Source organism: Enterococcus sp. ARL09-542 (genome assembly GCF_005234805.1).
GTDB lineage: Bacteria > Bacillota > Bacilli > Lactobacillales > Enterococcaceae > Enterococcus_D > Enterococcus_D gallinarum.
Genome location: NZ_QPQX01000007.1, coordinates 1 through 57671 on the forward strand (window position 1 = coordinate 1; position 57671 = coordinate 57671).

At 40.9% G+C, this 57671-nt stretch carries 51 protein-coding genes (1 of these 51 running past the window's edge); 40 read left to right on the plus strand and 11 right to left on the minus strand.

Features of this window, described 5'->3' with window-relative positions:
• Positions 1–451: 451 nt before the first annotated feature.
• From pflA to DVW06_RS09105, 17 genes are all read left to right on the plus strand, one after another.
• Positions 452–1207 carry a pyruvate formate-lyase-activating protein gene (gene pflA / locus DVW06_RS09025; protein WP_003126995.1) on the plus strand — a complete coding sequence of 252 codons (756 nt, stop codon included), beginning with the start codon at positions 452–454 and terminating at the stop codon, positions 1205–1207.
• A gap of 86 nt (positions 1208–1293) precedes the next feature.
• The gene (locus tag DVW06_RS09030; RefSeq protein ID WP_103299920.1) at positions 1294–2220 is read left to right on the plus strand and encodes a manganese-dependent inorganic pyrophosphatase; all 927 of its coding nucleotides are present in this window, start codon (positions 1294–1296) and stop codon (positions 2218–2220) included.
• Between the two features lie 135 nt (positions 2221–2355).
• The gene (locus tag DVW06_RS09035; protein WP_137264573.1) at positions 2356–3207 is read left to right on the plus strand and encodes a DUF1803 domain-containing protein; all 852 of its coding nucleotides are present in this window, start codon (positions 2356–2358) and stop codon (positions 3205–3207) included.
• 187 nt (positions 3208–3394) lie between these two features.
• Positions 3395–3838 carry a hypothetical protein gene (locus tag DVW06_RS09040; RefSeq protein ID WP_103299922.1) on the plus strand — a complete coding sequence of 148 codons (444 nt, stop codon included), beginning with the start codon at positions 3395–3397 and terminating at the stop codon, positions 3836–3838.
• A gap of 69 nt (positions 3839–3907) precedes the next feature.
• Positions 3908–4318, plus strand: a complete 411-nt coding sequence (locus DVW06_RS09045) for a hypothetical protein (RefSeq protein WP_137264574.1) — start codon at positions 3908–3910, stop codon at positions 4316–4318.
• A gap of 304 nt (positions 4319–4622) precedes the next feature.
• The gene (gene glgB, locus DVW06_RS09050; RefSeq protein ID WP_029486951.1) at positions 4623–6500 is read left to right on the plus strand and encodes a 1,4-alpha-glucan branching protein GlgB; all 1878 of its coding nucleotides are present in this window, start codon (positions 4623–4625) and stop codon (positions 6498–6500) included.
• A 146-nt stretch (positions 6501–6646) separates the two neighbouring features.
• Entirely contained in the window at positions 6647–7789 is a 1143-nt protein-coding gene (locus tag DVW06_RS09055; protein ID WP_003127006.1) for a glucose-1-phosphate adenylyltransferase, read from the plus strand.
• Complete coding sequence (glgD, locus tag DVW06_RS09060) at positions 7779–8930, plus strand: glucose-1-phosphate adenylyltransferase subunit GlgD (RefSeq protein ID WP_005472316.1); 1152 nt, start codon at positions 7779–7781, stop codon at positions 8928–8930. Before DVW06_RS09055 ends, glgD begins: the two co-directional genes overlap by 11 nt.
• Positions 8927–10357: a glycogen synthase GlgA gene (glgA, locus tag DVW06_RS09065; RefSeq protein WP_137264575.1), complete on the plus strand. Its 1431-nt coding sequence runs from the start codon at positions 8927–8929 to the stop codon at positions 10355–10357. The genes glgD and glgA overlap by 4 nt, the downstream gene beginning before the upstream one ends.
• Positions 10358–10487: 130 nt before the next feature.
• A complete protein-coding gene (locus tag DVW06_RS09070) occupies positions 10488–12914 on the plus strand; it encodes a glycogen/starch/alpha-glucan phosphorylase (protein WP_021151107.1) in 2427 nt (808 codons plus the stop codon).
• Between the two features lie 102 nt (positions 12915–13016).
• On the plus strand, positions 13017–13778 hold the full coding sequence (locus DVW06_RS09075) for a hypothetical protein (RefSeq protein ID WP_029486949.1): 762 nt from the start codon (positions 13017–13019) through the stop codon (positions 13776–13778).
• Between the two features lie 402 nt (positions 13779–14180).
• Positions 14181–14750: a DUF2179 domain-containing protein gene (locus tag DVW06_RS09080; RefSeq protein WP_003127011.1), complete on the plus strand. Its 570-nt coding sequence runs from the start codon at positions 14181–14183 to the stop codon at positions 14748–14750.
• Between the two features lie 78 nt (positions 14751–14828).
• Positions 14829–15788: a cation diffusion facilitator family transporter gene (locus DVW06_RS09085; RefSeq protein WP_113849890.1), complete on the plus strand. Its 960-nt coding sequence runs from the start codon at positions 14829–14831 to the stop codon at positions 15786–15788.
• Positions 15789–15861: 73 nt separating this feature from the next.
• Positions 15862–16422 carry an elongation factor P gene (gene efp / locus DVW06_RS09090; protein ID WP_003127013.1) on the plus strand — a complete coding sequence of 187 codons (561 nt, stop codon included), beginning with the start codon at positions 15862–15864 and terminating at the stop codon, positions 16420–16422.
• A gap of 65 nt (positions 16423–16487) precedes the next feature.
• The gene (gene crcB, locus DVW06_RS09095) at positions 16488–16856 is read left to right on the plus strand and encodes a fluoride efflux transporter CrcB (protein ID WP_005472323.1); all 369 of its coding nucleotides are present in this window, start codon (positions 16488–16490) and stop codon (positions 16854–16856) included.
• Between the two features lie 2 nt (positions 16857–16858).
• The gene (locus DVW06_RS09100; protein WP_005472325.1) at positions 16859–17212 is read left to right on the plus strand and encodes a fluoride efflux transporter FluC; all 354 of its coding nucleotides are present in this window, start codon (positions 16859–16861) and stop codon (positions 17210–17212) included.
• A 13-nt stretch (positions 17213–17225) separates the two neighbouring features.
• Entirely contained in the window at positions 17226–17909 is a 684-nt protein-coding gene (locus DVW06_RS09105) for a hypothetical protein (protein WP_005472327.1), read from the plus strand.
• Between the two features lie 48 nt (positions 17910–17957).
• Here DVW06_RS09105 and DVW06_RS09110 read toward each other — a convergent pair whose 3' ends face one another.
• Positions 17958–18278 (minus strand): GIY-YIG nuclease family protein, encoded by a 321-nt coding sequence (locus tag DVW06_RS09110; RefSeq protein ID WP_003127018.1) that lies wholly within the window; start codon positions 18276–18278, stop codon positions 17958–17960.
• Positions 18268–19002 (minus strand): tRNA1(Val) (adenine(37)-N6)-methyltransferase, encoded by a 735-nt coding sequence (locus tag DVW06_RS09115; protein ID WP_003127019.1) that lies wholly within the window; start codon positions 19000–19002, stop codon positions 18268–18270. The genes DVW06_RS09110 and DVW06_RS09115 overlap by 11 nt, the downstream gene beginning before the upstream one ends.
• 135 nt (positions 19003–19137) lie before the next feature.
• Between DVW06_RS09115 and DVW06_RS09120 the strand changes: the two genes are divergently transcribed.
• Together DVW06_RS09120 and DVW06_RS09125 are read left to right on the plus strand one after the other, a co-directional pair.
• Complete coding sequence (locus tag DVW06_RS09120; protein WP_003127020.1) at positions 19138–19767, plus strand: lysophospholipid acyltransferase family protein; 630 nt, start codon at positions 19138–19140, stop codon at positions 19765–19767.
• 255 nt (positions 19768–20022) lie between these two features.
• A complete protein-coding gene (locus DVW06_RS09125) occupies positions 20023–20376 on the plus strand; it encodes a nuclear transport factor 2 family protein (protein WP_003127021.1) in 354 nt (117 codons plus the stop codon).
• 249 nt (positions 20377–20625) lie between these two features.
• On the opposite strand, the gene DVW06_RS09130 is transcribed toward DVW06_RS09125, so the two are convergent.
• Together DVW06_RS09130 and anmK are read right to left on the minus strand one after the other, a co-directional pair.
• Complete coding sequence (locus tag DVW06_RS09130) at positions 20626–21921, minus strand: PTS sugar transporter subunit IIC (RefSeq protein ID WP_003127022.1); 1296 nt, start codon at positions 21919–21921, stop codon at positions 20626–20628.
• A 45-nt stretch (positions 21922–21966) separates the two neighbouring features.
• Complete coding sequence (anmK, locus tag DVW06_RS09135; protein WP_003127023.1) at positions 21967–23142, minus strand: anhydro-N-acetylmuramic acid kinase AnmK; 1176 nt, start codon at positions 23140–23142, stop codon at positions 21967–21969.
• 287 nt (positions 23143–23429) lie between these two features.
• Between anmK and DVW06_RS09140 the strand changes: the two genes are divergently transcribed.
• From DVW06_RS09140 to DVW06_RS09150, 3 genes are read left to right on the plus strand one after another with little or no spacing between them, the layout of a single operon-like run.
• Positions 23430–24566, plus strand: a complete 1137-nt coding sequence (locus DVW06_RS09140; protein WP_003127024.1) for an exonuclease SbcCD subunit D — start codon at positions 23430–23432, stop codon at positions 24564–24566.
• Positions 24548–27727 carry an AAA family ATPase gene (locus DVW06_RS09145; protein ID WP_034704681.1) on the plus strand — a complete coding sequence of 1060 codons (3180 nt, stop codon included), beginning with the start codon at positions 24548–24550 and terminating at the stop codon, positions 27725–27727. The genes DVW06_RS09140 and DVW06_RS09145 overlap by 19 nt, the downstream gene beginning before the upstream one ends.
• Positions 27728–27749: 22 nt before the next feature.
• Positions 27750–30914, plus strand: a complete 3165-nt coding sequence (locus DVW06_RS09150) for a DEAD/DEAH box helicase (protein ID WP_005472337.1) — start codon at positions 27750–27752, stop codon at positions 30912–30914.
• Positions 30915–30997: 83 nt separating this feature from the next.
• On the opposite strand, the gene DVW06_RS09155 is transcribed toward DVW06_RS09150, so the two are convergent.
• Complete coding sequence (locus DVW06_RS09155) at positions 30998–31729, minus strand: HAD family hydrolase (RefSeq protein WP_117474593.1); 732 nt, start codon at positions 31727–31729, stop codon at positions 30998–31000.
• A gap of 247 nt (positions 31730–31976) precedes the next feature.
• On the opposite strand from DVW06_RS09155, the gene DVW06_RS09160 reads away from it, so the two are divergent.
• The 6 genes from DVW06_RS09160 (at position 31977) to DVW06_RS09185 (ending at position 38969) form a co-directional block, all read left to right on the plus strand.
• On the plus strand, positions 31977–33692 hold the full coding sequence (locus DVW06_RS09160) for an ABC transporter ATP-binding protein (RefSeq protein WP_005472341.1): 1716 nt from the start codon (positions 31977–31979) through the stop codon (positions 33690–33692).
• Positions 33693–34369: 677 nt separating this feature from the next.
• Complete coding sequence (spxA, locus tag DVW06_RS09165) at positions 34370–34768, plus strand: transcriptional regulator SpxA (RefSeq protein ID WP_003127030.1); 399 nt, start codon at positions 34370–34372, stop codon at positions 34766–34768.
• Between the two features lie 154 nt (positions 34769–34922).
• Positions 34923–35573: an adaptor protein MecA gene (locus DVW06_RS09170; protein ID WP_003127031.1), complete on the plus strand. Its 651-nt coding sequence runs from the start codon at positions 34923–34925 to the stop codon at positions 35571–35573.
• 82 nt (positions 35574–35655) lie between these two features.
• Entirely contained in the window at positions 35656–36651 is a 996-nt protein-coding gene (locus tag DVW06_RS09175; RefSeq protein WP_086269251.1) for a competence protein CoiA, read from the plus strand.
• A gap of 66 nt (positions 36652–36717) precedes the next feature.
• Positions 36718–38535, plus strand: a complete 1818-nt coding sequence (gene pepF / locus DVW06_RS09180; RefSeq protein WP_137264576.1) for an oligoendopeptidase F — start codon at positions 36718–36720, stop codon at positions 38533–38535.
• A gap of 248 nt (positions 38536–38783) precedes the next feature.
• Positions 38784–38969 (plus strand): hypothetical protein, encoded by a 186-nt coding sequence (locus DVW06_RS09185; protein WP_005472348.1) that lies wholly within the window; start codon positions 38784–38786, stop codon positions 38967–38969.
• A 104-nt stretch (positions 38970–39073) separates the two neighbouring features.
• Here DVW06_RS09185 and DVW06_RS09190 read toward each other — a convergent pair whose 3' ends face one another.
• Positions 39074–39730 carry a DsbA family protein gene (locus DVW06_RS09190; protein WP_003127036.1) on the minus strand — a complete coding sequence of 219 codons (657 nt, stop codon included), beginning with the start codon at positions 39728–39730 and terminating at the stop codon, positions 39074–39076.
• Between the two features lie 88 nt (positions 39731–39818).
• Positions 39819–40412, minus strand: a complete 594-nt coding sequence (locus tag DVW06_RS09195) for a CYTH domain-containing protein (protein ID WP_003127037.1) — start codon at positions 40410–40412, stop codon at positions 39819–39821.
• A 195-nt stretch (positions 40413–40607) separates the two neighbouring features.
• Between DVW06_RS09195 and DVW06_RS09200 the strand changes: the two genes are divergently transcribed.
• From DVW06_RS09200 to mgtE, 4 genes are read left to right on the plus strand one after another with little or no spacing between them, the layout of a single operon-like run.
• The gene (locus DVW06_RS09200; RefSeq protein ID WP_021151082.1) at positions 40608–41261 is read left to right on the plus strand and encodes a GTP pyrophosphokinase; all 654 of its coding nucleotides are present in this window, start codon (positions 40608–40610) and stop codon (positions 41259–41261) included.
• 5 nt (positions 41262–41266) lie between these two features.
• Positions 41267–42064 (plus strand): NAD kinase, encoded by a 798-nt coding sequence (locus DVW06_RS09205; RefSeq protein WP_029486937.1) that lies wholly within the window; start codon positions 41267–41269, stop codon positions 42062–42064.
• A 5-nt stretch (positions 42065–42069) separates the two neighbouring features.
• Positions 42070–42969 (plus strand): RluA family pseudouridine synthase, encoded by a 900-nt coding sequence (locus DVW06_RS09210; protein ID WP_137264577.1) that lies wholly within the window; start codon positions 42070–42072, stop codon positions 42967–42969.
• A gap of 14 nt (positions 42970–42983) precedes the next feature.
• Entirely contained in the window at positions 42984–44348 is a 1365-nt protein-coding gene (mgtE, locus tag DVW06_RS09215; RefSeq protein WP_003127041.1) for a magnesium transporter, read from the plus strand.
• Positions 44349–44472: 124 nt separating this feature from the next.
• Here mgtE and DVW06_RS09220 read toward each other — a convergent pair whose 3' ends face one another.
• Positions 44473–45309, minus strand: a complete 837-nt coding sequence (locus tag DVW06_RS09220) for an AraC family transcriptional regulator (protein WP_003127042.1) — start codon at positions 45307–45309, stop codon at positions 44473–44475.
• A gap of 141 nt (positions 45310–45450) precedes the next feature.
• Between DVW06_RS09220 and DVW06_RS09225 the strand changes: the two genes are divergently transcribed.
• Together DVW06_RS09225 and DVW06_RS09230 are read left to right on the plus strand one after the other, a co-directional pair.
• Positions 45451–47202 (plus strand): ABC transporter ATP-binding protein, encoded by a 1752-nt coding sequence (locus DVW06_RS09225; RefSeq protein WP_003127043.1) that lies wholly within the window; start codon positions 45451–45453, stop codon positions 47200–47202.
• Positions 47189–48970 carry an ABC transporter ATP-binding protein gene (locus DVW06_RS09230; RefSeq protein ID WP_003127044.1) on the plus strand — a complete coding sequence of 594 codons (1782 nt, stop codon included), beginning with the start codon at positions 47189–47191 and terminating at the stop codon, positions 48968–48970. The genes DVW06_RS09225 and DVW06_RS09230 overlap by 14 nt, the downstream gene beginning before the upstream one ends.
• A 62-nt stretch (positions 48971–49032) precedes the next feature.
• On the opposite strand, the gene DVW06_RS09235 is transcribed toward DVW06_RS09230, so the two are convergent.
• A complete protein-coding gene (locus tag DVW06_RS09235) occupies positions 49033–49677 on the minus strand; it encodes a copper homeostasis protein CutC (protein WP_003127045.1) in 645 nt (214 codons plus the stop codon).
• 88 nt (positions 49678–49765) lie between these two features.
• On the opposite strand from DVW06_RS09235, the gene DVW06_RS09240 reads away from it, so the two are divergent.
• From DVW06_RS09240 to DVW06_RS09260, 5 genes are all read left to right on the plus strand, one after another.
• Positions 49766–50608 carry a methyltransferase domain-containing protein gene (locus tag DVW06_RS09240; RefSeq protein ID WP_003127046.1) on the plus strand — a complete coding sequence of 281 codons (843 nt, stop codon included), beginning with the start codon at positions 49766–49768 and terminating at the stop codon, positions 50606–50608.
• Between the two features lie 297 nt (positions 50609–50905).
• Positions 50906–51409: a tRNA (uridine(34)/cytosine(34)/5-carboxymethylaminomethyluridine(34)-2'-O)-methyltransferase TrmL gene (trmL, locus tag DVW06_RS09245; protein WP_003127047.1), complete on the plus strand. Its 504-nt coding sequence runs from the start codon at positions 50906–50908 to the stop codon at positions 51407–51409.
• A 27-nt stretch (positions 51410–51436) separates the two neighbouring features.
• The gene (locus DVW06_RS09250) at positions 51437–52090 is read left to right on the plus strand and encodes a histidine phosphatase family protein (RefSeq protein ID WP_003127049.1); all 654 of its coding nucleotides are present in this window, start codon (positions 51437–51439) and stop codon (positions 52088–52090) included.
• A 17-nt stretch (positions 52091–52107) separates the two neighbouring features.
• Entirely contained in the window at positions 52108–54684 is a 2577-nt protein-coding gene (recD2, locus tag DVW06_RS09255; protein ID WP_003127050.1) for an SF1B family DNA helicase RecD2, read from the plus strand.
• 92 nt (positions 54685–54776) lie between these two features.
• Positions 54777–55010 (plus strand): hypothetical protein, encoded by a 234-nt coding sequence (locus tag DVW06_RS09260; protein WP_003127051.1) that lies wholly within the window; start codon positions 54777–54779, stop codon positions 55008–55010.
• 49 nt (positions 55011–55059) lie between these two features.
• On the opposite strand, the gene DVW06_RS09265 is transcribed toward DVW06_RS09260, so the two are convergent.
• A complete protein-coding gene (locus DVW06_RS09265) occupies positions 55060–55680 on the minus strand; it encodes a response regulator transcription factor (protein WP_005472357.1) in 621 nt (206 codons plus the stop codon).
• The gene (locus DVW06_RS09270; RefSeq protein ID WP_003127060.1) at positions 55677–56753 is read right to left on the minus strand and encodes a sensor histidine kinase; all 1077 of its coding nucleotides are present in this window, start codon (positions 56751–56753) and stop codon (positions 55677–55679) included. Before DVW06_RS09270 ends, DVW06_RS09265 begins: the two co-directional genes overlap by 4 nt.
• Before the next feature lie 115 nt (positions 56754–56868).
• Here DVW06_RS09270 and DVW06_RS09275 point away from each other — a divergent pair, with 115 nt between their 5' ends.
• On the plus strand, positions 56869–57671 hold the 5' portion of the coding sequence (locus DVW06_RS09275; protein WP_003127061.1) for an ABC transporter ATP-binding protein. It continues 130 nt past the right edge of the window; the window shows 803 of its 933 coding nt (coding positions 1–803); the start codon lies at positions 56869–56871; its stop codon lies off the right edge, out of view.

Genomic DNA, 57671 nt, shown 5'->3' on the forward strand with positions numbered 1-57671 from the left:
GCAGAGCAGATGATGAATAATACTAGGGGAACGAAGAGACCGTAGTAACCAAAGTCCGAAGGGAATCACTGCGACTGCGAAGCAGAGCAGATGATGAATAATACTAGGGGAACGAAGAGACCGTAGTAATCAAAGTCCAAAGGGAATCACTGCGACTGCGAAGCAGAGCAGATGATGAATAATACTAGGGGAACGAAGAGACCGTAGTAACCAAAGTCCGAAGGGAATCACTGCGACTGTGAAGCAGAGCAGATGATGAATAATACTAGGGGAACGAAGAGACCGTAGTAACCGAAGTCCGAAGGGAATCACTGCGACTGCGAAGCAGAGCAGATGATGACAAGCGTAGTTTGTTCATCAAACTATTGCCTCACTGCGAGTATGGGCGAGAAATCAATGGAATAAAACGATGCAACTTTATTTTTAGTTTCTTCAAGAAAGGAAGAGCAACATGTCAGTAACAGGACATATTCATTCAACAGAAAGTTTCGGATCAGTGGACGGACCAGGTATTCGCTTTATTGTCTTTATGCAAGGATGCCGGATGCGTTGTGAGTTTTGTCATAATCCAGATACTTGGAAAATCGGTGCCGGTATCGAACGGACGACAGATGACGTACTGGAAGAAGCACTCAAATATCGAGAATTTTGGGGAGAAAAAGGTGGGCTGACTGTGAGTGGCGGAGAACCATTGCTTCAGTTGGACTTCTTGATCGATCTTTTCCGGAAAGCCAAAGCTGCAGGGGTGAACACCACCTTAGATACGTGCGGAAAACCTTTTACTCGGGAAGAACCTTTTTTTAGCAAATTTCAAGAGTTGATGACTGTCACTGATTTGCTATTATTTGATATCAAGCATATTGATAATGATGCTCATAAGAAGCTGACCACACAATCCAACGACAACATCTTAGAAATGGCAAAATACCTTTCAGAAATCAATAAGCCAGTCTGGATCCGCCACGTGCTGGTGCCATTCAGAAGTGATTATGATGAGTTTTTGATCCGTTTAGATGCGTTTATCAAGACGTTGAATAATGTAGATAAAGTAGAGATTTTACCTTATCACACAATGGGTAAATATAAATGGGATGAATTAGGACTGAAGTATCCACTGGAAGGAATTGAGCCGCCAACACAAGATCGCGTGAAAAATGCAAAAGAGTTGCTTCATGTCGATGACTATAAAGGTTATCTTACCCGTTAACAAGCGTAGAGAAGATAACTATTGATTCTTTCCTATTTTTTGCTATCATTAGAAAGTGGAAAATGAATGAATTAGGAGCGATCATTATGTCGAAAATATTAGTATTTGGACACCAAAATCCTGATACAGATGCTATTGGAGCAGCAATTGCTTTTGCGCACTTGCAAAAGGAATTAGGAAAAGATACTGAAGCAGTTGCTCTGGGAACACCAAACGAAGAAACGCAATTTGCTTTGTCTCATTTTGAACTTGAAGCCCCGCGTGTGATTGAGCAGATTGAGGCTGGTTCAGAAGTGATGCTTGTGGATCATAATGAGTTTCAACAAAGTGCAGAAGGGATAGCAGAAGCTGCCATTTTAGCTGTAGTTGACCATCATCGTATCGCCAATTTTGAAACTGCAAACCCTCTCTACTACCGTGCAGAACCTGTTGGCTGTACGAGTACGATCGTGTTGAAATTATACCGTGAGGCAAATGTAGAGATTCCCGCAGCTATTGCCGGAATCATGTTGTCAGCGATCGTTTCAGATACATTGTTGTTCAAATCACCTACATGTACTGAGGAAGATATCGCCGCTGCAAAAGAGTTAGCAGCAATTGCTAATGTGGATTTAGATGCGTACGGTCTGGATATGTTGAAAGCTGGAACAAATTTAACAACCAAAACGGCTGCTGAGTTGTTGGATCTAGATGCAAAAAGTTTTCCGATGGGTGGAAAAAACATTCGTATCGGTCAAGTAAATACAGTGGATTTGAATGAAGTGTTTAGCCGCCAAGAAGAGCTAGAAACAGCAATGAAGGCCGAAAATCAGGCAAAAGGCTATGACTTGTACCTACTAGTCGTTACTGATATTTTGAACAGCAATTCCGAATTGCTAGTGATTGGAGAGCCAACTGCACCGGTTGAAGCGGCGTTTAACGTTGTCTTGACAGCAAATCGTGCCTTCTTACCTGGGGTTGTTTCTCGTAAAAAACAAGTTGTGCCGCAATTAACTGAAAGCTTTAATAACTAATAGCTGACAGGATAATACGGGCAAAAAAGATGAACATTTGAATTTGTCGGACAATCAGCAACTGCAGTCCTTTCACTGTAATAATGAAAGGTTTTTGGCTAGCAGGGAAGCTTAAGATTGTCCGGCTATTTTTGAATGAGAGACGGCCCTCCTAGTGGGAATGGAAAGAGAGCGAAAGACATGGAATTTTTTTATAGTAGTCATTATCAAGGAATTCAGAAAATTATTGATTCAGAGTTGTTCTTAAAACTGATTCTTTTCTTGAAAAAACAACAAAAACCACCAATCTTAAGAGAATTAAAACAAAATTTTCCAGAGAAAAATTTTGAAAAAATACTTGATCAGTTGATCGATGCTGGGATCATTAACCGAAAGGATCGTCGCTATCAAGTGGCATTTCCTATCTATTCCACACAAGATCAGCAGAAGAGTCGTGAGCGTTGGCAACAACCTAATACGATAATTTCAGAACAGTTGGCGTTCATTTTACAAGCGGAACTCATGAGTGACCAACGCTTTTTCTATGCTTGTGAGGAAGGAGTGGTACAAGGATTCATTTATCGGCTAATCCATGAGTCATACCAGCTTATTTCTCTTTCCCAAGAAAAATGGCCGGCAACGATTCCCGCTTTTTTTGCAGCAAATCGACAACAACTGTCATTGCCAATTTATCAGGAGCTGTTGCATTTGCTAGGGGATGTTGATGAGGCCTATTACTTAGATCAAATCAGTGTCATCTTTGAACGGGTGGCAAAACAGCGAAAAATCCGGCCAAGTATTTTTCTCACATCACTCATAGAAGGAAATATTCTTCAGTCAGAACAGCGTTTTGATCTTCCTGTTGTTGATCCTGCGTTTCTCACTGAGCAGAATGGGTCATCGATGGAAGGATTGTCCGAATTTGATCGGCGTACATTTTTAGCAGATTATCTTGGAAAAACATCTAATCCGCAAACAATTCTCATCACGGAAATGATAAAATTTTAATAAATGTTTAGAAATAGAAAAGATAAAAAAGAAAGAATTCATTAAAACCCTCTTTGGGATAACGTTTTCTTTCTTTTTTTGCATTTTTTATTATTTGAAAATGATTAGAAAATAACGAGCGTATTAATTGATTGTTCTCATTTGAGGTGGTATGATAACTTTAGAATTTTGAAAGGGGGCGTAAAAATTGGAAGGAATCAAAGCATTTCATACAGAAGTGATTGAAGAAACAAGAAGCAAAGCAGAGATGATCACTTTTGTTTCGATGGCGGAAATTGAGCATGCACGAAAAGAACTTTGCGAAGCCGGTATTGAAGAAAGCCGCTTTTCTGATGGAGAATTAATTTTTGCACTTAAACAAAAAAATGAATGTCAAGCAAATACAATCGTACCAATCGTGATCGACTGGTTGTTAATGAAAAACTATTTATTGACTCCGGCCCAAGCTGTTCGTTTTTTGACGAATAAATTAGGACAGACAGAATCAGTATCTTTGAAAGCATTAGGAGATCTTGAGTTTGACGGGGATGGAAAATACTTTTTGATTGCCTGTCAATCAATGAATAAGCAATATGAAAAAGTGTATAAAGTATATACAGATGGACAAGTGAAAGAACTTTGGCGGGCATGATTCTTTTTAGGATCGAGAGAAAGGTCATGCCTGTCTCTGAATGGATTAATCAAAGGTTGTGAGTCTCAGGTGAAATCAAATCAAAGAATCGTCTTTGCAAGTAGCCATGTGTTTATTTTTATTCTAAGTATGGTGTCGGCACTTTTATTTATTTTAAAAGTTCCTAACACATTTAATGCAAATCAAATTTTTTCAGAGAATATACATTTTTCAGACACAGTCTTTGATGTGGTCACAAGGCTTTTTTTATTGGGCATCTGTAGTTTATATACAACAGTTGCCAGCTTCTGGTCTTTTCGTTCTTGGCCTTATCTTTCAGCCGGAATTGGGATCGCTGCGGTCATAACGACTTTCCAGATGAAAGTTCAATTCCATCCATTTTTGTTTGCTTTATTTTTGATCGTCGGTTTGTTTCAAGTAAGTGTCGCTTCTTATGTCGCTTTTGTTTCCAAAAAAAGAAGCAGCATTGAAACAGGTTGAACCAATCGTGTTCAAGCTGTTTTTTTTCTGCCTTAAATCTTTTGATTATAAGCAGAGGATCGAAATACAACGAATCAGGAATAGGAATTGTTCTATTCCGGCAATCGCCAAGGCTTTTACGTTACGAGATCTTTAATTTATGCTATTCTACATATAGGAGCAGCAATGCTAAATTAAAGCCATCTGCCCTGAACTATTTTCCCAGTGATCTTCCTAATATTCTGTTTTTAGATGGAAGATTGATTGGCTGAAAAAATAGGGTTGATCTAAGAGGAGGTTTGACATACGAGTGGAAAATGAGCAAATGATTACAGCAGAGAAGCAGTTTACGACCGGTGAAAATTTTTATTCACAGCATCTTTTAGGTGCACATCGTATGAAAGCAGGCTATGTTTTTCGTGTCTGGGCGCCAAATGCGCAAAATGTCTGGCTAGTAGGTGACTTCAATCAATGGGATGACTCTTTGCCGATGACGAAACGCTCCGAATCGGGGATTTGGGAAATTACCACCAATCAGCCTCAAGAAGGACAGCATTATAAATTCAAGGTCAAGCAAGCCGACGGCCGTGAAATCATGAAAATTGATCCATATGCAATTTATTTCGAAGAACGACCTGGAACGGCTGCTGTCTTGTACACGGTGCCGGCAAAAAAATGGCGTGATGGTTTGTGGCAAGGCCGCAAAAAGCGTCAAAATCAATTTAAACGACCACTTAATATTTATGAAGTCCATGCAAGTTCTTGGAAACACCACGCAGATGGAACCCCTTATCGTTTTTCTGAATTAAAAGATGAACTCATTCCTTACCTCAAACAAATGGGCTACACCCATATTGAATTTATGCCATTGATGGAACATCCATTAGGCACATCGTGGGGTTATCAATTGATTGGCTATTTTGCGCTCAGCGCTTATTACGGCACACCAGAAGAATTTCAAGATTTTGTTGAAGCCTGTCACTTGGAAAATATCGGTGTCCTAGTTGACTGGGTGCCGGGCCATTTTTGTGTCAATGATGATTGTTTGGCTTACTATGATGGAACGCCGACATTTGAATATCAAGATGCCGATCGTGCAAAAAATGTTCGTTGGGGAGCAATCAATTTTGATTTAGGCAAACCACAAGTACAAAGTTTCTTGCTATCCAGTGCCCTTTTTTGGATCGAATTTTATCACATCGATGGGATTCGCGTGGATGCGGTTTCGAACATGATCTATCGAGACTACGACCAGGGTGTTTGGCAACCAAATCATGAGGGGGGCAATCGAAATTATGAAGGTTATTACTTCTTGCAGAAACTAAATGCAGTCGTGAAACTGGCGCATCCAGAAGTGATGATGATCGCTGAGGAAAGTACCTCAGAAACGAAAGTTACAGGCCTGATTGAAGAAGGGGCTCTTGGATTTGATTACAAATGGAATCTGGGCTGGATGAACGATGTCCTGCGTTTTTACCAAATGGATCCAATCTTCCGTAAGGATCATTTGAGTTTGTTGTCGTTCTCATTCATGTACCGCATGAATGAAAACTATATATTACCCCTTTCCCATGATGAAGTCGTCCATGGCAAACGTAGCTTAATGCACAAAATGTGGGGAGATCGTTACAAGCAATTTTCACAATTAAGAAATTTGTATACCTACATGATGACCCATCCAGGGAAGAAACTGCTGTTTATGGGCAGTGAGTGGGGACAATTTTTGGAATGGAAATATGATCACGGGCTTGAATGGGTCGATTTATCAGATGAACTAAATCAGCGTATGCAGCAATTTACAAAGACACTAAATGAACTGTATAAACAGGAGCGCTCATTGTGGGAAATCGAAGATAAAGAAGAATCGCTGGTAGTCATTGATGCTGATAACTTAGCGGAAACAACATTGACCTATTTGCGACAAGGTAAAACCAAAAAAGATTTCGTGATCGTTGTATTGAATTTGACACCTGTTGAACGCCACGATTTCGCCATTGGCGTTCCGTATGAAGGGACCTACCGTGAAGTATTGAATACCGAACGCGATAGTTTTGGCGGGACTTGGACCCAGAATAATCAAGACCAACAAACAGAAGCGATTCCATTCAAAGAATATCCTTATCAAATCAAAACAATTTTGCCAGCACTTGGGGCATTGATTATAAAACCAGAAAAGATTCAAATCAAACGCAGGAAAAAATGAAAGGGGGGAGGAGCTGGCTCGAAAGTCCAATCGAAGTGACAACGTGAAAGGTGATATCGAAAAGAAGGCTTTTTGAAAGAAAAGCATTCATATCGAAAATAACACCGGCATCGTGAAAGAGATTGGCTTTTTAGCGGCTCAAGAAAATGAAAACAGAGATGTTAGCGATGATCCTCGCAGGAGGACAAGGCACACGTTTAGGGAAGTTGACCAAAAATATTGCGAAACCTGCAGTACCTTTTGGTGGTCGGTATCGTATTATCGATTTTACATTAAGTAATTGTGTCAATTCAGGGATTAAGAATGTTGGTGTGGTGACACAGTATCAACCTTTGGCATTGAACAGTCACATTGGAAACGGATCAAGTTGGGGGTTAGATGGTATCAATACCGGAGTGACGATTTTACAACCCTACTCAAATTCTGAAGGTGGAAAATGGTTTGAAGGAACAGCTCATGCGATCTATCAAAACATTGCCTACATTGATGAAATGGACCCTCAATATGTATTAGTATTATCCGGTGACCATATCTACAAGATGGATTACGAAGAAATGCTGGAAAAACACAAAGAAAACGATGCGTCTCTTACTGTTGCAGTGCTAGAAGTGCCAATGAAAGACGCTTCCCGCTTTGGTATCATGAACACAGATAAAAATGACCGGATCATTGAATTTGATGAAAAACCAGCAGAGCCAAAAAGTAACTTAGCTTCAATGGGAATCTATATCTTTGACTGGGCTCGCTTACGCAGCGTACTGTTAAGCAATTATACAAAAGACGGCGAAATGGTCGACTTTGGGAAACACGTGATTCCATCTTACTTGGAAAGTGGCGACAATGTATTTGCTTATCGTTTTTCAGGCTATTGGAAAGACGTGGGTACCATTGATTCTCTTTGGGAAGCTAATATGGAATTTATCGATCCACAGATGGAACTGGGAATCCGTGATAAAAATTGGCAAGTCTTCTCAAAAAATCCGATTGCTCCTCCTCATTTCATTACAGAAACAGGTTCTGCAAAAAATTCGTTGATCATGGATGGTTGCTATGTTGCTGGAGATATTGAACATAGTATTTTATCAGAAAATGTTCAAGTCAAAGAAGGAACTAAGATCACAGATAGTGTGGTCATGCCTGGAGCAGTCATTGGGAAAAATGTAACACTAAAACGCGCGATCATTGGAGAAAATGCAGTGATCGGTGATGATGCAGTCATAGACGGAACAGATGAAATTGCTGTTGTTGGTTATTCTGAAGTGATAGGAGTGACGATTGATGAGAACTAATAAAATGTGTGCCATTTTAGGCAATCTGCACCGCTACAAAGAACTGATGCCCTTAACGGAAAGTCGTCCGTTGTCGACGCTATTGTTTGATTGTAAATATCGTTTGCTTGATTTCAACTTGTCAAGTATTGAAAATGCAAATATCAAACAAGTGTATATGATTTTTAATGAAGGAGAAACACAATCCGTATTTGACCATATCGGTGGCGGGAAAGAATGGAATCTAGATGGTGTTCAAAACCGTTTCTTCATTCATTTGTTCCAAGACTCATTAAAACAGCAAGCTGCTGGTCAAGAGTATTACTATAACGTGATCGATTATTTGGAAAAATCTAAATCAGAGCATACGGTTTATATGGGCAGCAATATTTTGTGCAACATCGATTTGCGGGCGTTGCTGAAAATCCACCAGTTACAGAATAAAGAAATGACGGTCGTTTATAAACGAATCAGCAGCGATAACGTAAGTGACAACGACTTAATCTTTTCAGTTGACGAAGAAGGCCATTTGAATGAAGCTGTCCAAGCGAAGAAATGCGAGACAGAAAGTATGGTCAATCTTTGCACTGATATCTTCATCATCAAAACAGACCGCCTGATCCAAGCTTTAAAAGAAGGACAAGCTGTAGGTGCTACTCCAGACCTAGGTCGTTTCTTGCGGGAACGAATCTCTATCGAAAATACTAGCTTGTATGAATATACTGGTTATTTAAGCAATATTTATGATATTCAATCCTATTACCAAACCAACATGGATATGTTAGATGTCCACAAATTTACCTCATTGCTTTACTCAAATCAAAAGATCTATACCAAGCTGAAGAATGAAGTGCCAACCTATTACGCTGAAACTTCGGATGTCAAAAATAGTCACTTTGCTTCTGGTTGTATCGTAGAAGGATCTGTCGAACGGTCACTTGTTGCCCGCAGAACAACGATTCATCCGAATGCCCATGTCAAAGACACGATCATTTTTGGGAATAATGAAATCAAGGAAGGTGCTGAAGTTTCCTATGCTATTCTCGATAAAAATGTTGTGATCGCAGAAGGTGTCAAAGTTAGAGGAACCAGTGACGCACCGATCGTCGTCAAAAAAAATACCCATGTCACTGAAGATCTAATTGGAGGAGCAACGGCATGAAGGTACTATTTGCCGCAGCAGAATGCGCGCCATTTTTCAAGACAGGTGGACTAGGGGATGTCGTGGGTGCATTGCCCAAAGAACTTGTCAAAAAAGGGGTAGAAACAGTCGTGGTTCTGCCATTCTTTACTAAAATGTCAGCCGACTATCAAGAACAGCTGGAAGATTGTTTTTCATTTGAAGTCAATGTGGGTTGGCGTAAGCAATATTGTGGGTTGAAGAAACTAGTTCTCAATCGTGTTACCTACTATTTTATCGATAATCTGTACTATTTTGGTCGTGATAATTTATACGATTATTATGATGATGGCGAACGTTTTGCCTTCTTTCAACTAGCAACTATCGAAATGATGGAGAGAATCGATTTTATTCCTGACGTGATTCATGTGAATGATTACCATACAGCAATGATTCCTTTTCTTCTGAAAGAAAAATATCATTGGATCAATGCTTATCAGAATATCCGCACCGTTTTGACGATTCATAACATTGGCTTTCAAGGATGGTATAGCAAAGATATTTTACCGGACTTGTTTGGCATGGGGACAGAGCGTTACGATGACGGGACATTACGATTAAATGACTGTTTGAATTTCATGAAAGCAGGTATTTTATACGCAGATCGTATCACAACAGTCAGTCCTTCTTATAGTGAGGAAATCAAAACACCGGAATTTGGTTGCGGACTTGAAGTCATTCTAAGAATGGAATCTGGGAAACTGCAAGGAATATTGAACGGGATCGATTATGAAACCAACGATCCTGCAACAGATCCATTGCTGCCCTATCATTTTACTTCCGATGAAATGTCCAGTAAAGCTGCAAACAAGCAAGAATTGCAAAAGATGCTGGGGCTACCAGCGCGTGATGTGCCTCTTATCACAGTGGTCAGCCGCTTGACTACACAAAAAGGCTTTCATCTTGTAATGCCGGAAATGGAAAACTTATTGCAATTTGATGTTCAATTTGCGCTTTTAGGAACGGGAGAACCGGAATTTGAAGAAGGATTCCGTTACTTTGCTGCAAAATATCCGGAAAAATGTGCCGCGGTGATTTCTTTTGATATTGGACTGGCGCAAAAAATGTATGCCGGAGCGGATCTGTTCTTGATGCCTTCTGCTTTTGAACCTTGCGGGCTTTCACAAATGATCGCCATGCGTTACGGAACATTGCCAGTCGTGCATGAGATTGGCGGACTAAAAGATACGGTAGATTCATACAATCCAATCACTCATCAAGGCACCGGATTTGGTTTCCAAGAGTTCACGTCATTTTATTTGATGAATGCAGTGAAACAAGGAATCCTGCTTTATCAAGACGACCAGCAAACGTGGAAATCTTTGCAAGCACAAGCCATGAATAAAGATTTTAGCTGGGACATTAGTTCCAATCAATATATTGATCTCTACCAAGCGATCAAAGTATAATCAAGTATAAGACAGAAGTATTCATTAGTCTGAAAGTAGAGCGGGTTTGACAGAACGACCTAGCGACAAGGGCGATTGGTGCTTCTGTCCTTTTTCATACAAATTGATAGTCATAAAGGAGTGAATTGTAATGGAGAAAGCTACCTTGCAAGAATTATTAGAAAGCCGGTTGAAAGATATTTTTTCGATCGAGATCGCAGAAGCTTCACCGCAAGAATTGTTTTTAGCTCTAGCTAACGTGGTCAAGAGCTGCTACGCGAATGATTGGAGCCAGACACGAAAAAATCTGCTCGTTGAACAGCAGAAACAGGCGTATTATTTCTCAATCGAATTTTTACCTGGAAAACTGTTGAAAAGTAATCTACTGAATTTAGGGTTGCTGGATACTGCGGAAGAGCTCTTCGAAGAGTTATCCTTTTCATTAGATGAAGTTGCTGAAGTTGAAAAAGATATGGCATTAGGAAATGGTGGACTAGGACGATTAGCTTCTTGTTTCATGGATTCTTTGGCTTCATTAGGGTTGCCAGGAAATGGGAACGGCATCCGTTATAATTATGGCCTTTTTAAACAAAAGTTTGTAGATGGGCATCAAGTAGAGCTGCCTGACGACTGGTTACGTGCCGGAAATGTCTGGGAGGTTCGAAAGGAGAGTAAAGCCGTGGATATCCAATATGGCGGCGAAGTGTACTTGATTGAAGACGAGAATGGGAGGCTGCGTCCTGAACGGCATGGTGGGTATGTCTGGCGTGCGGTTCCTTATGATACCGGAATGGTTGGCTATCAAAATGATATGATCAATACATTACGTTTGTGGAGCGTTGAGGTTCCTGCAGCGGAAGAAGCCAACTATGCAACCATTGAATCTCGTCGTTCTCTAGAAGATCTGACCGCTGTCTTGTATCCAGATGATTCTAATGAACGAGGCAAGAAGACTCGACTTATGCAAGAATATTTCTTTGTCTCAGCAGGCATTCAAAGTATTGTTCGCTACTATTTAAAATTGAATCATCCGCTAACGATGATGAGTGAAAAAATTGCTATCCATATCAATGATACCCACCCTGCATTATGTGTATCCGAGTTGATGCGGTTATTGTTAGATGATCATGATTTGCCATGGGAACAAGCATGGGCAATCACAGTGAAAGTCATGAGCTATACCAACCATACGATTATGGCTGAAGCGTTAGAAAAATGGCCGATTGATCTATTCAAAGAAGTTATTCCTCGGAATTACCAAATCATTGAAGAAATCGATCGTCGTTATCTTGAAGAGTATGCAGAGGTTCACGAAGCTGCCCTTCTTAATCGGACGCGTATTATCATTAATGGCCAAGTCCATATGGCGCATTTAGCGATTATTGGCAGCCATAGTGTCAATGGTGTCGCAAAGCTCCATTCTGATCTGTTGAAATCCGTTGTCCTACATGATTTTTATTTGATATTCCCAGAACGTTTCAATAATAAAACCAATGGGATCGCACAACGTCGCTGGATGCAGTTAGCCAACCAACCTTTATCAAAGGTGCTTGATACGACTATCGGCAAAAGTTGGCGCCATAACCCGCAAGACTTGCAATTATTGAAAAATTACCAAGAAGATCCAACAGTTTTGCAACGTCTAGCAGATGCAAAACTGACCAACAAACAAGCGTTAGCTGAATATATCCAGCAGACAACCGGGATCGAAGTTGATCCAACCGCGATATTTGATGTCCAAATCAAGCGGCTCCATGCGTATAAACGACAGTTGCTAAATGTGATGCATATTTTGAAACTATACTTTGACTTGAAAGATGACCCTCAAGCACCGATTCATCCACGGGTATTTATTTTTGGAGCGAAGGCCGCACCTAGTTATCACTATGCGAAAGCCATTATTAAAGTGATCAATGAAGTAGCTAACCTGATCAATCATGATCCGACAATCAATGATAAGCTGAAAGTCGTCTTTTTGGAAAACTACAACGTCACATTGGCTGAGCGGATCATTCCCGCAGCGGATGTCAGTGAGCAAATTTCCTTAGCATCAAAAGAAGCTTCCGGTACGAGCAACATGAAGCTGATGTTGAATGGGGCAGTCACGATCGCGACATTGGATGGCGCGAACATTGAGATTCGAGATGCAATCGGAGATGAGAACATTGCCATTTTTGGATTAACAGAAGAAGAGGTCTATGCTTATTATGCCCAACAAAACTATTCTGCGTATGCGTTTTACGAAGAAGATCCTGTGCTGCAACGGGTCGTGAATGCATTTATTGATGGAACGATCCCAAATATAGAAAGAGAAGGTCGGGAAGTGTTTGATTCACTATTAAAATATAATGATGAATACTTCTTGTTGAAAGACTTCAAATCTTATTGTGATGCCCAATATCGCGTGGATTTAGCTTATAAAGACCAACAGCGCTGGCAAGCGATCAGCTTGATGAATATTGCGAATGCCGGCAAATTTTCCGCAGATTATACGGTTCAAAATTATGCTGATGACATTTGGCAGATCGAACCATTGTATGCACATGTCAAAGAGCCTAATTCAGCTAGTCTGACGTAATAATCTATTGTACTTGCTCATTGAATATTCCCAAAAGACACCACAGCTTTCGTGAATTATTCACTGAAATATGATATGATTAGATAAAATCGCAACCAGAGGATGAGTGAATTGGCAAATTATTTAGATGTGAAACGCAAACATTTCCGTTTTCCAGCATATGATGATCAAGAAGGGGTAAAGCTGCAGTCCGAACACAAGGAAGTTTTCAGTCAGTCTGATGATTGGATTTTGACAGAAATCAAGGATCAACCTAGCACGAGCAGCAAAGAAAAGGATTCTGCTCACTCATTGCGTCGGAAAGTTCCTTCCAGTCACCCCAATTACGGTCATAGTGTGCGGCAAAAAGAAGAATTAGCGCAACATCGGGCAAATTTACCAAGCTATGGAAAACGACCTTTGCAGGAAAGTACACCTACCGGCAAAACAAATCTTTTTGGCAATGATCAACGACGTGCTTCTTATAAAGTGACGAGTAAAGCAGAACGGGCTGAAACGCCAACACCGACCAAGAAAGAGTATTCTGGGCGATCTTATTTTGTTCCCAAATACATTCCTGCATCGATCATCCCTGAACAAGAAAAAGAAGAGATCACTTCACAAGAACTGATGGATTCAATGGAGAAACCCCGCGAATCCTATTTGCTCTTTGATACTGAGCCAGCAGCCTACCAAGTAAAAGAAGGCGATGATCCCACGGTCAGAAAGTTCAATCGACCGCAATCTGTAGGCATGACACGGCGGGAATTTCGCGGCATGAACAAAAAAAACGGCGATAAGCGAGCTGTTCTAGATCGTTCCTTAGAAGGAATGATCGAAGAGGGGCAGTCAGAAAGCAATAAAAATGGCTACTTTCGCTCTTGATGAGTAGGACAACTGAAATAAGCAAAGGCACTCGTGCGAATCTCTCGCTCAACAAGCAGTTGGGAGTTATTCGTTAATAAAACAAGGATAATGATTTAAACAACAAAGAAAGCAACTATCTGAATTGTAGATGAAGCTGTGGCGCTAGCTTGCTGGATGAAGTAAGCTGACAAAACCAGTCGCTATCATCTGTGATTTGGATAGTTGTTTTGTGCTTCAGAATACCGCTAGTCTTTTCAAAAAATATCAAGAAAGCTGAAGCGACAATTTCCGTTAAAGAAGCGGCAGCTGTCCTCCTTGTTTTTATTTGTTGAAAGAAAACGGTGACTAACAGATGGCAACTTCTCAATTATTTTCACTTTTGAGAAGCATTTGCTATTCTTAAAAGAGGAGGGATACGGGATGGAAATTGATTTGCAAATGTTAGCGATGATCTTCTTTATCAATATGGCTTATGTCACATTGAATACAATTCGTTTTTTATTGACGATGAAAGGGTATCGGCTGATTGCACCGCTGGTCAGTATGGTCGAGATCACGATTTATATATTAGGATTGTCGATGGTATTGGATCGCTTAGACAATCCATTGAACCTACTGTTTTATGCATTAGGTTACGCCGCAGGAGTTAGTGTTGGAATCAAAATCGAAGATCAGCTAGCTTTAGGCTATACGATGGTCACGGTGATTTTACCGACGAATACAGATGAAGAAAAGAATTTGCCAAAAATTTTACGCCAAGAAGGATATGGTGTTACTCAAAGTTACGGAGAAGGATTAGAAGGTCCGCGATTGATCCTTGAAATTCTCTCACAACGCAAAAGCGAGAAGAAACTGTTTCAAAAAATCAAACAAATCGAAGAACGGGCCTTTATCATTAGCTATGAGCCCAAATATATTTCTGGCGGCTTTTGGACGAAGAAAATCAGTCGGAGAGAAGCTCGGGTCAAAAAAGAACAAAAAAAGGAATAGCTCTTTTTCTCTCCTGTGCGACGGTCCTTTTTTGAGATATAATAGGCAAGAATTTGGTTTGGAAGGAAGCGAATTTGAATGGAAAAACAAGCAAACGGCATGATGGCGGTGATAGCAGCACTCATCTCGAATATTTTAGTTGCCATCAGCAAGTTTGTCGGCTACGCATTGAGCGGCAGTGCGGCGATGTTGAATGAAAGTATTCACAGCGTGGTCGATTGCAGCAATCAAATCTTTCTGTTGATCGGTGATAAACGAGCAACGAAAGGGCAAAGTGAACTTCACCAATTTGGCGAAGGACGCGCGAAATACTTCTTTAGTACGATCGTAGCGATGATGCTGTTTTTTGGTGGGGGCGCTCTAGGTGTAATGGAAGCTTTTGAAAAGCTGCTGCATCCTGCTCATGAAGTTGGTAATACTTGGCTAGTGATTGGTATTTTGCTTTTCGGTTTAGTTGTAGAAGGTAGTTCTTTGTGGATCGCGATCAAAGAAATTCGGACCTTGAACGTAGAAAAGCAGCCTATTTATCGGTTTTTGAAAGAAAGTCGCCATAGTGAGATCTTGATTATCTTTACCGAAGACTTTTGTGCAGTGATTGGCTTGATTTTGGCAATGGGTGGAACGATCTTGACAATGGTCACTGGCAATGCGTTTTTTGATGCTTTCAGTGGCTTGCTGATCGGTATTTTGTTGATGATTGCTGCTATCTTTTTGGCACGAGAATTTTACAGTTTATTGATTGGCGAAAGCGTGACGAAAAGAGATCTTGTACTGATCAAAGAAGCCTTTGATCGTCCAGATGTCGATCGATTATTGGATATCAAAACCGTTCATTTAGGTCCTGCGGAAATCTTAGTCGCTGCCAAAATTGATATCACAGCAAAACAAGAGGAGATCGGTTATCAAATCATTAACGAGATCGAAGCAAAGATCCGCAGCTTCATGCCGGATAAAAAAATGTATATTTATATTGAAACGGATGAGTATGATCCTCATTATATGGAGAAACGGCGAAAACTTGTCCGATCACAAGACTGATTTTTGTAGAACAAAGCCAGTTTTTTTGATACAATAGACAAGGATTATCTAAGACGAAGGAGAATAAACCATTATGATCAATGCAAGTGATTTAAGAGCAGGAATGACATTCGTGCAAGACGGCAAACTAATCAAGGTATTAGAAGCCAGCCATCACAAACCTGGTAAAGGGAATACAGTCATGCGTATGAAATTGCGCGATGTTCGTTCAGGTTCAACCTATGATACAACATTCCGTCCAGAAGAAAAATTTGAAAAAGCTCATATTGATACGAAAGCTGTTCAATATTTGTATACAATGGACGATACAGCGTTCTTCATGGACTTGGAAACCTATGAACAATATGAAATTCCGGTTGAAGTTGTAGAAGAAGAAATGAAATACATTCTGGAAAACATGGAAGTGAAGATCCAATTCTTCGGCAGTGAAGTGATTGGGGTTCAATTACCATCATCAGTCATCTTGAAAGTTGTTGAAACACAACCGTCGATCAAAGGTGCGACTGTGACTGGCTCAGGTAAACCAGCAACGATGGAAACAGGTTTGGTCGTCAACGTACCTGACTTTATCGAAGAAGGCGAATCTCTAGAAATCAATACTTCTGAAGGTACGTACATCAAACGCGCGAAATAATCATTTTCTAGAAGAGCCAAGGTTTTATGAACTTGGTTCTTTTTCTTTTAGAAAGAAGGATCAACATGAATGTACTTGTTGTGGCATTTTTTGCATTTTTTGGCGGCATGGCACGTTATTTTCTTGCTTCGGAATTGCCGTCTTGGGGCATCTTCCCTTTAGGCACATTACTGGCTAATTTTATTGGCTGTTTTATTTTTAGCTTTTTAGTCAAGCAGATCATGACGAAAAGACACTTGAATGGACGTTTGATCTTGGGCATGGGGACCGGATTTTGCGGTGCTTTGACGACTTTTTCATCCTTTGCACTTGACACGGTGCAGTTGCTGCAAAAGCAAGCCTATGGATTAGCGACGGGGTATTTGATCCTGTCGATTTGCGGCGGGTTATTTTTTGTCTGGTTAGGCGAAGCCCTCGTTAGAAAGCAGGTGTAAGTATGGCATATATCGTTGTAGGAATTGGTGCAGCCATGGGCGCTGTCCTGCGTTATGGTATCAATCGTTATTTTGAACGAAGACCACATCCTTTTCCCAAAGCCACTTTGCTGATTAATTTATCTGGTGCGTTGATACTAGGGATTCTTGCCGGTCTTCAGATTGATCAACACTTGTATCTTTTGCTTGGAACAGGGATCATGGGCGGTTATACTACTTTTTCAACAATGACGATTGAATTATTTACATTGCTAAAGACCAATCGCCAGTACTTTTATCTTTATTTTTTCAGTACGTACATTGTAGGATTGACGGCTAGTTTTATTGGGTTGATGATAGGTGCTTATTTGAACTGAAAAGGAGTAGACGATGATTGCATTCATGTCAGCAGAAATGTGGCTTAAAAGTGAGTTTTTTTATTATTCAATCGTTCCGGTTTTATTAGTCGTTGGATTAGTGGCGCTTTTACTTTTGCTGATCCTTTTGTTGTATCGGGAGAACCGGCGGCAGGGTTTGATCTGGCTGCCTGTCGTAGTTTTGTTGCTTTGCGGCGGCGGTTTCTTGTTAGGAGATCATTTTTTTCACGACTTTAAAAATGACAATGCACAAATTACGCCAAATATCCGCGATCGGGAAAAACGCTTTATCGGATATAAATATTATGATCAGAGCACGTTGGCGGCTTATCAGCGAATCCAAAGTGAAGCCATTCCTTCTCTGGGGATCTATCAAGCAGAACCGGTTAGCCGAGAAATCCAATTTCTGGGTATTGCGCACAACTCTGTGTATTTCAAACTAGGAGAACAGTATTACTATTTGCGCCAAGAGCCAATCTTTGCGAAACAAGAACAAGCTGAGCTGCAAGGTGTCCAATACCATCTGATTGAGTCCGCTTTTGCAGACATCGGTTTTTTTACAGAAACAAACAATTATTTAACAGCCATCGTTTTGCCTGAGAGCAAAAAAGAGTTAGTCTATGAATCCATTGATGGGATCTTGCCAAAAGAGTTTGGCAAAAGTCAAACAGCTTGGGCAGTCCCTGGAAACCAATAAAAAATGTCATTGCATGAGACAAAAGGATAGGTGAATCATCCGATTCATCTATCCTTTTGTGATGTCTTTACTTCCCATTGAAGATTGAGCATTCAAAACATTTTTTTCTTTCTGTTCAGTCAAATAACGTTCTTTGTGTTTGCGCACCAGTTTTTTAAAGGCAGCTTCCGCTTTTGTGGCTTCACTACGGGTAGCAAAACATTCCGCATGGATCATTTGTAAGGGGCGACGACTAGCTGGATGAGTGTACTTTGCTCCAATGCCTTGATTGTGTTGATGCAGGCGGCGTATCAAATCTGTGGTATAACCACCGTAAAAGGTATTGTCTTTACAGAGCAATACATAGAAGTAATGCGTATCAGCTGCCATAAAGCATCCGACTCACTTCCTCACTGTAGCTCCCATCCGCATGATAAGTGATCAGCGGTGAGGCAATCTTGAAACCATCAGCTTTACCATCCTTGATGCCCTCGATCAATAGGATATTCGCGTCTTTCCCTGCTTTGGGATAGACGAAACGGACACGTTTGGGTGCGATTCGATATTTTCTCATGCAGTCTAAAATATCCAAAAAACGATCAGGTCGGTGAACCATAGCAAAGCGCCCATTCATTTTCAGCGCTTTACTGGCTGTGTAGACCACCTCGTCTAATGTGGTCTCGATTTCATGGCGAGCAATCGCCAGATAAGGATTAGGATTTTTAACAGCAGTGGGAACATTTTTGAAATAGGGCGGATTACAGACCAAGAGATCCACCGAGTCCGGTTTGATTTTGGTAAAGATGTTTTTTAAATCCATTGGGTAAACCGTTATTTGTTCCTCAAGCCCATTCAAGCTTACACTGCGTTGGGCCATATCAGCCAGCCGATCCTGCAGCTCGATCTGGTAAATGTGAGCCGAAGTTTTACGGCTGATAAACAAGCCGACTGCACCATTTCCAGCACACAGATCAACGATTCGTCCCCGTTTGGGAATCGTTGGGAAGTTAGCTAGCAAAACGGCATCGAGGGAGAAAGAAAAGACCTCGCTGCTTTGGATGATTTTGATATCTTCCGCATATAATTGATCTATGCGTTCGTTTGATTGCAACATGAAAGCATACTCCTGTTCTAATTCATTTCCTTTGTATTATACTACGATTAAGAATAATCGGAAACGACAAAAAAGGCTTGTCATTTGAAGCGTTTTTTTGCATACTTATAAAAGAAACTGGAAAGGAAAGTGAGTATGTTTTTTAGCTTTATGCGAGGCGTGGTTCGGGTCATTTTGTTTTTGATCAACGGGAACGCCCGATATCAAAACAAAGAGGCTTTGCCGCAAAATGAAAATTACATATTGGTTGCACCTCACCGTACCTGGTGGGATCCGTTGTATCTGGCGGTGGCTGCTCGTCCCAAAAAGTTCAGCTTTATGGCAAAAGAAGAACTGTTTAAGAATCCAATCTTGCGCTTTATTTTGATTCATGCGAATGCTTTTCCGGTAAAGCGTGACAAACCAGGGCCGAGTGCTGTCAAAACACCGGTGAAAATCTTAAAAGATACAGATCTGAGTCTCATTATGTTTCCTAGCGGAACAAGACATTCGACCGCGCTGAAGGGTGGCATGGCACTGATCGCCAAAATGGCGAAGGTAAAAATCGTTCCTTCTGTTTATCAAGGTCCCTTAACGCTAAAAGATTTATTTAAACGTCGACGAGTAACCGTTCGTTTTGGGGAGGCGATCGATATCAGTGATATCAAGAAAATGGATAAAGAAGGGTTAGCAGAAGTGGAACGCCGCATTCAAGGTGCTTTTACAAAGCTCGACCAAGAAATAGATCCGAATTTTGTTTATGAAGTAGAAGAGAAGAAACGTTGATGCGTTTCTTCTTTTATTTTTGACTGTGTTTTAAATAAATATTGAACTTGATAATTTTTTGAGGATATGCTATGAGATAATCAATAACAAGGGTTTAGTTACAGGTTTAGAGGGCCTATTATGGCAAATAGTAATTCTTTGATTTCAGATGTTCAAAAATTATTTGTGAAAGTAGAATATATAAATACAATTAGATACTTGTTTTATAGTGCAAATTAAAATGAAGATTTTTACACATCGAGGAGGTAAAATGATATGAAGCCAAAAGAAATACTTTGCCAATGGGTTGACGCATTTAATCATGCGGATGTAGAAATTATTTCAGAATTATATGATGACAATGCAATAAACCATCAGGTTGCCAATGAGCCAGTTATTGGAAAAGAGGCTATAAAGAAAATGTTTGAACAAGACTTCTCTAACGCAGAAATGGTTTGTATCGTTGAAAACATTTTCGAAGATGGACAATGGGCAATTTTAGAGTGGCGTGACCCGTTAGGTTTGAGAGGTTGCGGTTTTTTTCAAATAGTAAATAATAAAATTTTATTTCAAAGAGGCTACTGGGATAAGCTATCTTTCTTGAAACAGCACAATTTGCCTATTGAATAAAATGAATAGATATCTTATATAAATAGTTTGTAAATTTCTTAAAAGGTGCATTAAGGGAAGGATAATAATTTCCCTTAATGATTGTTAGAATAGTAACACTGCGTTAAAACATAGTCTTATTTCTAATTTCTAAAGTAGGCTTGCTTCGTGCTTCTTACCTAGGAAAAGCAGCTCCTTATTGGTATGCTCAAAAAAATTTTAAAAAGGAGTCTCTGTTAGACAGAGGCTCCTTTTTTAGCTCATCAAGAGTTATTCAGTGACTGGTTGATTTTCCTTTTCCAATTCATTTTTGTCATAGATTTTTACAAATGGATAATAAATGAGGATGGAAAGTACAATCAAAAGAATGTTTAAGACGATTGCTCTCCAGTCACCGCCTGTTGCAAGAAAGGCACCAATTGGTCCTGGCAATGTCCAAGGGGCATTGACGGTCACTTTGTTGACTAAACCAGCCGAGGTGGCTACCCAGGCAATTACACCATTGACTAATGGTGCAATGATAAATGGCGGAATCAAAATTGGATTCAAGACGATAGGCGTCCCAAAAATCAGCGGCTCATTGATATTGAAAATAGCAGGGATCAATGCGGTTTTTCCTAGTTTTGATCCGAATTCGGATTTTGTACGAAAAGCAAGCAAGATCGCCAGACCGATGGTTGACCCTGCGCCGCCGATCCAAATGAACCATTGGTAGAATGGCTCAGCAGCAATGTTGGGAATCACATCGCCAGAAGCTAACGCAGTGGTGTTGCCTTCCAATAATTGCAGCCATAACGGCCGTGCCAGTGAACCAACGATCGAAGCACCATGGATCCCAAAGGACCAAAAGAATGTCGTTAAGAAAGTGATCAATAAGACACTTGGCAAGCTATCGGCTGCGCTAACTAGAGGATCAACAACTTTTGCTACGATGGTATGCCAGTCAAAGCCAATGTAATAGGTGATTGCCCCCATACCTAAAATAATGATCAATGTTGGCGTTAAAGCTTCAAAAGATCGAGCAACAGCAGGAGGGACTTGTTCCGGCATCGTGATTTTAAATTTAGATTTATCCGTCAAACGATAAATCTCGACAGCTAAAATCGATGTAATGATCGCTACGAACATCCCGGCACTGCCCAAGTTTGCCATTGGTAAAACAAATCCGGCTGTACCAGCAGCCTCCAAAGCTTCGGGGGGAATATTTATTGGCGTGAAAGTCAATAAAAAAGCTGTGGTGGCTAAGATACCACCAGAGAGACCATCGAGTTTATAGGAACGGGCTAAGCTAAAGCCGATCCCGAATGCGGCATATAAACTCATAATGTACATCGTCATGCGGTAAGGAAGCAAGATCGTGGTCGCATGGCTCGAAAGAAATTGATAGATTCCCCAGTCTTGTGGCAGGGGAGGAAAAGCTAAAATCATAAAAAATGAGCTGACGATAATCAGTGGCAAAGTAGAGACGATCCCATCGCGGACCGCCCGTAAATGCCGTTGACTCCCCAGTTTTTCCATTGGTCCAGCCAGGTGACGTTCAATGAACTGTGTAAATTTATCTAACATTTTTTAACCTCCTGTGAAAACGTTCATATGGTTGAATTAATAAAGTTATGTTGGGTGATTCCGCTCTCCTATGGGACCAAATGGATTTGGGATGATCTTTCCCAGAATCACGGATTGTTTGGCACCAGTCGCGGCAGGAGCATTATTTTTATGTCCCTGTAAGGTCTCGTATCCTAAAAGGGCAAATGCCATAGCTTCTTTCGCATCATTGGACCAACCTAAATCATTTTGGGTAATCACTGTAATCTCAACGGGTAAGTAGTTGACCAGCATTTTTTTTAGTGTTGAATTATGCGCGCCGCCGCCTGCTAAAATCACTTCAATGGGTCCGCTTTCAACAAGTGGGAAAACGAAGCGCCGATAGCTCTCGGCAATCGAGTAGGCAGTAAAATCGGTCACTGTTGCTATTAAGTCTGCTGGTTTTTCTGCAGAAAAATCTGCTAATAGTTGATCACTGAATGCTTGACCAAATAGTTCCCGTCCAGTGCTCTTAGGGGGTGCTTGATCGAAATAGGAATGATTTCTTAATTGTGTTTGCAATTTAGGAATAATGGTTCCCTGTTGAGCAATCCTTCCTTCAGCATCGTAAGGAAGTTGGAATAATTGATGCATCAGTTCATCGATGATCATATTTCCAGGACCAGTATCGAAGGCGACAAGATCACTTAATGTGCCATTTTTCGGCAGGACCGTCACATTTCCAATCCCACCGATATTTTGCAATAAGCGGGTTTTATCAGGGGAACGATACAAGAGATAATCAGTATAAGGTACAAGCGGTGCTCCTTGTCCACCAGCAGCCATATCCATCGCGCGGAAATCGGCAACCACAGTTGTTCCGAGTCCGTAGGCAATGATTGACGGCTCTCCAATTTGAAACGTACTGGAAACAAGCGGGTTTTCCGAGGGTGCATGCCAAATAGTTTGTCCGTGGCTAGCAACAAAGTCAATGCTAGTTTCGGTTACTGCTGTTTCTTGGCAGACCTGACGACAAGCAGCGAGAAAGGCATAGCCTAGCTCAACATTTAACTGACAGATCAAGGAAACAGAAGAGTCCTCCGGGTCACAGGCTTGTTTTATTCTTTGGCGCAACTCGGGGGAAAAAGCAGTAGTCGTCAGATGCAACAGACGAATAGATGGCTGTGAATGATTATCGATTTCTACTAATGCGGCATCAACACCGTCTAAACTAGTTCCAGACATGAGTCCAATTCCAAGCATTGTTTCTCCTCCTTTCTTTTATGTTTGTCGAAACCAAATTAGATGAACTTGGGCGGAAATGTATTCGGTTTCAACCTCGTCTTTATTGTAGTGTATGTGTAATTGCATTTCAATGATTTTTTTGTAAAAGGAAATTTAATTTCATTAATTTGACAAATCAGTGTGAGAACCCGTTTGGAAAAAGAAGGACTCAATTGTCTGGGAACGAGAAGATCACGTTGATACATTCAATTCATAATCGTAAAGTGGTATAATGATGGGAAGGATATTTTTAAGAGGGTGGGTATATGCGTTTTTTACATACAGCAGATTGGCACATAGGTAAAAAATTACACGGCTATGATCTTCTCGAAGATCAAAGTTACATTATTGACCAGATAATTGATCTGGCGGAAGAACAATCAGTAGATGCAATTATCATTGCTGGGGATCTTTATGATCGCACGGTGCCAGCCGTTGACGCAGTGAAATGTTTAAATGAGAAAATAGCGAAAATCAATTTAGAAAAAAAGTTTCCTTTACTAGCGATTTCTGGTAATCACGATAGTCCGACACGACTTGAAACTGGAAGTCCATGGTTCAAAAATACGCAATTTTACCTAACGACCTCCATTGAAGAAAGTATTGAGCCGATTGAATTTTCTGACACCCAGTTTTTCTTGTTACCTTATTTTGAACCGATCGAAGCGCGTTTGTTTTTTGATGAAAAAATCACAACGATCGCAGAAGGGGTGACTCGGGTCCTTCAAGAGATGAAGCAGTATTTTGATTCTACGAAAAAACAAGTCCTGGTGACTCACTTTTTTGTAGCTGGTTCAAGCCAGACGGATTCGGAAACCAAAATTCAAGTAGGCGGATTGGATAGTGTTCCGACAACGGCGTTTGAAGGGTTTGACTATGTCGCCTTAGGACATCTGCATGCAAATACTGCGCTAAATCATGAACGAATCCGTTATAGCGGGTCTCCGTTGAAATTTTCATTGTCTGAAATAACCAATGAGAAAGGTGTTTATATCGTAGATACTCAAAAGGACCAGCAGCATTTTTATCCGTTGCGGCCGAAAAGAGATCTTCAGCAATACACTGCTTCTTTTGAAACATTGCTTGATCCTGCCTTTTATCGGCAAGTGGATCGAGAGGCCTTCTTACACTTCACGTTAACGGATCGAGCCGTAATTCCTAATATGATGAATCAATTACGGCGGGTCTATCCTCGAATTTTATCTGTGGAGCGGCAAAATGGGCGAACCGTCAGCAAGAAAAATTTGACATTAGCCGATGAGGAGGATCCGCAACGGGTGATCGCCCATTTTTATAAAGAAATGACTGGAGAACCGTTAAATGAGCAGCAGCAAAAATGGCTCACAGGTTTGACAGCGGGTGGAGAGAAGGAGCGAGAGAAGTCATGCAGCCAAGAAAATTAATCATGAAAAACTTTGGTCCCTACATTCATGAGGAACTGGATTTTGGCGACTTTCAAGAAGGTGGTTTGTTTCTAGTCAGCGGGAAAACCGGGGCTGGCAAGACGACGATCTTTGATGGAATGACATTTGCATTATTTGGAGAAACTTCCGGAAATTTGCGGTCCGGTAAAGAAATGCGTTCGACATTCGCTTCCCCCACAGAAGAGACGAGTGTCCGTTTTTCCTTTGACCATCAACATTTGCACTATGAGATCGAACGACGTCCCGAACAAGTCTTAGCCAAAAAACGCGGCGATGGAGTCACGAATCAAGCAGCTAAGGTACGGTTGACGATCTATGATCAGCAAGGAAAAGAGCGCAAACAAATCAGCAAAAAAAATGAAGTAGATATCTTCATCAAAGATCTGCTGCAATTGGATGCCAAACAATTCTTCCAAATCATTTTGCTGCCTCAAGGAGAATTTCGCAATTTTTTGATCGCCAGCAGTAATGAGAAAGAAAAAGTTTTGCGGAATATTTTTGGAACGGAAATGTATCAGCGCTTCAATGAATGGCTGAAAGAACAGGTCAAAAAGCAAACCAAACAAATTGAAAAACAACAAACGGCAGCGGATCATTTGGTCACACGCTTTGAGTGGACCGAACCGGCAACTCCGGTTTCGTTGGTTGAGACATTAGCGTACTGGCAGACAGATCTTGAGAAACAACGAAGTCATCAGCAAACAATTGAAGCAAAAAAATTCCAAGCGGAGCAAGAGAAAAAGACCGCACAGGAAGCTTTTTATTTGGCAAAAGAAATCCATAAAGCACTTGCCGAGCAACAGGAACTCAGCCAACAGGCAGCGAATCTAGCTGCGAAAGAAAGTCAAATTTTAGACGATAAACTGCGGCTGCAGCAGCTAGACTGGGCGAGTGAGCATCAAGAAATCTTACGCCAAAAAGATGAGCGGACAGCTGAAGTAGCACAGGCTATTCAACAACTTACATTCAATCAGCAATCATTAGAACAATGGCAAGAGTCTCAAGAGATATGGGACAAAAGCCGAGAAGTTCAGGTAGATCGAAAGGACGAACATACAGCAGCTAAGCAACGTTTACAAATACTGGCACAGTTAAAACCATTAGCCGAGCAAGTTCAGCAACAAGAAAAACAGGTCGCTTCTTTGCAGGAAACGGTGACTCAACAGGAAAAACAAGCGCAGCATCTGAAAGAACAGCAAAATCTTGCTATGAATCAGGAGCAAGGATTAAAAGAAGAAATCCAAAAGCATTCGATCTACCAAGTACAGGAAGTCCAACTGGTTCGTGGAGAAAATCTGTTGTACCAATGGCAGATGTTGAAAAAAGAGGAGCAGCAGCTGACTGATACCCAACAGCAACTAACAGACCAGCAGCGAAAATTGCAAGAGAAGCAGCAGCAGTTAGTAAGTAAATATGATGAGTTAACTGAAGAATTGGTGCAAGAAAAAAGTCGAAATGCCAAGATGCAGATTGCTCGTTTGAGTCTCTTATTGGTGGAGGGGGAACCTTGTCCGGTCTGTGGCTCTTTTGAACACCCCGCTGCTCAAAAACATACAGAGTATAGTAATGAAGAAATCATTGATAGCGAGCAGCAACTTGAATCTTTGGAGAACCAGCTGCAACAAGTTGGTGAAGACCGTTCGACGAACTTGCTGCTGCTAGAACAAGTCAATGACCAGTTTCAAACAATTAAACAAAAAATGAGCGCGTTGAAGGAAAAACAACAGACAACGTATCAGACACTGCGAGAAATCCTCCAGCCGTTGATGGAAAATATGCTAGGTCAAACAGTCCTGAAAGAAGGAGCTGGCAAGGAACCAGCTGACCCATTGCTGGTAGAAGGATTGACTGAAAAGGAAATTTCCACTACCTATTTCAAATGCCAACAAATCAATCAGCAGTTGAAAGAGCAATTTGCTCTAGACAGACAGAAATTGACAGAGGTCCAAACAAACAGCCAACATCTTACAGAAGAATTGACAGCACTTGAAGCAAGTCTCAAGACTGCTAGTGACGCTTTACGTTTGGAAGAAGGAAAACTGTCCTCACTAAAAGAGCAAACGGAGGGAGTATCTCTGGAGCAGTTGAACGAGGAACAGGAGCAACTGGCAGCACAATCGTCTCGTTTAGCAGCTCTGATTGAAGCGGATCAGTTGGAAGAGCAACGTTTGAAGGAACAGTATACGATCCTGACAGAGCAGCAACGAAATCTGCAACAGTTTCTAGCCGACAAGCAACAAGCTGCTCAGCTAGCCCAAGAACGCTTGGAAGAAGTCTTGCCTGCGGCATGTACCGAACAACAGATGCGCAGTCTGCTCAATGATCTTGAGGAACGCCAGGAGCTACGCAGTACGATAAAAACCTATGAACAACAACAACGTTTTGTTCAACAGCGACAGCTTGAACTGGCACAATTTTTGCAAAACAAAGCTGTGCCTGACTTGGAAGTCTTGCAAGAACAAGTAGACCAGTCTGAAACAGCGGTAGAACAATTACAAGAACAAGTAATCCGAGGAAAAGAACAAATCAAGCAAAATCAGCGATTACTTGAAGAATTGCAGATAATCTATCAACAAAACACCAAGCAATTAGAAAAAATCAGCCATTTACAGCAACTATCAGAAGTCATCAATGGAGAAAATGAAAAGAAGACCAGTTTGGAACGCTATGTTCTGCAACGATTTTTAACAGAGATCTTAGAAGTGGCGAATGTTCGCCTAGCTCGATTGACAAGAGGACGTTATCAATTCGAGTTGGCAGACAAAGTGGGGAGCTATCGAAGCTCGACAGGGTTGGAGATCGATATCTATGATGATAATGCTGGCAGTCTTCGGCGAGCACATACCTTATCGGGTGGTGAAAGTTTTATTGCCGCATTGGCATTGGCTATCTCATTAGCTGATGTGATCCAAAATCGTTCGGGAGGCATCGAGATCGAGGCGTTGTTTATTGACGAAGGATTTGGCTCATTAGATGAAGAATCGTTGGAAATGGCGATGGAAGCATTAGAAATGATTGAAAATGAAGGGCGGATGATTGGGATCATTAGTCATGTAAGAGAATTAAGAGAGCGAATCTTGCAGCAAGTCGTTGTTCAAACAGATGGCAGCGGACAAAGCAAAATTCGTACAAAACTTTAGAGAAAGGAGGAATCAGAAGCATATGAAATGGAGTATTCCAGAAAAAGTCATTGAAAGAGGTCGGACCTATCTAAATGAAGGTCGCGTCCTATCGGTTATTCCAGATCCAGAGAGAAAGGTATGGCATGCGGAAGTCTTGGGAAGTGAGCTATATTTAGTCGATCTTGATGCGACGGCTAAAGAGATCGATTATTGCCAATGCCCCTATTGGGAAGAACATCACTATTGTAAACACACTATAGCTGTTGAACTTTATTTACGAAAGCAAGGCAAAACAAGACAAATCACAGAAGAAAAAAAGCCAACAAAAGCCGCATTTTCGGCTTCGGAGATGTTTTCTCAGGGATTCAATCGATTGCAGTCTGGACAGCGGACGATCACTCCTTTGCAAATTGAATATCGTGTCGAAAATCTGACCACGAACCCTTACCACCAGGAGATGGATGTTCTAGGGATTTCACTAAAAGTCGGTCAACGGGGAACTTCAAAGACGTATGTCGTCAAAAATATCTATAAATTTTTGCAAGTCTATCAAGAAAAAAAAAGCTATCTGGCGAACAAACAAACAGAGTTTCTTTTAACGAGTGAAGCATTTGACCAAACCAACAATGATATTCTGATCCGCTTACTAGGCATTGCTCAGACACAGCAGCTGATTGGACAAGCTGGCATCCAAGTGAAAGGCAAACTAGACAAAAAGTATTTGCTATTGCCAGTTGAATACGGGAAAGAACTATTAGAGAAAATGAACGCTGCTTATATGCAGTTAACGATTGGCAACGCTAAACTTCGTCAAGTGACTTTTTCTGAAGGCAAGCCGCTGCATTTTCGTGTTCAAAAAGAACACGGTCAATTTCCGTTATCTTTGACGAGGGATTTTGATCACTTGCTGAGCTATTACAATTGGGGCCTTCAAGGTGATACGATCGTTGAATTGACGATGGACCAAAAAGAAGTCTATTTGACGATGCAGCAATTATTCAAACGCTTTGAAGAACCAACGATCATTTATCCAAAAGCGGAACTGTCCAACTTGTTTATGCAAGTTTTGCCTCATTTACGCAAGATCGGCACGGTAGAGATCACAAAAGAGGTCGGAGCAGAGATCCAAGAGAGTCCGTTAGCCGTTGTTTTTTCACTGCGTAAAATCAAAGGTCAGATCGATTTGCAAATTGATTTCAATTATGGCGAAGTGACTTTTTCGACTGACGAAAAGCATCAAGTGATTCCTGAGGCCCATCCAGAGATTTTAAGGGATTACCCTCAGGAAAAGCGGATCGAACAAGTAGTTGAAAGAATGAAGTATCAAAAAAGTACCAAAAATTGGTTCAAAGCGCTACCGGAAGGGGAAGAATTGTTTGCCTTTTTCACTCGTGAAATTCCTTTACTGCGCCAACTAGGAGAAGTACGTATCGGCAAAAAATTGCGGGAACTTTACTTAGATGCACAGCAGCACCGTCCAACGATCGAAATTGAAGAAAATGGTTCCTGGCTGGATATTCACTTTGATGTCAGCGGGATCGCTGAATCGGAGATCGATGCTGTCTTGCGGAGTTTGTTGCAGGCTGATCGTTTTTACACGACAGAAAATGGGCAAGTTCTTTCACTGGAAACAGAAGCCTTTCAAGAAGCAAGCGCCGCGCTGAAAAAATTACGGACAGCCTTTGTATCTCAGTCAGGTACGTTACAAGTTCCGTTGAACCAAGGATTGTATTTGCAAGAAGAACTAGCTGACCAAGCAACTTTTAGTCAAGGATTCAAACAAATGACGACAGATTTGATTCATCCAGAAAAATTTTCTGCACCATTGCCTCATCAGCTCCAAGCGCAATTAAGACACTATCAGGAGGTCGGATTTCGTTGGCTGAAGATGCTGAGTCAGTATCAATTTGGCGGCATACTTGCAGACGAAATGGGATTAGGGAAGACAGTTCAAACAATCAGCTACTTGTTGTCCGAAAAGCAAGAGAAGCAACAGTTGAATGCTCTGATCGTTGCACCTGCGAGTTTGACGTATAATTGGCAGCAAGAAATCAAACGCTTTGCACCAACGATCCGGTCGGTGGTGATCAGTGGTTCTCGGGAGGAACGCGGCAGCCAATTACAGCTGCCGGCAGATGTCCGCATCACATCTTATGCCAGCTTACGGCAGGACATCGACCAGTACCAAGAATTAGGTTTAGCGTATTTGATCTTGGATGAGGCGCAAATGGTCAAAAACAGCGGAACCAAAACAGCACAAGCGTTGCGTTCTTTAAATGTTCCCCATCGATTTGCATTGAGTGGGACACCCATCGAGAATAATCTTGAAGAGTTGTGGTCCTTATTTGAGATGATCATGCCGGGATTTTTCCCAAATAAACAACGCTACAAAGAATTGACGACACAAGAGATCGCAAAAATGATCAAGCCATTCATATTGCGACGCGATAAAAAATCCGTTCTTCAAGATCTGCCAGAGAAGTTAGAAACGAATTATTATAGTGTACTGACAGAAGAGCAGAAAAAAATCTACCTTGCGTATTTGCGCCAAATGCGGGAAGAAATCGCACAAATGGATACAGCAGCATTTCGCAAAAATCGTATCAGCATCTTGGCTGGCCTTACTCGTTTGCGTCAAATCTGCTGCGATCCGCGATTGTTTGTGGAAGATTACGAAGGCACATCAGGCAAGCTAGAACAGGTCAAGGACCTGATTCAAGCAGCAAAAGAAAACGGCCGCCGTGTGCTCTTATTCTCACAGTTTACAAGCATGCTTTCGATCATTGAAGAAGAACTTGCTCAAGAAGGAATTGAAACCTTCTATTTACGAGGAAGCACTCCTCCTCAAGAACGTTTGAGTATGGTCGATGCTTTCAATAATGGAGAAAAAGATGTCTTTTTGATCTCATTAAAAGCCGGCGGAACTGGATTGAATCTGACAGGGGCGGATACGGTCATTCTATATGACTTATGGTGGAATCCTGCAGTGGAAGAACAAGCCGCTGGCCGGGCACATCGAATCGGTCAGAAAAAGGTTGTGGAAGTTTGGCGAATGATCGCTGAAGGAACCATTGAAGAACGAATGGATGCTTTGCAACAAGAAAAGCGGGAACTATTCCAAAAAGTCATCCAAGGGAATGAAGCCCAGCTGAACCAAATGACGGAAGAAGATATTCGCTTGATTTTAAGCATTGGTGAAGAATAGATTCAGCGAATACAAAACCCTTGATACGAAAGCAAGAGACAGCTAGGATGCGAAGATTTGCATCTATAGCTGTCTCTTAGTTTTTAGCGAGCCATCACAACTGCATCTGTAAAGGATAAGATACCTTCTGTCAGCTCTTCAAAAGCAGTTAACGTACAGTCAGGGTGACAATTTTTGATTTCGGGAGCTTGGCGTCGGCGATGATTCAGCCAAAGGGCTTGCCATCCCGCTTGTTTACAGCCAAAGACATCATTGTCAAAGTTATCTCCCACGTATAATGTCCGTGAGGGATCTAAATCAAATCGTTCTTCAGCAAGCTGAAAAAGTTCAATATCCGGTTTTTGGTACCCTGTTGCTTGAGAAATCAGCATGTATTCTGGATGGATCCAGCGAGTCAATTCCAATTGATCGATTTTCTTTTGTTGGTGATCTGTTGGGCCATTGGTAATGATTCCAAGCTTGATAGGTAATGAAGCCAAGGTATTGAGAGTTTCTTCTACGGCTGGATGAAGTTGGATGTTGTCTAGCTCTGTCTCGTAAGTCGCTTGAAACAATCGGCTAGCATCATTTGATAAAGGAGAGTAGCCTAAATCAATCAGCGATTGACATAGTCTAAAGGTACGAAATTCTTCTAATGTCCATTCTTTTGAGATGACTTTTCCAAAATGGTTATCGCTATGTACGCGAAAACGAATATAAAGAGGATGGAGATCTGTTGTTGCTACTTCAGGTATGATGGTTGTAACCGCATTTCGAAATGGTTGTTGTTGATCGTATAAAGTATCATCGACATCAAAGATTACCGCATTAAGCAAAAGAGACACGCCTTTCAATTGTAGTGAAAATTTTCATTTTGTTTTCGAACATATAATAGCGGATATCTTGAGAGAAAAAAAGGGCTTAAAGCTTGATAAATAAAGGTTTTATTTACTAATTTTAGAAATCCTTGGTCTCATCGCTTTTTCAAATTTGAGTGAATTTTACCCTTTTCAATCGATTTCTCATTTTGCTTTTCCAGAAAGACTTGCTTATAATGTAGATTAATGAAAAGGAGGAGGAAGTGTGTTAAAAAGGTTTTTTAGCTATTATCGGCCATACCGGTCATTGTTTGTCTTAGATTTTACTTGTGCTGTCTTTGCAGGGCTGCTTGAATTGGTTTTTCCAGTTGCCGTGAATCAAGTGATCGACAAGATTATGCCGCAGAACAATTTTCGGCTGATTTTGCTCGCTTGTTTGGGGCTATTTTTATTTTATCTGGTCAATACGATCTTGCAATATATCGTGGTCTTTTATGGCCATAAATTGGGTGTCAATATCGAGACAGATATGCGTCAAGAATTATTCCGACACTTACAGACACAGTCTTTTGAATATTATGACAATCAAAAAACTGGACGTTTGATCAGTCGGCTAACGACTGACTTGTTTGAAATATCAGAAGTTGCTCACCACGGTCCCGAGGACGTCTTTATTACGATCATGACATTGATCGGTTCATTCTTGCTGATGCTCAATATGCATGTTCAACTTGCACTTGCTACTTTTGCACTGATTCCATTGATTACGATTGCACTGGTTTTCTTCAATAAGAAAATGACGAAAGTCAATACAGAGATCTATGACAATCTAGGTGAATTCAATGCTGGGGTAGAAGCAGCAGTCAGCGGCATTCGCGTGACTCAGTCTTTTGCCAATGAGACGTTTGAACATCAACGATTTGACGGTCTGAGCGGCCTTTATCGTCGTTCAAAAATCGTCTTTTATAAAGTGATGGCAATCAGTTCTGCCTATAATTACTTTCTGATTCGACTGATCAATTTGTTTGCCTTGATTTTTGGGGCCTATTACGTGATCAAAGGGGAATTGACGAATGGACAGTTTGTTGGATTTATCTTGTTATCCAATGTCTTTGTTCGGCCAATCGAAAAGGTCAATACCATGATTGAAAGCTATCCGAAAGGATTTGCTGGCTTCAAACGCCTGACAGAAGAGCTGGACAAGAGACCGGCGATTCAAGATAAGCCAAATGCCATCGATGTACACGCACTAAAAGGCGATATCGTTTATCAAGATGTTTCCTTTGCTTATGCAGATGCGACGAAGGTATTGAACCATATTGATCTAACGATTCAATCCGGCGAGACTGTCGCTTTTGTGGGACAAAGCGGTTCTGGAAAAACAACGCTTTGCAATTTACTGCCGCGGTTTTATGAAGTAACTGAGGGTCAGATCACGATTGACGGAATCAATATCCAAGACATGACGCTTGCCTCACTACGGGGCCAGATCGGAACTGTTCAGCAAGATGTTTTCTTGTTCCCGGGAACGATTCGAGAAAACATTGCTTATGGGAAATTGGATGCGTCAGAAGAAGAAATTGCTCAAGCCGTGAAACTCGCTCATTTAGAACAAGTAATCGACCAAATGCCTGAAGGATTGGAAACAGTCATTGGAGAACGCGGGGTCAAACTTTCTGGTGGTCAAAAGCAACGGGTAGCGATTGCCCGAATGTTTCTAAAAAATCCGCCAATCTTGATCTTAGATGAAGCGACCTCTGCGTTGGATACAGAAACAGAACAAGTGATTCAAGAATCATTGAACTCATTAGCTGATGGACGGACCACATTGATTATTGCCCATCGTTTGGCTACCATCAAACATGCGACAAGGATCATTGTTGTCAGCGATAAAGGGATCTTGGAAGAAGGAACCCACGAGCAACTGTTAGCAACAGGGGGACATTACAAAGCATTATATGATGCTCAGTTCAAAAATTAGACGAAAAAAGCGACTTCGATCGCTTTTTTCGTTTATATGCAAATAAACATATTCAGTGGATATCGCTGATTTCTTCAAAGAGATTTGTTAGGATTTACTTATCAAACGCTTTCTTTGTTTGTAACATTTGTCATATTCGTTGCCGATGAAATGATTTTTCACTCATAATGAGCAACTAATGACTTGGAATAGAATACGTGATAATACAGATTTTCGTTTCTTTGAAATCTTTTAATAACAAGTTCTTTTCTCTGTTTGTAAGTTTTTAACGAGTTTTAGGTGTAAAAAAAGATTGGTAAAGACCAATGAAAGAGTACTAGTATTATAGAAAGAAACTTGTATAGAGGAGTCAGATATTATCGAATATTTTATCAAAATTAAAAAACGATAGAATTAAATCACTAGAGTGATTTAAATAAATCTATGGTTCATGATACAATTTTGACACACTGTTATACAAAAGAAATAAAATTAAAAAAAAATTTGATTTTTCTCATTTAAATTGATGTAAAGTTTGTGAAAGCTTTTGTTTGAGAGGTTTCTCTTTTAATATAACTTGAGAGTTTTATTAAAAAATACAAAATTTACACTAGATTTTTTTTAAATAGTTCTGTATAATTAAAATCAAGCAAGACAACAGAACTTGTGAATGGAATTTAAAAAAGGAGAGATGCACGTTGTTGACACTATATACTTCCCCAAGTTGCACATCTTGTCGCAAAGCTCGTGCGTGGTTGCAAGAGCATGAGATTCCTTTTGTTGAAAGAAATATTTTCTCAGAACCTTTAAATATTTCTGAATTAAAAGCAATCTTACAAATGACAGAAGATGGTACAGAAGAAATTATCTCTACAAGATCCAAAGTTTTTCAAAAATTGAACATGGATCTTGATGACCTGCCGCTAAAAGATTTATTGACACTTGTACAAGAGAACCCAGGATTATTGCGTCGTCCGATCATGATTGATGAAAAACGACTCCAAGTTGGTTTTAATGAAGATGAAATCCGTCGTTTCTTGCCAAGAGATGTTCGTCAACTAGAACTACGTCAAGCACAATTGATGGCAGGCTTATAAAAATCAAATAGTTATGAGATCAGTGAATGAAAAGCTGATCTCTTTTTTTGCCATTTTAGGATTTTCTTAAGAGGATATGCGTTTTCTCTTTACTTTTCAACAGGTTTCGTTAAAATGAACCTATAGTGATTAGCAAAAGTGAGGTGTAGCTAATATGGAAATGGAACATATCAATGAAAATACGATCCGTGTACTGATCAAGAGCGAAGATTTAGCTGCTAGGGGCATCACTTTTCTTGACCTTCTTGGAAATCACAATGAGATTGAAAACTTTTTTTATAGCATATTAGAAGAAGTAGATATTGATGAAGAATTTAAAGGCAGTGAAGCGGTGACCTTCCAAGTCTTACCTAAAGGGGATGGCTTAGAATTGTTTATCAGCAAAAATCTACCGCCTGAAGGAATGGAAAACTTTGATGATATGAGCGATGGTTCAACTGAGGACATTACGGATATGTTGAAGAAGCATGTCGCGTCACAATTACAAGAGACAGAGTCCCAGCCGGAGTTAGGCAATCGTTTTATTTTTGAATTGAACAGCTTTGAAGCAATGGTTCAATTAGCGTCCGAAGTGTATTTGGATTCAGTGACCACGAATCTTTATCAGATGAATGACCGTTACTATCTAGAAGTCCAATTTATGGATAACGATACGACAGACATCGAAGTTGAGAATGCACTGGCTTATTTAATGGAATTTGCTAACCGGACACAAGTCACTTCAGAGGTTTTGGCAGAGTATGGAAAAATCATTATGGAGCATGACGCATTGGAATTGACCCGTTACTACTTCAAAAATGTCTAATGTTCACTTATAATCGTAAAAGCGAGAAAATGGCTACAATCATTTTCTCGCTTTTTTGCGTATTTCTTTTTGAGGTGAGAAGATGATTATTGCGTATGACAACCAGCAGCAGCGGATCAAAGCTGATCAGGCGAAGAAAGATTCAGAACCATTTTATTGTCCAGGATGTCATGGACCGGTGCACTTAAGGAAAGGCCTCCTGAAACGCCATCATTTCGCTCATTATGCTGCGGCTAACTGCGAAGTGTTTAGTGAAGGAGAGACGGAGGAACATTTGTCAGCAAAGGAGCTCCTCTACGAATGGCTAACAGATGAAACGATCGAAATAGAAGCTTACTTGCCGGATTTGCAGCAGCGACCGGATCTTCTTGTGGGCAAAACAGCGATTGAAGTACAGTGTTCGGCTTTGTCTTGGAGCCGCTTTGTCCAACGAACAGAGAAGTATCTTGCCTATAACTATTCTCCTTGGTGGCTTCTAGGCAAACATCTACAACCGCAACTCCACCATCGATGGACCGTTTTGCAAAAGGCCTGTTGCCGTTTTGCGGAGCAACCGGGGTTTTATTTGTGGATCATAGATACGCAAGAGCAACGCGTTGGTCTCATATACGAGATCAATTGGCATTATAAGTGGGGTGTTTCTTTTCGTAGACGTTATTTTCGAAAAGGAGAACCTATCGGCTGCTGCCCATCGCTAAACAATTATTCTAGAAAGTCCTGTCGAACATACCATCAAAGGTGGCAGCCGGAAGCTTACCGAGTCTGGTTATTACACAAGCTGATGCAACAGCAAAAACAGATCCTCAGTCTTCAAGCACTCCTTTACCCTCTCGGAGGACATATCGGCAATCTGCCGCATTGGTGCTATCAACCCAGTGATTATGGTTTTTTGTTGGAACATCGAATTTTAGTCCTGCGCTTTTTATTTCATCAAAACGCAAACCGGAATTTTTCTCACTGGCTGAATCAGTTGCGCAAAATGAATTGGAACTGGTTGTTTCCTATGATTGATCAAGGGCAACTATTGAAACGTATTTATCAAGAATGTTCTGATTTCCAGAAAATTCAACCTTTTTGATTCTCTTAGCTTGGTTCCCGCCAAAAGTATGTTAAGATTATTTTAGTATGTAAAGGAGTGAAGAATATGTCAAAAACAAAACAATTACCAGATCGTGCGGATCTACCGGAAGCATTAACATGGGACCTTACAAAGATCTATGCCGATGATGGGGCATTTGAAGAAGCGTTCCAAGAGATCGTGGCTGAGTTGAAGCAGGCTGACGATTTCAAAGGGACATTATCACAAGGACCAGCAGCTTTCAAGGAAGCATTAGAATATGTGTTAGCGATCTCCCGTAAACTGGAAAAACTCTATGTATACAGTCATCTGAAAAATGATCAAGATACAGCCAACACAACCTATCAAGGGCTTTATGCAAAAGCCAGCAACCTTGTTGCTCAAGTAAGTGAAGCGATTGCCTGGTTTGATCCTGAATTGCTTTCAATGGATGATGCAACTATTTGGGGTTATTTCGACCAAGAGCCGGAATTGGCCATTTACCGCCATCTTATTGAAAAAACTGTCAATAACCGTCCCCATGTTTTGCCGGCTGAACAAGAAGCTTTACTAGCAGGTGCAGGAGAAATATTCGGCGCTTCTGGAAATATTTTTTCAGTATTAAACAATGCCGATTTAGAATTTCCGATCGTTGAAGACGAGAATGGAGAGAAAGTTCAATTATCTCATGGTGTTTATGGTCAATTGATGGAAAATACCGACCGTTCCGTACGGGAAGCTGCCTTTAAAGGGTTGTATGGTGTCTATGAGCAGTTCCGTAATACATTTGCCCAAACATTAAGTACCAATATCAAAGCCCATAACTTTAAAGCTAAAGCACGCCACTATGAGTCTGCTCGACAAGCTGCATTAAGTGCCAACCACATCCCGGAAAGTGTCTATGACACCTTGGTAGCTGTCGTGAATGAACATTTGCCGCTGCTGCATCGTTACATGGAGTTAAGAAAACGCTTATTGGCTGTTGATACTTTGCATATGTATGATGTCTATACACCAATTCTAGGGGAAGCTCCGATTCGCTATAGCTATGAAGAAGCTGTCGCAAAAGCCAAAGATGCTTTAAAACCTCTAGGTGAAGAATATTTAGCCGTGGTAAACGAAGCGTTTGAAAATCGCTGGATCGATGTTGTCGAAAATAAAGGCAAACGCAGTGGCGCCTATTCATCTGGCGCGTACGACACATTACCCTATATTTTGATGAACTGGAATGATCGTTTGGATCAATTGTTCACATTGGTGCATGAGATGGGTCACAGTGTTCACAGTTATTTTACTCGCAACAATCAACCTTATGTTTATGGCGATTATTCTATTTTCTTGGCGGAAATTGCTTCAACAACTAACGAGAACATCTTGACAGAATACATGTTGCAAACTGAAACTGATCCTCGCGTAAAAGCCTATGTCTTGAATCATTTTCTGGATGGATTTAAAGGAACGATTTTCCGTCAGACACAATTTGCTGAGTTTGAACACTTTATGCACGTAGAAGATGCCAAAGGAACGCCATTGACTAGTGAATTTTTGAGTGACAGCTATGGTGAGCTGAATGCTAAATACTACGGTCCTTCTGTAGAAAAAGATCCTGAGATCAGTCTAGAGTGGTCACGTATCCCGCATTTTTACTACAATTACTATGTCTATCAATACGCAACAGGCTTTTCGGCAGCTTCTGCACTAGCTAAGAAAATTTTAACAGGAGAGCCTGATGCCTTAACGAAATATTTGACCTATCTAAAAGCAGGCAACAGCGATTATCCAATTGAAGTGATGAAAAAAGCTGGAGTTGATATGACTAAAGCAGATTATATCAAAGACGCGATGAAAGTCTTTGAACAACGGTTGGATGAATTGGAAGCATTAGTCAAGGAATTAGAAGCATAAGCAAGACTGTCTTAGCCACTGAAGGATCGTTGATCGATCGTCAGTGGCTTTTTTAAGCAACAGGTTGATTGCCTTATTTTGACGGTGACGCCTAGAAAAAAAGTAAGTATAGGAAGGATTTGCTTGTCAACAGAAACCTCAATTTAAACTTTAAAGTGAGAAAATCTTTTTTATGAGTAAGCAAATTGCAAGAAGCAAAAGTATTTCCATGTTACGATAGAAATGAAAGAGGAAAGGGGGCCTTTGGAATGGACAAGGAAGAAATTTTTGCCCGTCGCTTGGATAATAGCAAGAAAAAACGGGAAGTTGTCACGAAAGAAGCTGTATCTGCCCACAAAGAGAAGCAGACCGAATTAGAGCAGACCGAATTGCCGGATCAAGACCCTACAGATAAAAAAGATCCTTCAAAGAAAAATTCTGATAGGACTGAATAGAAAAAACATCCAAACAGTGGATCCACCCTTTGACGGTCTCTTATTAATAGGAGACCACCAAAACGAGGGTGACTCGATCAGCGTTTGGATGTTTTATTGATTGTTTAAAGCAAGACAAGTCGTCGATTCAACGAGTCGATACGAGGAACATCAGCATCCCTGATATCTTTCTTTTGATAGAATAAACGATAGTTTTCCTGATCTGTTCGGCAAAGGTGTGGAATATTTCTAAGAGCTTCCATTCCTTCTAATAAGACACCATAATCTCGTTCACAACCGAAATTATACACTACAGCCGAAGGAGACATCGTAATGCCCATTTCGCGAGCAACACTTTGGTCGGATGCGAAATTCTGCTTGATCAAATCAGACTTGCGATCTTCTAAAAACATGTCAAGATCGCCGTTTGTTTCAGCGAAAATCTGTTTGACTAATTCGAAGGAATAAGGTTCTTTATTTACGCCTACTTGACATTGAAGTTTAAGTAAAAAGTCGCGGGCGATTTTTCGACCTTGAAGCTGAGCTGCTTTGTAGTCCAATGAAGCCTGATAGATTTGACTGGTTTGTTGATTACGCAATCCTAGATCGGATCGATCCATTGAAAGGTAATCCATTGAAATCCCCACAGTGTGTAAATTCATGATTGGTAATATATGCAATTGTATTTTTTTTCTTTGATCACTCAGTGCGTCCAACAAGGTCAACTCGGATTGATAACAAATTGGACCTATCGGATTCACAAACAAATAAATCTCGATCATCTGAATCTCTCCCCAATTAAGATTCTTTTTCTTTTGTATATATTAAATATAACAGAAATTATTATAAATGAGAAATGCCTAATGAGAACTATTCATACTCTTTTTTTGACAACTTCTCTTCTAAGGCACGAATAATTTTATTTTTTGCTGGACGATAACTGATATGCAGGCGATCAAGCAAAGACAAAAATGCTCGTTTTCCTGAAGAAGCCTCTGAGACTTCCAGTTCGAGCTCATAGTCATGGGATTGGCCATACCAGCTTTCATCTAAAGCAAGTAAACCTTCTGTTACGCTGAATTCTGCTCGACGAGTCGTCAACTCAGCAAAAGGTTTCACAGCTGCCGGATCAATTTGCTCTTGGATCAAGCGATCGGCAACCGCACCGGTAAATAAGATTCTTTGATTCTCACGCAAATCAGCTGCTTCATCTAACGAAAGGATATCGGTCGTTTCCAATAACCCTTCTTTAAGAGGTGATTTAAGCGTTAATTCTGCTTTATCTTCCGTCGTCCGAATCCGCAAACCAAACTTTTTTTGTTTTAATTGATGATCCAATGTATCAAAATAAAGATTTGTTTGGGTATGAAAGGCGGAGCGATCAAGCTGATAGAAGGCAAAGACTCTCTGATATTCTTCACGAGTCAACAATGTTTTAAATTCGATTTCTACTTGATGTGTCATTGTTTTCCTCTTTCCTTACAGTCCATCAAGTTTACATAACGATGGGCAATATGTCAAATGAAAACCCTTGGAAGAGTTGAAGCAAAAAAGAGCTCTGTTATTTTTCTTGCAGGTGGCACCGATTGAACATTCTGTTTTCCTTTAAGATTGTGGTAAAATAGAACCGTATGTTATGAAAAGAATCGAGGGATAGAAATGATTCGAGATTGGGAAGATTTTTTGGCACCATATGAACAAGCCGTCTCAGAACTAAAAGTAAAGTTGCGGGGAATCCGCAAACAATATCGAGAACAAAATAAACACGTGCCGATCGAATTTGTCACGGGTCGTGTAAAACCAGTCGATAGTATTTTAACTAAAAGCAAATTGCGGGGAATCCCTTTGGATCGTTTAGAAGAAGAAATGTCAGATATTGCCGGCTTGAGGATCATGTGTCAGTTTGTTGAAGACATCCATCAAGTAGTTGATCTTTTGCGCACCCGACATGATATGAAGGTAATTATTGAAAGAGATTATATTACAAATAAAAAAGCGAGCGGTTATCGTTCCTATCATTTAGTGATCGAGTATCCTGTCCAATTGATCGATGGTGAAAAGATCATTTTAGCAGAGATCCAGATTCGTACATTAGCGATGAACTTCTGGGCAACGATCGAGCATTCACTGAATTATAAATATCAAGGAGAATTTCCAGATGAAATCAGCGAGCGCCTGCGTCGGTCTGCAGAAGCTGCCTACCAATTAGATGAGGAGATGTCGAATATTCGCGAAGAAATCCAAGAAGCGCAACGGCTGTTTTCACATGGGAAAGGCAATCATAAGGAACAGCGGCAGGGGGATGAAGCATGACAGGGATCAAAGTAGCAATTATCAACAATCAAGAAGAAAAGTCGATGCTTGTCACAAAGCGATTAACAGAATTGTTGGCCCAGTCTGACAATACGATTGACCAAGAGAACCCAGAATTGGTTATTTCAGTGGGCGGAGACGGGACACTGTTGTCTGCGTTTCACTTGTTCAGTCATCGCTTAGCAGAGGTTCGTTTTTTGGGGGTCCATACAGGACATCTTGGGTTTTATACCGACTGGCGAGACTATGAATTGGAAGAATTGGTCGATACGTTGTGCAATGATCGTCAAAAGAGTGTGAGCTATCCTTTGCTTGATGTCCGCATCACTTATACCAATGGGAAATCAGACAAACATTTTCTTGCATTGAATGAATCAACGATCAAGCGGGGAAATCGGACAATGGTAGCTGATATTTCAATCAAAGAAGATCTTTTTGAGAAATTTCGTGGAGATGGCTTATCGATTTCGACACCTACAGGCTCAACAGCTTACAACAAAAGCGTGGGAGGGGCAGTATTGCATCCAAGTATCAATGCTTTTCAACTAGCAGAAATCGCTTCTTTAAACAATCGTGTTTTCCGAACGTTAGGGTCACCGATCATTGTCGGAGATCATGAGTGGGTCAAAGTCAAACTACAAGCTAGTACGGACTATCTAGTGACCATTGATCAATTTACGATTGAACAGGAAGAAATCGATGCGATTTATTATCGTATTGCAGACGAACGGATCCACTTTGCCTCCTATCGGCATATGCACTTTTGGAACCGTGTCAAAGATGCGTTTATTGGAGAAATTTAACAGTTATGGAATTTACTTATCATTATGAGCGGCAAGAGCCGCAACAGTTAAAATACTTTTTGAAAGAGCAAGGGATTTCTAAAAGATTGTTGGCAAAAATCAAGTTTCAAGGAGGCAAGATTTTTGTTAATGACCAAAGACAAAATGTCTTGTATTCTTTGGTGCAAAATGATACGGTAACCATTGTGATCCCAGACGAAGGTGAACATGAAACGGTCTTATTAGATGAGACGCCAATCGAGATCGTTTATGAAGACCAGCATCTTTTGATTGTAAACAAACCAGCAGGCATTGCCTCGATCCCGGCTCAATATCATCCTAATGGGACGATGGCTAATCGTGTCAAAGCTTATTATAAACAGCAAGGTTATCAAGATCAGGTCATTCATGTGGTCACTCGCTTAGATCGGGATACATCTGGATTGATGTTGTTTGCCAAGCATGGCTTTGCCCATGCGAAGTTAGATGTTCAGCTGCGGCAAAAGCAATTGATAAAAAAATATCAAGCAATCGTTGCGGGACAGATTCAAGAATTGGCTTCTCACGGAGAAATCACTTATCCGATTGCACGAGATCTCAGTTCATTATTAAAACGAAAAACAAGTTTGGAAGGGAAATCCGCACGTACGGAATATTGGTTGACGAAAAAGGATCAGCAAGTTGCTGTGGTTACGATTCTTCTTCATACCGGTCGTACCCATCAGATTCGCGTTCATTTTGCTGCCATCCATTGTCCATTACTGGGAGATGAACTTTATGGCGGTGCGATGGATCTTGGCATTGATCGTCAGGCCCTTCATTGTTGCGAATTGGCTTTTACCCATCCTTTCAGCGGCAAATCGCTGCATTTTAAAGCAGACTTGCCGGCAGATATGGCATCAATCAAACAAGCAATGAGTGAATAAAAGAGGTGAAGAGATTGGATGAAAATCAAGAACTTAATGAGCGCTTTGAGCAGCTGACTCAGGCGTTGAATGAAACAGATATCCAAAAATTTCGTGAAGTGTTTTTGGATCTGCATATTTATGAGCAGGGACAATTCTACCAATCTCTCGATGAGTCGCAGCGCCAAATCGTTTATACGTACCTTTCACCCAAAGAGTTGGCGGATATGTTTGACGTGATCGAAGAAGATGATGAACATATGACAGAGTATCTTTCGGAAATGCGTCCCGGCTATGCGGCTGACATGCTAGCAGAGATGTATACCGACAATGCCGTCGATCTTCTGAATACGTTAGATAAGAAGCAAGTAGCAAAATATTTGAGTTTGATGCCGGCAGAAGATGCTAGTGAAATCAAAGAGCTCCTGCATTATGAAGATGAGACAGCTGGTTCATTGATGACGACAGAGTTTGTTTCGATCGTGGCCAATCAAACGGTACGATCCGCAATGTATGTCCTAAAAAATGCAGCAGATGTCGCCGAAACGATTTACTATATTTATGTCGTCGATACGGACAACAAACTGGTCGGAGTAATCTCTTTGCGGGATTTGATCATCAATGATGAGGATACGATGATTGCAGATATTTTGAATGAACGGGTCATGTCCGTGCATGTGGGGGATGATCAGGAAGATGTAGCTCAGACATTTCGGGATTATGACTTTCTAGCTTTGCCAGTTACAGATTACGATGACCATTTATTAGGGATCGTAACTGTCGATGACATCATTGACGTAATCGATGATGAAGCTGCCAGTGACTATTCCGGATTAGCCGGGGTCAACGTGGAAGAAGTCAGTGAAAATCCCCTCAAAGCCTCTTCACGACGCTTGCCATGGCTGATCACATTGCTTTTCTTGGGGATGGCAACAGCAAGCTTGATCAGTCATTATGAAGAGCTTGTAAGTGAAGCAAGTATTTTAGCCGTTTTTATTTCATTGATCACTGGTACAGCAGGAAATGCCGGTACGCAATCTTTAGCGGTTGCGGTCCGCCGTTTGGCCATCTCAGATGATAAAGAAAAAAGCTTTATGCGAACGGTGATCGGTGAAGTCCTCACAGGGTTAGTGACTGGTGCTGTCACCGGTTTAACGATTTTTGCGATCGTGGCTGTCTGGAAACAAAACCCGATCTTAGGTTTTGTTATTGGAATGGCGATGATGTGTGCCATTACGGTAGCGAATCTCGCAGGAAGTCTGATTCCAATGTTAATGGATAAATTAGGCTTTGATCCAGCCGTTGCCAGTGGTCCATTCATTACGACACTTAGTGATTTGACTAGTGTCTTGATTTATTTCAACATTGCTAGCTTATTTATGAACTATTTTATTCGTTGAAAAAACTAGGTATTCCTTTCAATCAAAGTAGATCCATTCATCAAAAGCGAGGCGCCTCTTTTCTATAAGAGACGCCTCGCTTTTTTGTCTTATTCGTATCGATGATGGGACCATGATGGTAAATTTATTTTTGCAACTTGGGAATAACTGACGAAGGAGAAACGCCAAAAAGTTTTTTAAAAGACTTGCTAAAGTGATACGCGTCTTGATAACCAACAGCAGAAGCGACTTCTTTGATCGTGAGTTTCTCGTTTGTCAGCATATCTCTCGCACGTTTTAGCCGGATCTCGATTAAATAATTGATTGGGCTGACTCCAGTAGCCTCTTTAAAAACTTTTGAAAGATAGGTTGGACTGAGAAACTGATCTTGTGCGAGCTTTTCTAAAGTGATTTCTTCTTTATAGTGGTTCTCTAAAAAGTAGATGGTGTAGTTAACGATTTGTTGGTGGCGGCGTTGGCTTTTCGTGAGATAGGGAACCACATTCAGACGTTTGTCGTTTAAGCCTCTTAATATATAGACCAGCATCTCGATGATCAATGCTTTTTGCATTAATTGGAATTCATCTTGCTCCTCATTACTCTCCCGAACGAGCTGCCACGCTTTATCTAAAACTTGGTGGTGGTATTTTCCTAAATCCAGTAACGGTTGCTTGTTGGGGAAAAAGTTGCGTTTGAATCCTTCTAAAGAAATATTCTTTAAGCCAATATGCAGTTGGTGGGAACAAGTCCCTGACTCCTGAAACTCACAATGATTGACACCAGGGTTAAACAACATGATACTGCCTGCCTTGATTTTAGTAGCTGGCGCCTCTTCAAAATAATAATTGCTTTCTCCTTCCAAAACGATACTGATTTCCAAGAAATCATGGTGATGCATTTCTCCATGACTTTCAGACTGTGTCCAAGGATCAAACAAGTAGATAATTTCGGGATTAAAGGTTCTGGGATTTACTAGATTCATTCATTTATCACTCCAATGGTGTCAGAACCTGGTAATTTCAGGTCGACGGCTTCTTAGTAATATTTTACATCAAAATGAGTAAGAAAAACCATTTTAATCGCCTAGTAAATCGCTAAGCTTAACAACGAGAGGGGGAATTAGATGAGTAACACACAATGGATCTGGCGATATGCGAAAAAAAATCGTGGCCGAATCATTTTAGCAATCCTGTTTTTACTTATTAATGCTGCGTTGATCGTCGTCAATCCATATCTAGGGGGAATGGTGATCGATGATGTGATCAATCAGCAGCAAACGCACTTATTGATTCCATTATTACTGATTATGATCGCAACGACAGTGATCCGAACCATTGTCCGCTATGCGTATCAACTATTATTTGAACGAGTTGGACAAAACACGCTCTATCATTTACGAGAAGATTTGTATCACAAACTGCAAGAACTGGATTTTGACTTCTTTAATCATACGCGAGTTGGGGATATTATGGCGCGTATGACAGGGGATACCGATGCTATTCGACACTTTGTTTCTTGGGTGACCTATAATATAGCCGAATGTTTTTTGTGGTTTTTCTCAGCCGTAGTGGTCATGAGTTTTATTGACTGGAAATTGATGCTTGCTTTAGTCGCTGTGACGCCAATCATCTTTCTATTAACGAATCAAATGTCAAAAAAAGCTCATCCATTGTTCTTTGAGATTCGGGAAAGCTTTTCTCGGTTGAATTCGATGGTAGAAGAAAATATTGGTGGTAATCGCGTCGTCAAAGCATTTGCCAGAGAAAATTATGAGATCGACAAGTTTAAAGCGTACAACCAAGATTTCAAGACCCGCAACATGGCTTCTGCCGAAGTATCCCGAACCTATTTGCCTTGGTTGGATGGATTAGCCGGAAGTTTGAATGTCATTGCTTTGGTCTTAGGAGGAATCTTTGTGATCAATGGAGACATGACATTAGGTGATCTAGTGGCATTCAACGGGTACCTATGGATGTTGAATAACCCGATGCGAATGAGTGGCTGGCTGATCAATGATGTTCAACGTTTTTCTGCCGCCTGTATCAAGATTCGTCAAATGCTCGCACAAGAGTCGAAAATTCCTGTCCATGAAAAGAAAGCCTTGGAACCAATCAAAGGCTTTGTGGAATTTAAACATGTTTCCTTTCATTTTTCCGATGATCCGGATCAAAATGTTTTGGAAGATGTTAGCTTTAAAATCGGACCTGGGCAAACGTTAGGGATTTTAGGTGAAACCGGCTCTGGTAAAACAACATTGGTCAATCTTGTAGGCCGGTTTTATGATCCTACTGAGGGTGAAGTGCTGATTGATGGCAAAAATGCGAAAGAATATCCGGTCCGCCAAATGCGGGAGAACATTTCAATGGTCATGCAAGATGTATTCTTGTTTTCTAACACGATCTCTGACAATATCGCTTTTGGAAATCCGTTGGCAGACGAAAACTTTATCCGGCAAATGGCGGTGGTAGCGGATGCCGACACCTTTATTTCCCGAATGCCTCAAGGTTATGAAACTATCGTCGGTGAGCGGGGAGTAGGCTTATCCGGTGGCCAAAAACAACGTATTTCATTGGCACGGGCTTTGGCGAAAGATCCATCGATCTTGATTCTTGATGATACCACTTCAGCGGTTGACATGGAGACAGAATCCAAGATCCAACAAGAGCTAACCAAACTAACTGGAGAAAAAACGACTTTCATCATTGCTCATCGGATCTCTTCTGTCCGTGAAGCAGATCAAATTCTGATGATGGAAAAAGGACGCGTGATCGAGCAGGGAACCCACGAAGAACTAGTTGCCAAAAAAGGCAGATACTTCGAGGTATACCAAAAACAATTGGGATTGACTGGAGGTGACGACAATGGCGCGCAATAAATTTGATGTGGATGAAGAACTGGAACAGGAGTTCAGTTGGAAAGACTTTAAACGATTGGCCCGCTATGTCGTCCCTTATAAAGCGAGTATCGGTAAAGTTCTCTTTACGATCATCTTAGCCAATTTGGCGGGAATGCTTGCTCCGGTATTTACAAAAATTGCGATCGATTCAGCTATTCCTGACCAGAATAAAATGCAGCTGTTTTTGATCGGTGCTGCGTTTGTTGTGACACTGCTGATCATTGGACTGTGCATGCGTTACCGGATTTATCATATTACGAATATTGGCCAAGACGTCTTGAAAGACATGCGTTACGATATCTTTGAACATTTACAGCGCTTGCCTTTTTCCTATTTTGATACGCGGCCTCATGGAAAGATTTTGATCCGTGTGGTCAACTATATCAATACACTGAGCGATCTATTAAGCAATGGACTGATCAATCTGATCTCCGATGTTTTCAATGTAGTGATCACACTGATTTTCATGTTAGTCATCGACGTCAAACTGACATTGTATTCATTGGCACTCTTACCGATCTTGTTCGTGATGGTCATGGTGATTAAAAATAAACAGCGCAAAGCTTATCAAGTTTTAAGCAACAAACAGTCGAATCTAAATGCGTATATTCACGAAAGTATCGCTGGTATCAAGATCACTCAATCCTTCGCCCGTGAAGAAGAAAATGCCCAAATTTTTGAAGAAGTCAGCAATGATTACCGTACATCTTGGATGAAAGCTGTCAGAGTCCAATTTTTGATGTGGCCAGGGGTGCAAAACATCTCTGTGATCACTACTTGTCTGATTTACTTTGTTGGTATTCGTCAAATCGGTGTTGATGTCAGTACTGGCACGTTGATTGCTTTTATTAGTTACATCAATAATTTTTGGAATCCAGTAATCAATATCGGAAATTTTTATAATTCACTGATCACGGCAACGGCGTACCTTGAACGGATCTTTGAGACGATGGATGAAGTACCGGATATTGAAGATAAAGCTGATGCGATAGAATTGCCGAGCATCAAAGGGGAAGTGGCTTTCGATCATGTGACTTTCCGTTACGAAGAAGGCAAAAATATCTTGTCTGATGTTAACTTCCAGATTCAGGCAGGAGAAAGTATTGCGTTAGTTGGTCCTACCGGCGCAGGTAAAACGACGATCATCAACTTGTTGAGTCGGTTTTATGATGTGAATGAAGGCAGTGTCAAAGTTGACGGTTATGACGTTCGGGATGTGACCTTGGAATCATTGCGCTCACAAATGGGTGTCATGCTGCAGGATACTTTTATTTTCTCGGGGACGATCATGGAAAATATTCGTTATGGAAATCTGGCAGCAACCGAAGAAGAAATCATCGAAGCTGCAAAAATCGTTCGAGCCCACGAGTTTATCAAGGAGTTGAAAGATGGTTACCACACAGTTGTTGAAGAGCGAGGAAGTACGTTATCCGCAGGGCAACGCCAGTTAATTTCCTTTGCCCGAGCATTACTGGCAGATCCAAAGATATTGATTCTAGACGAAGCAACTTCAAGTATTGATACAAAGACTGAAGAGCTGCTGCAAGAAGGGCTTTTAAAACTTCTGGAAGGCAGGACGTCCTTCATTATTGCCCATCGCCTGTCAACGATCAAAAATTCCGACCGTATTTTTTATGTCGCTGGGGGAAAAATTGCTGAATCGGGCAATCACGACCAGCTGATGGCCTTAAAAGGGCTCTATCATCACTTGTACCAATCACAGTACGATTTGTTGCAGGCGATATGATAAATGGTAGTAGGCTTTGCGCAAAAAAAGACATTCGTTTATCAGCGAATGTCTTTTTTTGCTTAATGATCTGTCAAATCAACGATTTTCGTTCCGTGGAGTTCAGAGACACCAAGCTGATCGGCAATTGACTGGGCATTCTTGTATGAAATACCTGCACCTGGTAAAATAATCAAGCGGTCTCCTGCATAGTCGATCAATGCTTTTAACCGTTCTAAGTTCTCTTCGATAGCTGTTCCTGCTGGCCCGCCATGTGTGAGGATGCGGTGGACGCCGTGATCAGCAAGCCAATCAATGGCTTCAAATTGGCGAGATTCCGGAATGGCATCAAATGCCATGTGAAAAGTGATCTGTAATCCTTCAGCTGTATCAATCAGAAGTTCCAGTGCTTCCTCATCGAGCCAGCCGTTTGGTGTCAGACAGCCAAAGACCACACCATCAGTTCCTAATTTCTTGGCTTCGATCAAATCGGTGTGCATGATTTTTAACTCGATGTCATTATAAACAAAATCACCGCCTCTTGGTCGAATCATTGTCATGATCGGTACACTTTTTTCACCAGCGTAACTCAGTGCTTCTTCAATCACACCCGTGCTAGGTGTGGTCCCGCCGACAGCCAAATTGTCGCATAACTCGATCCGTTTTGCTCCTCGGCCGATCGCTAATGGGATCTTCGTATAATTTTCGGCACAAAATTCTTTTAACATCTGTTTCCCTCCGTTTTTCAGCTGTTATTCTATACTAGCATTTTACCATAAGTCTATGCTAAAGTAAGAAAGAGAAGAGGGATTTGATATGTTAAAAAAAATCGATCGTGGGCGACTTTTTCTTGAGGCCCATAGCGACTTATTTGAGTGTCCATTGTGTCATCAGCAGGTCTTTGCCAATGAGAGTGGACTGATTTGTCTGAATCGTCATCGTTTTGATCTTTCAAAAAAGGGTACTTTATTTTTTTTGGATCATCCTGTGAAAACGGAGTATGATCAAGGAATGTTTGTTCCTCGAAGTCGGATGATCCAAAGTGGGATGTATCGTCCAGTCTTAGAGGGCATCTCCCACCAGATTGAACAATCCGAAAACATTTTAGATATTGGTTGTGGGGAAGGCAGCTTTCTTGCCCAATTATTAGCCGGACAAGAAAAAACGGCAGTAGGATTTGACATTGCCAAGGAAGGCATCTATTTGGCAACCAATCATGCTGCTTCTGCCTTTTGGTGTGTCGCAGATCTCACGAATCTTCCTTTTGCCCCCGCTAGTTTTGATACGATTTTGAATTTATTTTCGCCTTCCAATTATCAGGAATTCGACCGCATCTTGAAGCCGGGCGGACAAGTGATCAAAGTTGTGCCAGCAGCAAGCTACCTTAAAGAGCTGCGGCAAGCTTTTTATCCAGATGATTCTGCAAAACAAGTCTATTCTAATGAACGTGTCGTTGATAAATTTTTTGCAAAATATCCGCAAGCGAGCCGAGAACGGATTTGTTATCCATTCTCAATCCCAGAAGACCGGCGACTGGACTTGTTGGCGATGTCGCCATTGGAGTGGGGTGCGTCAAAGGAGCAAATAGCAAAAGTTCGGGAAAACCCGTTACACGAAATAACAGTCGATATTGAGTTGTTAGTCGCGAAAGTTTCTTGAAAAATTTTTGAACTTTTTTGTTATTTACCCTTGCAATCATGTCATGGGAGTGATATATTGTTCTTAAGTCATTTTTCATTGGTTTTTATCAGGTTCCTGTTCTGATAAAAGTTAGTGAAAAGAGCTTCACTAACGTAACGACTCGCAGTGATTGACACCGAGTTGGTACGTTTTTTTTTATGCTCAAAGTTTCAGTAAATCAGATAGAAGTTCGCAAAACGATTTTCGTTAAAATATGGTACTATAGAATCTATTGAGAGACAGTTGGCTCGAACCAATTGAAAGGAGTCTTACCAGATGAATCACATTGTTTTATTTGAACCACAAATTCCTGCCAATACCGGCAATATCGCTCGGACTTGCGCGGCCACCAATACACATTTACACCTAATTGAACCATTAGGCTTTTCAACAGATGATAAGCATTTGAAGCGTGCTGGACTTGATTACTGGCATGATGTTCATATTACTTATCACAAAGATTTAGCGGCATTTATGTCCTTTTTAGGTGATCGTCCACTGTACCTGATCTCTAAGTTTGCCAATCGTGTCTATTCTGAAGTAGATTATACGACTCATGAAGACCAATTTTTCCTTTTTGGGAAGGAAACAACTGGATTGCCTGAAACATTCATGCGCGAACATGCGGACAAATGTTTACGAATTCCAATGAATGATGCCCATGTCCGATCATTGAATTTATCTAACACTGCCGCGTTGATTATTTATGAAGCTTTACGGCAACAAGGGTTTCCAGAGCTAGAATTGACTCATCACTACGACAATGACAAATTAGATTAGATACAATCGATAGGAGAGACTTGTTCGATGCAATTATATTTTACTCGTCATGGCAAAACAGAATGGAATCAAGCACGACGATTTCAAGGAATGATGGGCGATTCACCATTGTTGCCTGAAAGTTATAAGGAGATCCAGCTTTTGGGAGACGCAATCGCAAATGTTCCTTTTGAAAAAATCTATTCAAGTACCTCGTTACGTGCCCGTACAACCGCACAAGGGATAGTGGAAAGATTAAAGCAACCAGTCGAGATTGTTTATACAGAAGGATTACGTGAACTTGGACTAGGCGATTTAGAAGGGCAGTTCATTGATGAAATGCAGGCAAAATACCCGCAAGAGCTGGCTGATTTGCGCCACCATCTTGACCGTTATGACCCAACGATATTTCAAGGAGAGCCCATCGAAGATGCCCTGAAGCGCATTGAAACAGTGGTGATGACTGCTGTGCAAGCCCACAATGGTCCGTTACTTTTTGTCGGTCATGGGGCCTCATTGACGGCAGCTATCCAATGGTTGGCCGGAAAAGAATTGGCACAATTGCGGGAACAAGGTGGTCTTGTTAATAATAGCTTGACCATTTTAGAGACAGGAGCAGATAAACAATTGCCTTTTGAGATGACCTGTTGGAATGATGCAAGTTTTCTAGAAAATCAAGACAGTTTAGATGCCTTACTATAGGTGAAAGGAGCGGCGTCGTGAATCCAGAAAGAACATTTTTTGTCGGCCATGTTGCCGCGATCTTTTTTCAAAATCCTAGCAATTTCTATAAGGTACTTTTAGTCAAAGTGACAGAAAATAATGCGGATTACAAAGAATCTGAGATCGTCGTCACTGGGAGCTTTGGTGAGATCCAAGAAGAGGAGAGTTACCGATTCTACGGTGAGTTAGTCAATCATCCTAAATATGGCGTCCAATTAAAAGTGGACAGCTATCAGCAAGAACAACCTACATCAGAGCAAGGTCTGATCAATTATCTTTCAGGAGAGAAGTTTCCTGGTATCGGTAAGAAGACGGCTGAAAAAATTGTGGGGCTTCTAGGAGATCAGGCGATCGATCGCATGTTAGAGGACCCGGTATTGTTGGAGCAAATTCCTGGATTGAATGAAAGCAAGCGAAAAATGATTCTTGATACGGTTCGACTCAATCATGGGATGGATCAAGTGATCGTTGGGTTAAGCCGCTATGGATTTGGTAGTCAGCTTTCTTTTGCCATTTACCAAGCATACAAAAATGAAGCATTAGAGATCATCCAAGAAAATCCTTATCAATTAGTCGAAGATATTGAAGGGATTGGCTTCAAACGGGCAGATAACATCGCCGATCAATTAGGAATTGAAGCCACCTCGCCCCAGCGCTATCGTGCGGCAGTTTTGCACCAGATTTTTGCCCAATCTTTACAGACTGGGAACACGTATATTCACGCACAAGATTTGCTCGAGCAAACACTTCGGTTGTTGGAAACGAGTCGACCCATCGAAATTCCACCGGATGACTTGGCAAATACGATTATTGGATTGGTAGAAGAAGGCAAGATCCAACAAGAAGAAACGAAGTTGTATGAAAACAGTCTCTATTTTTCAGAGTGGGGGATCGCCAATTCGATCCAACGATTATTAGCTCGCAAAAAAGAAATCAACTACCCCAAAAAAACAGTTGAAAAAACACTGCGAAAAATCGAGAAGCGATTAGGGATCGTCTATGGATCTTCCCAAGAAGAAGCCATCAAAGAAGCCATCCATTCCCCATTATTTATTTTGACTGGCGGACCTGGAACAGGGAAAACGACAGTAATCAATGGGATCGTTCAATTATTTGCTGAATTGAATGATCTTGATTTAGATCCCGCAAAATACACGGAAGAAATGTTCCCCATCTTGTTGGCAGCTCCTACAGGTAGGGCAGCCAAACGGATGAATGAGACGACGGGACTTCCCAGTGGGACGATTCATCGTTTGCTTGGGCTTAACGGCCGTGAGAAGACGCCTAGTGTCGCTGCGAAAGAACTTGAAGGCGGTTTGTTGATTGTTGATGAAATGTCGATGGTGGATACGTGGTTGGCTAATACATTGTTCAAATCGATCCCTACAAATATGCAAGTTATTTTTGTTGGCGACAAAGACCAACTGCCTTCAGTAGGACCGGGACAAGTGCTGCATGATCTTTTAGAAATCGAACAGATTCCAAAACAAGAATTGACCGAGATCTATCGTCAAGGAGATGGGTCAAGCATCATTCCATTGGCTCATGCGATAAAAAATGGGCAACTGCCTGCAGACTTTACCCAAAATCAAAGAGATCGCTCTTTCTTTGCTTGTGATGCTTACAAAATTGAACCGTTGATCGCACAAATCGTGCAACGGGCGAAAGCGAAAGGCTTCACACCGCAAGACATTCAAGTTCTAGCGCCAATGTACCGCGGAGCAGCAGGGATCGATGCACTAAACAAGATGATGCAGGAAATCTTTAATCCAAACGATGGGACCAAAAAAGAAGTCACTTGGAATGAAACAGTCTACCGGATCGGAGATAAAGTTTTGCAGCTGGTCAATTCGCCAGAAGACAATGTTTTCAATGGGGATATGGGACAAATCGTCGGCATTATTCCTGCCAAACAGTCAGAAGACAAAGTGGACGAATTAGTGATCCAATTCGATGCCACAGAAGTTACCTATAAGCGAAATGAATGGAATAAAATCACATTATCCTATTGCTGCTCGATCCATAAAGCGCAAGGAAGCGAGTTCAAAATGGTGATCATGCCGATGGTTCATCAATACCAACGAATGCTGCAACGAAATTTACTCTATACGGCAGTGACCCGCAGCAAAGAGCTGTTGATTTTATTAGGAGAACCCCAAGCTTATCAAACATGTGTGACACATGAGTCCGCCACTCGACTGACTACCTTGCAAGAGCGGATCAACGGCAGCGACGAGATGACACCTTTGCAACGTCAAAGGTTGGCACAGTTTGAAGAAGCAGATGATCCTTTCTCAGAGTCTAACTCACAGACAACAGCCACAATGAAAAGTGAAAAGAAAACAGATACTGCCCGTGAGCCGGTGAGCAGTAAGCAGTCGGTTCAGAAACAGGAACTTGATTTGTTTGCCACAACACCGAGTGAATCCATCATCGAAGAGACACTACCGGAAGGAACTATCTCAAAAGAACCGCTTTCGAGAGAATTGACAATCGAAATGGTTCAAAAAAATGTGGTTGATCCAATGATTGGGATGGAAAATCTTTCTCCATATGATTTTCTCGTCTCTTAAAAAAGAATTTTTTACAGTTAATGAAAATGAGCGCTTTCTTTTGGTTTTTTAGCGAAACATGCTAAGCTAATACCAAAAGGAGGCGTTTTCAAATGGCGAAAGAAACAGATGACAAATTAGAAAAATTAGCAAAAGAATCCAGCAATAACTTCAAGAAATTGGATGAGTTGGAGAAAGAATACAAACTTGATGAAAGTCCAGATGCCGAAAACGAGCAAGGAGAGGAAACCGAGTTAGAGAAAAAATTAGACAAAGTTCCGCCAGTTTGGGCACCAAACACAAATCCGACTAACCCAACCAATCCGAATAGTTCAGGAAGCATTTAAGGCTGAAATCAAAAAAACGCGTAAGAGGAGATTGCCTCTTACGTGTTTTTTATTGTAAATGCTGGTAATAATAAATGGCTAACTGGGTACGATCCCGAAGTTCTAATTTTTCTAATAACTTACTGATATAATTGCGGACCGTTCCTTCGCTGAGAAACAACGCTTGCGCAATTTCTTTATTGTTTTTTCCAGTGGCAATTTCCTTCAAGATCATTTTTTCTCGTTCTGAGAAATGAGTAGTCAAATAAGAGTCATTATTTTTTAACAGTGTAGGAAACTTCGTGACGATTTCAGCGCCAAACACTGCTTGGCCATTGTATGCAGCTTTGATAGAGGGTACAATAGCCGAAAGATTTTGCTTGATGAGATAGCCTTTGACTCCGAGATCCAAAGCTTCTCGTATATAGGCATCATCATCAAAAGTAGTTAAGAGTAAAATGACGGCATTCGGATCCCGGGTTAAAATCTTGCGAGCAGCATCTAATCCAGTCCCATCGGGCATCCGAATATCTGTTAGTATAATCGCAGGTTTTCTTTCTTCGTACAATGCAACTGCTTCTTTGGCACAATGACCAATGCCTGTTACCTCAATTTCGTTTGAAACTTCCAAGATGGTTTTTAATGATGCGGTAACTAGGGGATCGTCATCGATGATTACTACTTGGATCATTGGTCCTCCTCCTTAGGTAAAATAATCGTAAGTTGAAATAAATTCTCTTTTTCAAGGGCATGGAGTTGTCCGTTTACCTGGTTGATTCGCTGGCGCATCGTCTGCAAACCGATCCCGTGGGTGTGATTGAGCCTATCCTTTGGTTTGTCATTCTTGATTTGTAATCGATGAAAAGCAGGTAGTTGTTTAAAATCGCAAGTCACTTTTGTTGCTTGACTGTGCTTCATGACGTTGGTCAAGGCTTCTTTTATGATCGTGATTAGGACAGTTTGTTGTGTTTGAGAGAGAATACTTGGCGGTGTTCCTATTACCTCAACTGTACAAAATTGAAAGTCTGATAGCAAAAGATCTAATGCTTGTGGAAAAGGAAGCGAGTGATGATGTAAATCGTGAACACTTTCTCGGATGCGGTCCATACCCAAGTTCATGGTTCGGTTCAATTGATCCAATGGTAAGTGAAGTTGCTTATTTTGATTAATTGCTTGAATGGCACCTAATTGTAAGATGGCACTTGAAAGCAGATGACCAACATTATCATGGATATCACGAGCGATTCGATTCCGCTCTTCAGCGATCTGTAAGGCGACTTCTGTTTCTTGAGAGCTTTTAAGGTAGTCGTTTTGCTCACGCAATCGGCTCTCATTTTCCCAATTGGCATCTTGAGTCGAGTTGAATTTTTTTTGTAACGAATGAAATTCAAAACTATCGTTTCGCAAGTAAGAAGCAGAGTAGACCAAAAGCATCAGTATAATCCGTATCGGCCAAGAAGGAACCAAGGAAAATAAGAGTATACAAAGAATGAGCAGGAGGATCTTTTCTTGCTTTTCACCAATCTGGGCTGAACGAAAGACACATGGGAAAAAATAGCTATAAATTGGCCAAACCAAACTAAGACCTATCAAAATGCCCAATGCCAGCCACGTTCCTTTTTTGAGTAGCAGACAGAGACCACTTAAGATGATTGTCGTCAAAAGATAGATTAAGTCTAGGGCTTGGAAGCCATTCAGGGACATTAGCCCTCCACAGAGAAGAAAATAAAAAACAACCTCATTAATCGACAATGGTTTATTCATATCTGGCTCCTAAATAATGACAAATGTCATTTTTGTTTTGGCGTATCCTCACTAGTTATTCTTTTCGCTTTTTATTATAGTCAGAATAAGAAGTGTTTGGAAAGGAGTTTTTTCGATGATTATTGAAATTGATAACTTGGTAAAACGTTATGGTGATTTTCTCGCATTGAATCATTTTAATTTGCAAGTCAGGGAAGGTGAAGTTCTCGGGCTTTTAGGACCTAATGGAAGCGGCAAATCAACAGCTATCAACTGTATGTTGTCCTTATTATCTTTTGATAAAGGGACTATTAAATTGTTTGGGGAAAAAATGTCACCGACAAGTTATGAAATAAAGCAAAAAATTGGCGTCGTTCCGCAAGATATCGCTGTATTTGAAGAGTTGACGGTCCACGACAATGTTGATTACTTCTGTGGTCTGTATGTTGCTGACAAGAAGAAGCGGAAACTATTGATCGAGGAAGTCATTTCGCTTGTGGGATTAGAAGAGTTCAAAGGATTCTATCCAAAACAATTAAGTGGTGGCTTGAAACGGCGTTTAAACATTGCTTGTGGCATTGCCCATAAACCACAACTGATTTTTCTTGATGAACCAACTGTTGCCGTGGATCCCCAAAGTCGGAACAAAATTTTGGACAGTATCAAAAAGTTGAATCAGCAAGGTGCAACAATTGTTTATACGACTCATTATATGGAGGAAGTCGAAATACTTTGTGATCAGATTGTGATCATGGATCAGGGACAAGTCATCGCGAAAGGAACAAAAGAAGAGTTGAAGGACATGGTTCGAAGTACGGAAAATCTTGTGATTGATATCCCTTTACTTCCAGATACAGCGATCGAATTTATCAAGTCATTGCCTCAAGTTCTTGAAACTGCCTATGATAAAGAGCGTTTGACGATCACAGCCAAAAAGAT

Excerpts from the sequence above, each read along its gene's own strand:
- pflA (WP_003126995.1), top strand. The coding sequence starts at position 452 with ATGTCAGTAACAGGACATATTCATTCAACAGAAAGTTTCGGATCAGTG.
- DVW06_RS09030 (WP_103299920.1), top strand. The coding sequence starts at position 1,294 with ATGTCGAAAATATTAGTATTTGGACACCAAAATCCTGATACAGATGCT.
- DVW06_RS09035 (WP_137264573.1), top strand. The coding sequence starts at position 2,356 with ATGAGAGACGGCCCTCCTAGTGGGAATGGAAAGAGAGCGAAAGACATG.
- glgB (WP_029486951.1), top strand. The coding sequence starts at position 4,623 with ATGATTACAGCAGAGAAGCAGTTTACGACCGGTGAAAATTTTTATTCA.
- DVW06_RS09055 (WP_003127006.1), top strand. The coding sequence starts at position 6,647 with ATGAAAACAGAGATGTTAGCGATGATCCTCGCAGGAGGACAAGGCACA.
- glgD (WP_005472316.1), top strand. The coding sequence starts at position 7,779 with ATGAGAACTAATAAAATGTGTGCCATTTTAGGCAATCTGCACCGCTAC.
- glgA (WP_137264575.1), top strand. The coding sequence starts at position 8,927 with ATGAAGGTACTATTTGCCGCAGCAGAATGCGCGCCATTTTTCAAGACA.
- DVW06_RS09070 (WP_021151107.1), top strand. The coding sequence starts at position 10,488 with ATGGAGAAAGCTACCTTGCAAGAATTATTAGAAAGCCGGTTGAAAGAT.
- DVW06_RS09075 (WP_029486949.1), top strand. The coding sequence starts at position 13,017 with ATGAGTGAATTGGCAAATTATTTAGATGTGAAACGCAAACATTTCCGT.
- DVW06_RS09080 (WP_003127011.1), top strand. The coding sequence starts at position 14,181 with ATGGAAATTGATTTGCAAATGTTAGCGATGATCTTCTTTATCAATATG.
- DVW06_RS09085 (WP_113849890.1), top strand. The coding sequence starts at position 14,829 with ATGGAAAAACAAGCAAACGGCATGATGGCGGTGATAGCAGCACTCATC.
- efp (WP_003127013.1), top strand. The coding sequence starts at position 15,862 with ATGATCAATGCAAGTGATTTAAGAGCAGGAATGACATTCGTGCAAGAC.
- crcB (WP_005472323.1), top strand. The coding sequence starts at position 16,488 with ATGAATGTACTTGTTGTGGCATTTTTTGCATTTTTTGGCGGCATGGCA.
- DVW06_RS09100 (WP_005472325.1), top strand. The coding sequence starts at position 16,859 with ATGGCATATATCGTTGTAGGAATTGGTGCAGCCATGGGCGCTGTCCTG.
- DVW06_RS09105 (WP_005472327.1), top strand. The coding sequence starts at position 17,226 with ATGATTGCATTCATGTCAGCAGAAATGTGGCTTAAAAGTGAGTTTTTT.
- DVW06_RS09110 (WP_003127018.1), bottom strand. The coding sequence starts at position 18,278 with ATGGCAGCTGATACGCATTACTTCTATGTATTGCTCTGTAAAGACAAT.
- DVW06_RS09115 (WP_003127019.1), bottom strand. The coding sequence starts at position 19,002 with ATGTTGCAATCAAACGAACGCATAGATCAATTATATGCGGAAGATATC.
- DVW06_RS09120 (WP_003127020.1), top strand. The coding sequence starts at position 19,138 with ATGTTTTTTAGCTTTATGCGAGGCGTGGTTCGGGTCATTTTGTTTTTG.
- DVW06_RS09125 (WP_003127021.1), top strand. The coding sequence starts at position 20,023 with ATGAAGCCAAAAGAAATACTTTGCCAATGGGTTGACGCATTTAATCAT.
- DVW06_RS09130 (WP_003127022.1), bottom strand. The coding sequence starts at position 21,921 with ATGTTAGATAAATTTACACAGTTCATTGAACGTCACCTGGCTGGACCA.
- anmK (WP_003127023.1), bottom strand. The coding sequence starts at position 23,142 with ATGCTTGGAATTGGACTCATGTCTGGAACTAGTTTAGACGGTGTTGAT.
- DVW06_RS09140 (WP_003127024.1), top strand. The coding sequence starts at position 23,430 with ATGCGTTTTTTACATACAGCAGATTGGCACATAGGTAAAAAATTACAC.
- DVW06_RS09145 (WP_034704681.1), top strand. The coding sequence starts at position 24,548 with ATGCAGCCAAGAAAATTAATCATGAAAAACTTTGGTCCCTACATTCAT.
- DVW06_RS09150 (WP_005472337.1), top strand. The coding sequence starts at position 27,750 with ATGAAATGGAGTATTCCAGAAAAAGTCATTGAAAGAGGTCGGACCTAT.
- DVW06_RS09170 (WP_003127031.1), top strand. The coding sequence starts at position 34,923 with ATGGAAATGGAACATATCAATGAAAATACGATCCGTGTACTGATCAAG.
- DVW06_RS09175 (WP_086269251.1), top strand. The coding sequence starts at position 35,656 with ATGATTATTGCGTATGACAACCAGCAGCAGCGGATCAAAGCTGATCAG.
- pepF (WP_137264576.1), top strand. The coding sequence starts at position 36,718 with ATGTCAAAAACAAAACAATTACCAGATCGTGCGGATCTACCGGAAGCA.
- DVW06_RS09185 (WP_005472348.1), top strand. The coding sequence starts at position 38,784 with ATGGACAAGGAAGAAATTTTTGCCCGTCGCTTGGATAATAGCAAGAAA.
- DVW06_RS09190 (WP_003127036.1), bottom strand. The coding sequence starts at position 39,730 with ATGATCGAGATTTATTTGTTTGTGAATCCGATAGGTCCAATTTGTTAT.
- DVW06_RS09195 (WP_003127037.1), bottom strand. The coding sequence starts at position 40,412 with ATGACACATCAAGTAGAAATCGAATTTAAAACATTGTTGACTCGTGAA.
- DVW06_RS09200 (WP_021151082.1), top strand. The coding sequence starts at position 40,608 with ATGATTCGAGATTGGGAAGATTTTTTGGCACCATATGAACAAGCCGTC.
- DVW06_RS09210 (WP_137264577.1), top strand. The coding sequence starts at position 42,070 with ATGGAATTTACTTATCATTATGAGCGGCAAGAGCCGCAACAGTTAAAA.
- DVW06_RS09220 (WP_003127042.1), bottom strand. The coding sequence starts at position 45,309 with ATGAATCTAGTAAATCCCAGAACCTTTAATCCCGAAATTATCTACTTG.
- DVW06_RS09225 (WP_003127043.1), top strand. The coding sequence starts at position 45,451 with ATGAGTAACACACAATGGATCTGGCGATATGCGAAAAAAAATCGTGGC.
- DVW06_RS09230 (WP_003127044.1), top strand. The coding sequence starts at position 47,189 with ATGGCGCGCAATAAATTTGATGTGGATGAAGAACTGGAACAGGAGTTC.
- DVW06_RS09235 (WP_003127045.1), bottom strand. The coding sequence starts at position 49,677 with ATGTTAAAAGAATTTTGTGCCGAAAATTATACGAAGATCCCATTAGCG.
- DVW06_RS09240 (WP_003127046.1), top strand. The coding sequence starts at position 49,766 with ATGTTAAAAAAAATCGATCGTGGGCGACTTTTTCTTGAGGCCCATAGC.
- trmL (WP_003127047.1), top strand. The coding sequence starts at position 50,906 with ATGAATCACATTGTTTTATTTGAACCACAAATTCCTGCCAATACCGGC.
- DVW06_RS09250 (WP_003127049.1), top strand. The coding sequence starts at position 51,437 with ATGCAATTATATTTTACTCGTCATGGCAAAACAGAATGGAATCAAGCA.
- DVW06_RS09260 (WP_003127051.1), top strand. The coding sequence starts at position 54,777 with ATGGCGAAAGAAACAGATGACAAATTAGAAAAATTAGCAAAAGAATCC.
- DVW06_RS09265 (WP_005472357.1), bottom strand. The coding sequence starts at position 55,680 with ATGATCCAAGTAGTAATCATCGATGACGATCCCCTAGTTACCGCATCA.
- DVW06_RS09270 (WP_003127060.1), bottom strand. The coding sequence starts at position 56,753 with ATGAATAAACCATTGTCGATTAATGAGGTTGTTTTTTATTTTCTTCTC.